The 43,440-nt window shown below is 53.4% G+C and carries 34 protein-coding genes and 1 pseudogene; 9 read left to right on the forward strand and 26 right to left on the reverse strand.

Annotated features, from left to right (window positions below):
* Positions 1-866, forward strand: a pseudogene (locus QZ292_RS01970) (site-specific integrase); the annotation flags it as partial.
* Positions 867-868: 2 nt separating this feature from the next.
* On the forward strand, positions 869-1,243 hold the full coding sequence (locus QZ292_RS01975) for a hypothetical protein (protein ID WP_294597103.1): 375 nt from the start codon (positions 869-871) through the stop codon (positions 1,241-1,243).
* A 327-nt stretch (positions 1,244-1,570) separates the two neighbouring features.
* Here the strand turns inward: QZ292_RS01975 and QZ292_RS01980 are convergent, their stop codons facing one another.
* The 7 genes from QZ292_RS01980 to QZ292_RS02010 all read right to left on the reverse strand — a co-directional run bounded on the left by QZ292_RS01980 (position 1,571) and on the right by QZ292_RS02010 (position 12,831).
* Positions 1,571-1,876: a helix-turn-helix domain-containing protein gene (locus QZ292_RS01980; protein WP_294597105.1), complete on the reverse strand. Its 306-nt coding sequence runs from the start codon at positions 1,874-1,876 to the stop codon at positions 1,571-1,573.
* 53 nt (positions 1,877-1,929) lie between these two features.
* Positions 1,930-2,241, reverse strand: a complete 312-nt coding sequence (locus tag QZ292_RS01985; protein ID WP_294597108.1) for a helix-turn-helix domain-containing protein — start codon at positions 2,239-2,241, stop codon at positions 1,930-1,932.
* A 654-nt stretch (positions 2,242-2,895) separates the two neighbouring features.
* Positions 2,896-4,353: a BREX system Lon protease-like protein BrxL gene (brxL, locus tag QZ292_RS01990; RefSeq protein ID WP_294597110.1), complete on the reverse strand. Its 1,458-nt coding sequence runs from the start codon at positions 4,351-4,353 to the stop codon at positions 2,896-2,898.
* A gap of 11 nt (positions 4,354-4,364) precedes the next feature.
* Positions 4,365-6,776 carry a BREX-4 system phosphatase PglZ gene (gene pglZ, locus QZ292_RS01995; RefSeq protein WP_294597112.1) on the reverse strand — a complete coding sequence of 804 codons (2,412 nt, stop codon included), beginning with the start codon at positions 6,774-6,776 and terminating at the stop codon, positions 4,365-4,367.
* Positions 6,769-7,509, reverse strand: coding sequence for a hypothetical protein (locus tag QZ292_RS02000; RefSeq protein ID WP_294597115.1), 741 nt, complete (start codon positions 7,507-7,509; stop codon positions 6,769-6,771). Before QZ292_RS02000 ends, pglZ begins: the two co-directional genes overlap by 8 nt.
* A gap of 66 nt (positions 7,510-7,575) precedes the next feature.
* Positions 7,576-10,278 (reverse strand): hypothetical protein, encoded by a 2,703-nt coding sequence (locus tag QZ292_RS02005; RefSeq protein WP_294597118.1) that lies wholly within the window; start codon positions 10,276-10,278, stop codon positions 7,576-7,578.
* Positions 10,279-10,323: 45 nt separating this feature from the next.
* The gene (locus QZ292_RS02010) at positions 10,324-12,831 is read right to left on the reverse strand and encodes a phosphoadenosine phosphosulfate reductase family protein (RefSeq protein ID WP_294597120.1); all 2,508 of its coding nucleotides are present in this window, start codon (positions 12,829-12,831) and stop codon (positions 10,324-10,326) included.
* 225 nt (positions 12,832-13,056) lie between these two features.
* On the opposite strand from QZ292_RS02010, the gene QZ292_RS02015 reads away from it, so the two are divergent.
* The 3 genes from QZ292_RS02015 to QZ292_RS02025 all read left to right on the forward strand — a co-directional run bounded on the left by QZ292_RS02015 (position 13,057) and on the right by QZ292_RS02025 (position 14,912).
* The gene (locus tag QZ292_RS02015; RefSeq protein ID WP_294597123.1) at positions 13,057-13,401 is read left to right on the forward strand and encodes a hypothetical protein; all 345 of its coding nucleotides are present in this window, start codon (positions 13,057-13,059) and stop codon (positions 13,399-13,401) included.
* A 590-nt stretch (positions 13,402-13,991) separates the two neighbouring features.
* Positions 13,992-14,468 carry a hypothetical protein gene (locus QZ292_RS02020; protein WP_294597125.1) on the forward strand — a complete coding sequence of 159 codons (477 nt, stop codon included), beginning with the start codon at positions 13,992-13,994 and terminating at the stop codon, positions 14,466-14,468.
* Positions 14,469-14,765: 297 nt separating this feature from the next.
* A complete protein-coding gene (locus tag QZ292_RS02025) occupies positions 14,766-14,912 on the forward strand; it encodes a hypothetical protein (protein WP_294597128.1) in 147 nt (48 codons plus the stop codon).
* Positions 14,913-14,987: 75 nt separating this feature from the next.
* Here QZ292_RS02025 and QZ292_RS02030 read toward each other — a convergent pair whose 3' ends face one another.
* A complete protein-coding gene (locus QZ292_RS02030; RefSeq protein WP_294597131.1) occupies positions 14,988-16,271 on the reverse strand; it encodes a DUF2851 family protein in 1,284 nt (427 codons plus the stop codon).
* Positions 16,272-16,427: 156 nt separating this feature from the next.
* Between QZ292_RS02030 and QZ292_RS02035 the strand changes: the two genes are divergently transcribed.
* Positions 16,428-17,162, forward strand: coding sequence for a YebC/PmpR family DNA-binding transcriptional regulator (locus QZ292_RS02035; RefSeq protein ID WP_294597134.1), 735 nt, complete (start codon positions 16,428-16,430; stop codon positions 17,160-17,162).
* A 990-nt stretch (positions 17,163-18,152) separates the two neighbouring features.
* On the opposite strand, the gene recR is transcribed toward QZ292_RS02035, so the two are convergent.
* The 8 genes from recR to QZ292_RS02075 all read right to left on the reverse strand — a co-directional run bounded on the left by recR (position 18,153) and on the right by QZ292_RS02075 (position 26,847).
* Positions 18,153-18,749, reverse strand: a complete 597-nt coding sequence (recR, locus tag QZ292_RS02040; protein WP_294597137.1) for a recombination mediator RecR — start codon at positions 18,747-18,749, stop codon at positions 18,153-18,155.
* A gap of 6 nt (positions 18,750-18,755) precedes the next feature.
* Positions 18,756-19,673, reverse strand: coding sequence for a tetratricopeptide repeat protein (locus QZ292_RS02045; protein WP_294597140.1), 918 nt, complete (start codon positions 19,671-19,673; stop codon positions 18,756-18,758).
* A gap of 5 nt (positions 19,674-19,678) precedes the next feature.
* Complete coding sequence (locus tag QZ292_RS02050; protein ID WP_294597143.1) at positions 19,679-21,580, reverse strand: BatD family protein; 1,902 nt, start codon at positions 21,578-21,580, stop codon at positions 19,679-19,681.
* Between the two features lie 69 nt (positions 21,581-21,649).
* The gene (locus QZ292_RS02055) at positions 21,650-22,666 is read right to left on the reverse strand and encodes a VWA domain-containing protein (protein ID WP_294597147.1); all 1,017 of its coding nucleotides are present in this window, start codon (positions 22,664-22,666) and stop codon (positions 21,650-21,652) included.
* 334 nt (positions 22,667-23,000) lie between these two features.
* Positions 23,001-23,999, reverse strand: a complete 999-nt coding sequence (locus tag QZ292_RS02060) for a VWA domain-containing protein (protein ID WP_294597150.1) — start codon at positions 23,997-23,999, stop codon at positions 23,001-23,003.
* A 52-nt stretch (positions 24,000-24,051) separates the two neighbouring features.
* Entirely contained in the window at positions 24,052-24,846 is a 795-nt protein-coding gene (locus QZ292_RS02065) for a tetratricopeptide repeat protein (RefSeq protein WP_294597152.1), read from the reverse strand.
* The gene (locus QZ292_RS02070) at positions 24,843-25,931 is read right to left on the reverse strand and encodes a hypothetical protein (RefSeq protein WP_294597154.1); all 1,089 of its coding nucleotides are present in this window, start codon (positions 25,929-25,931) and stop codon (positions 24,843-24,845) included. The genes QZ292_RS02065 and QZ292_RS02070 overlap by 4 nt, the downstream gene beginning before the upstream one ends.
* A gap of 10 nt (positions 25,932-25,941) precedes the next feature.
* Complete coding sequence (locus QZ292_RS02075; RefSeq protein WP_294597157.1) at positions 25,942-26,847, reverse strand: DUF58 domain-containing protein; 906 nt, start codon at positions 26,845-26,847, stop codon at positions 25,942-25,944.
* Between QZ292_RS02075 and QZ292_RS02080 the strand changes: the two genes are divergently transcribed.
* Positions 26,825-27,097, forward strand: coding sequence for a hypothetical protein (locus tag QZ292_RS02080; RefSeq protein WP_294597160.1), 273 nt, complete (start codon positions 26,825-26,827; stop codon positions 27,095-27,097). The genes QZ292_RS02075 and QZ292_RS02080 overlap by 23 nt on opposite strands.
* Positions 27,098-27,402: 305 nt before the next feature.
* The gene (locus QZ292_RS02085; RefSeq protein ID WP_294597162.1) at positions 27,403-27,780 is read left to right on the forward strand and encodes a hypothetical protein; all 378 of its coding nucleotides are present in this window, start codon (positions 27,403-27,405) and stop codon (positions 27,778-27,780) included.
* Between the two features lie 180 nt (positions 27,781-27,960).
* Here QZ292_RS02085 and QZ292_RS02090 read toward each other — a convergent pair whose 3' ends face one another.
* The 6 genes from QZ292_RS02090 to QZ292_RS02115 all read right to left on the reverse strand — a co-directional run bounded on the left by QZ292_RS02090 (position 27,961) and on the right by QZ292_RS02115 (position 33,876).
* Positions 27,961-28,959, reverse strand: coding sequence for an AAA family ATPase (locus QZ292_RS02090; protein ID WP_294597164.1), 999 nt, complete (start codon positions 28,957-28,959; stop codon positions 27,961-27,963).
* A gap of 230 nt (positions 28,960-29,189) precedes the next feature.
* Positions 29,190-30,230 (reverse strand): TlpA disulfide reductase family protein, encoded by a 1,041-nt coding sequence (locus tag QZ292_RS02095; protein WP_294597166.1) that lies wholly within the window; start codon positions 30,228-30,230, stop codon positions 29,190-29,192.
* 36 nt (positions 30,231-30,266) lie between these two features.
* On the reverse strand, positions 30,267-30,845 hold the full coding sequence (gene ruvC, locus QZ292_RS02100; RefSeq protein WP_294597194.1) for a crossover junction endodeoxyribonuclease RuvC: 579 nt from the start codon (positions 30,843-30,845) through the stop codon (positions 30,267-30,269).
* A 70-nt stretch (positions 30,846-30,915) separates the two neighbouring features.
* The gene (gene lpxD, locus QZ292_RS02105; RefSeq protein ID WP_294597169.1) at positions 30,916-31,983 is read right to left on the reverse strand and encodes a UDP-3-O-(3-hydroxymyristoyl)glucosamine N-acyltransferase; all 1,068 of its coding nucleotides are present in this window, start codon (positions 31,981-31,983) and stop codon (positions 30,916-30,918) included.
* A gap of 30 nt (positions 31,984-32,013) precedes the next feature.
* Positions 32,014-33,201 carry a TlpA disulfide reductase family protein gene (locus QZ292_RS02110; protein WP_294597172.1) on the reverse strand — a complete coding sequence of 396 codons (1,188 nt, stop codon included), beginning with the start codon at positions 33,199-33,201 and terminating at the stop codon, positions 32,014-32,016.
* A gap of 54 nt (positions 33,202-33,255) precedes the next feature.
* The gene (locus QZ292_RS02115; RefSeq protein WP_294597175.1) at positions 33,256-33,876 is read right to left on the reverse strand and encodes a porin family protein; all 621 of its coding nucleotides are present in this window, start codon (positions 33,874-33,876) and stop codon (positions 33,256-33,258) included.
* 454 nt (positions 33,877-34,330) lie between these two features.
* On the opposite strand from QZ292_RS02115, the gene QZ292_RS02120 reads away from it, so the two are divergent.
* Positions 34,331-34,471 carry a hypothetical protein gene (locus tag QZ292_RS02120; protein ID WP_294597178.1) on the forward strand — a complete coding sequence of 47 codons (141 nt, stop codon included), beginning with the start codon at positions 34,331-34,333 and terminating at the stop codon, positions 34,469-34,471.
* Positions 34,472-35,627: 1,156 nt separating this feature from the next.
* Here QZ292_RS02120 and nifJ read toward each other — a convergent pair.
* The 4 genes from nifJ to QZ292_RS02140 form a co-directional block, all read right to left on the reverse strand.
* Complete coding sequence (gene nifJ / locus QZ292_RS02125; protein WP_294597182.1) at positions 35,628-39,230, reverse strand: pyruvate:ferredoxin (flavodoxin) oxidoreductase; 3,603 nt, start codon at positions 39,228-39,230, stop codon at positions 35,628-35,630.
* Positions 39,231-39,359: 129 nt separating this feature from the next.
* Entirely contained in the window at positions 39,360-40,136 is a 777-nt protein-coding gene (gene cdaA, locus QZ292_RS02130; RefSeq protein WP_294597185.1) for a diadenylate cyclase CdaA, read from the reverse strand.
* Positions 40,137-41,032: 896 nt separating this feature from the next.
* On the reverse strand, positions 41,033-43,249 hold the full coding sequence (locus QZ292_RS02135) for a sodium-translocating pyrophosphatase (protein ID WP_294597188.1): 2,217 nt from the start codon (positions 43,247-43,249) through the stop codon (positions 41,033-41,035).
* A partial coding sequence (locus QZ292_RS02140; RefSeq protein WP_294597191.1) for a hypothetical protein occupies positions 43,246-43,440 on the reverse strand: 195 nt, incomplete at its 5' end. The genes QZ292_RS02140 and QZ292_RS02135, both read right to left, overlap by 4 nt.

Here is a 43,440-nt window from a genome sequence, read left to right on the forward strand (position 1 = left end):
GCCGTGAACTTGTCGGAAAGGACTATGCCCTGATTACCGTCCGCCGTTATGAGAGTTGCAAGCGTTACCTTGCTGAACTTATCAAACTGAAATATGATAAGGAGGATTTGTCGCTGTCAGAGGTCAATGGTGAATTGGTACGTGCCTTTGAGTTCTACCTCAAAACGGAAAAGTCCTGTCAACAGAATACGGTTATCCGTTATATGAAGTGTCTGAAGAAGATAACAAACCTCGCGCTTGCTAACGAATGGATAACCAAAGACCCGTTTACGGGCATCAAGTTCCATGAGAAAGAGGTCATACGTGAGTTCCTTACAATGGATGAACTGCTTACCATCTATCACAAGGAGTTCCCACTGGAGCGCATCACCGTTGTTCGTGATGTTTTTATTTTCGCCGCCTTCACCGGCCTGGCTTTTATAGACGTGTAGCAACTGACCCCCGAACTCATCGTAGAGGATGCCTATGGCAACCTCTGGATTCGCAAGCCTCGCCAGAAAACAAAGAACATGTGCAACATCCCACTGCTTGACATCCCGATGGCCATTCTCCGTAAATACGCAACACATCCTACTTGCCAAAAGAAAAATGTGTTGCTACCTGTTCCCTGCAATCAGAAAATGAACAGTTATCTGAAAGAGATTGCTGATTTATGCATGATAAACAAGACCTTGACCACACATACGGCTCGGCATTCGTATGCAACCTCTGTCTGCCTCGCCAACGGTGTGAGCATTGAGAATGTGGCCAAGATGCTCGGTCACTCTAATATCAAGATGACCCAACACTATGCACGTGTATTGGATTCCTCCATCCTGCGCGATATGAATAATGTAAAGAACATGATGGCTAAAGTAATGGGATGAGTATGGAAAGAGGAATAATCACAATCAGTAAAAACGGAGTGGTGGGTGTTCCCTCTGCACCTATATGGATGACCCAATTCGAGATAGCCGACTTTTTCGGAGTATTTTCAAGTGTTGTTCGCAAGGCGATTCAGTCCATCTACAAGAACAAGGAACTGAACGAGGTTGAAACGCAGAAGTATATCAGGCAGACGGACGGCATCAGTTATGATGTTTACAACCTTGAAATGGTTGTCGCCGTTGCGTTCAGGATATGCAGCCGAGAAAGTATCCTGTTCAGAAAGTTTGTAGTAAATGAAATCTGCATCACCAAGAAAGAGGCTTCGATAACATTGTTTCTTTCCTGTGGCAGAAGAAGCAACCGATGGTATAATTGAGTTCATCCCGTCAGGCACTTGTTCCCGATGCTCGGATGCAAAGGTAGCGCATGGTTCAGATGGTAGCGACAAGGTCAAGCGGCAGAGCCGTTTCGAGCAGAATCTTCCTCCTGCGGAGCGTATTCAGCCCGAAAACCTGCCCCTGCCTGCCACACGCTTGCAAGGCATCCGGCAACCGGAAACAAGCGACTGACGGGAAATCTGAAGACAAGAAAAGGAACGGATTACAGGTGAAGCAGAATTTTGATACTTCATCCGTAAGTCGTTCTTTCGCAAATTATAGGGCAGACGGCAAACTGCGCTCCTTCAAGAAAATCAGATTTCCAATCAGATTACCCTCTGTCGGTAAGCGGAGCAGTAACCGTCATTCAACATCAGTTCGATGTCGGATTCACGGTAGAGGATTTTGCCACCCAACTGGATATAGGCAATCCGTCCTTCGTTGCGGTAGTCTTGAAGCGTTCTTCGGCTTACCTTCAGCCGTGCCGACACTTCCTTGTCAGTAACGAAACGCTTTCCACCCAATGTCGGGCGGTAGCTGGCGGTCAGACGCTCGCAGTTGTCCAGCAGACGGTCGAGGCTGCCCATGAAGTGGATTATCCACTCGTTGTCTTTGTTAATCAGTTCGTTCATATCACTTTGGATTTAGTGGGTATTGTTATTATAATTCGTTTATTGCACTGAGATTATATCGTCCTTCCCTTGAACTTGGCTTCCTTCCGTCTGTTCTCCACTACAGAAACGATACGTTGCACATCTTCGGGACGGTAATACGTCTTGTGGTTTATCTGCGAGTAGGTAAGCGTGCCGTTGTCCCGCAGGGTCTGTAACGTACGCGGACTGATGTTCAGCATCCGGCACACGTCCTGATTGTCCATCCACTTGCTCATTGTCTTTTCCCCGTGCCGACGGCAGATGGCATCCATGCGGCAGACGAAGCGGTCGAACTTGGCGACCATTGCCTCAAAGGTCTTTCTTTCGATTGATACGATTTCCATATACACTATTCCTTGCTGTTATTGTTTCATTTGCCGCAAAGGAATGGATAATCCGTTATCCGACAATGGATTTTCCAAGAGTGGCAGTATGTGGCACCGATATGGTAGTCATTGTCCGGGATGCTCTTATTCAGAAATCGCGTATTATGGGAAGATGAACAGTATTATTGCTTTGTCTGGTATTCACACAAACAAATCTTCATGTATCCGGCCCTTCAATGAGACACCATCATGATTAACCGAAGAATGACGACACAACATCATGAAATCGTTGAATCTATGCACCAATAGATATTCGATTTGGCCATTATTTCACAAATCAAGTATCGTATCCAGCATATACACAATAAAACAAATGATTCAAGCACAAGATACTCAAATCTGCGAAACAACAGGATTATAACATGGATTGGGTTATCTTCATCCAATCCGTCCCTTACGGATTCTTGTGTTCACTTGAACACAGCAAGGTATGTTTTTACGATTTAGATGAATCGGTATTATTCCTTAACCATTTTGCGGACATCAATCAGCGGTAGCATACTTTCTGCATTCGAATGACCGCACCTCCCATAGCGACCCACATAAAACAGCAACACCCCGGATTCGCCTGACGGTTTCGGAGTGTTGCTGTATTTTATATTAGAAACATATTTAGAAAAGTTCTTGTTCAACGCAGCCAAGATCTTTAATCCAAAAGTTGGGCATCGTAGTTTTGAACTCAGGGTCGATATAATGGCATTGTTCTTTGACAATGCTACGGCGACGGATTGCTGGCTGAAGGCAATACTGGTCAAACTCGTCAGTGTTTACCTTTGATGCTTCTGTCCAATGAGGGAAAAGAAGCTTCATGTAGCCGACAGCGATTCGCTTTACTGCGTTGAAATCACGGGTGTCGGCATTCTTATCATAACCGACAATTTGGTCGAATACGATGCCATAGATATTTTGGGTACGCAGTGCATGGAGAATTTCGGAGAAATACTCCACGTTGAGCGTCCATCCTGTGAAGATCATTCCCTTGTGGATGCGAGGAAGATGCCACCCCTCTATAAAGCAATGGAAACGGTCAAGTAGCGCCGACTCGCGGAAGTTTTGCGGAAGCGAGTCGAAATAGCGGTAATTGAGCGGTTGCCTATTGCTATTGAGTGGTATGTTACCCATCAGCATGAGGCCACACTCTGAAGTGAATTCATTATTGTCTATTGTAGTTTTGCCGGATTCAAGATATGACTTCAGAGCAGCTTGAATTTCTGCTGGTTCTTGGAATACGATTGTCTGTATCTCATCAAAGGCAGTGAAATCATGGTTCTTCATCATACCATTCTGCTGCTTCTGCTTGTCGTAGAAAAGTTTGGCACGGGTAACTTTACCTCCGCTCACAAGCCATCCGTATTTGGAAAGATTTCCAAATACATAGGATTTACCTGTACCCTTCGGAGCCAATTCAATCACATTAAGACGAGGCTCAATGAAGATGAGTAGACGGGTAAGAAACTCCAGCTTTTCTGTCTGCGACTCAAAACCATCTGCGTCATATTCCATAGCTGAGAGAAGCGTGTCTATCCATTCCTGGGTTGTAAATGCTTCACGGGCGTGCTTAAGATATTCAACGTCCACAGACTTATAAGGCTTGAACGGCTTATAGTCCACCATCTCAACGTGGTTTTTCTTGTCATCATCAGGAAGAAGAGCCAGTTTTATAATGCCCCATTTCTCTCCGTCGACAAGTTCGCCTTGATGAACTTTGTAGACATATTCCGGAATTTGACCTTCGCTTTGTTTGATACCCATGTCGGGAATAGCAAAGCGGCGAATACCTTTGACTAAATCGATATAAACAATGAAGCGAGCAAGGAGCGTCAGCTCCTCTCCGCAGTCAAGTTTGTCCTTAACCTCAGATTGGTTAATGGGAATGACCGAATCAAGAAAAGTGGTTAGCTTGACGCGGTCCACTGACCCGTCGGGCTGGATATAGCGTTTGAGCAGGAAGTCCTTCACGAAAGAGGGAAGGTTTCGACCTGCGAAAAGGCTACCAGTTGAATTCGGATCTTTATATATAGTCATCGCAGAAAACTGGTCGCGAATTTTTTGAGATAACTCGTTTGTCATAGTCGTAATTGTTAGAAGTCGAATAAGTCATCCTCCTTAGCACCAGTAGAAACTTTGATAGCAAAGCTACCGAAGGTTTCGCCGTTGATAAGAACGGTTGTCATATTGGCGGAGTCAGTTAAAGCGAGCTTTTCGCTTGTATAAGTATCGCCACCAAAGTTTGTAAGAGCATACTCTGCACCGTTATACCTGAGAGTCGGGACATCGACCGAAGATAAGCCACGTATCTCGAAGCTCAATACAGGGTTGGTATTGTCAACTTCATCATTTTTGATGTTGACTGTGAAGTTGCTCGCATTCTTATGGGGTGAAACAATGATTATGGGAACAAGAACTTCCTCGGGAGTTGCGCCGCCATGAGCGCCATGACCAGACGGGGTTTTGCTTGTAAGCGAAGCTTCGGTAAGTGAACAAATGGTTTTATTGTCGTCAAGAATAATATACTTGTCGTCGGCGACTGGAGTACCATTAGTCTTGACTGCTTTACGGCCTTCATGATCACTATCAATACCAGCAAGTGACATCACCATGCCATATTGAGCTGAATACGTTATGCCGTGGTCAGAGATGAAGGCTATTTTCTTGCCATTATACTCCTTCAATACTTTAGTTATTGCTTCCTCGACAATTTTAAGTTCATCAAGAATGTAACTCGGATATTGGCCGGTATACTTATGTGCGAAAGTGTCAAGGTCTCCAACCTTATTAAGTTTTGACCCTTCGGGTAGCAGTGATTCTAATTGAGACTTGTTAACCTCCGTAGTTGTTGGCAAGATAGCTGTGGCCACATGAACCTCATTGAGGTAAATGTTCTCTTGCTTGTATCGCTCGATGATATTGGCAATATACGGCACCCAATCTACGCCCAAGCCGTCTATCCAATAATAGACATCTATGTCTGAGCGATTGTGGAGGATGGTTCTGACGGTCTTGAAATTATCATGCCAGGCAGCAAACGCGGACGGTTTTTCGTTTTTCTCGTGAAGAAGATCGAGAATATTGTCTGCGTTGTTTGCAACCTTAGCCTGACGGTAAGAGTCAAAGTATTTGGCAATCCATTGGTTTGCTGCGGGCAAACCGATAGATAGTGGAGCAACGTAATGGTATAGCGGAGGAAAGATTCTTTCGAGGTCTTGTCGAGAAATCTGACCGCTGCCGTATGCTTTGACTATAGTTTCCTGTTCTGAGTGAGTGAAGGCTGTCATATAGCGGAGAGCCGCGAAGCGATCTTCCTGAGTGCCGCAGAGCATAGCACTGAGTTTTGCATTGAGTTTCTTCTCAGCAAAATCTGTTATCTTGATATTATGCGCAGCAGCCTCCTTTAATGCCTCACGCCGTTCGTTTATGTCGGCATCGCTGGCGTTGGTTTCAAGGATGTGGGTTGCTATGTTGCCAAATAGTTCTGCATTGCTGAGATTTTGGCAACAATCTAATACATCCCGAACATATCCACTAACAGAAGTCGACTTATAATATAAGGAGAGAAGCCATCGGTCAAACTGTCCTGTACAATCGAGCCAAACCTTTATAAAATCAAGGCCGTTTTGAATTTCAAATGCGCCGAAGTGCAGCTTGATAAAATCGTGGAATTTGAAAGATTCTGCATCGATACTATCTGCGAGTTGTTCCCAAAATGGAAGTTCGTCTAAGCGGAACTCAGGTGAGCCAAAATCAAGCCTAAGTCCTTTAATTAGAAAATCGTATGCGTTAGTGCATTCGATGTAATTAAAGGCATTGTCAGGTTGAGCATTTTTTGCTTTAAGTTGGATAGAGCGTGAAGTAGAAATTATATTAGATTTCACACCGCCGCCTTGCTTCCAAAGCTCTAACCAACTGCGGAAATCCTTAACAACAGAGTAATTTTGTTCAAGCCCAGTTACGTCATATGTGCTTGGAGTAATGATGAGCTTGTATATACCCTTATCTTCCTCTGATGGAGATTTATATTCCCATACAAAAGATTGAGCACTTTCCATAAGAGCACTCATTTTCCCCTGCATCCCGACAATGGGAATATAAATTCTCAGTTTGTTGCTCTGAGCATCTGCATCAGGTTGGTAGGTGCTAACAGTCTTTACCAAGGCATTGAATTCATCTGCTTTGTAAAAGCGAGCAAGTTCAGAGAACGGGAAGACCATATAGTTATTGGTCGGTTTCAGATTTATTTGTTCCCGTATCTTGTTGGAAAGTTCGGTATAGGTAGGTACGAGGTCATCATGGCCATCTTCAATGAGATTGGTTATCGAACAAGAATAGACCCAATCGGGACTATTGTTGACAAACTCATGAAAGTCCTCGAAGTTTTCAAACAGCACAAAGCGTACCGGGAAGCGGCTGCGGATAGTTGATTCCACACCTTCCCAGTTTCGGTCTTTTTCCATAAGTTGGAAAAGACTGTCAAGTGTATTGAAAACTTCAATCATTTTCTTCTCCGTTTATTACATTAAGTACAGCAACAAAATTGAGGTCAATCACCCTGTCAAGTATCTGTCTAAGTTCATCGGCACAGGTGATACTGTCAATCAGCTCGCGAGCCTTGACTTTCTTCTTTTGAAGGTTTGAAGCTGAAACATAAGACGGGGAGTTCGGCTCACCAGAATTTGGAGTGCTCGATGGTGCTGACGTCGGATATGCTGGTGTCGGAGGTGTGGAGGGCGTCGGGGGTATCGGTTGAGGTATGGAGGATGCTCTCCATACCAGCAACTGATGGTTAACTTCTTCCTCGCTCCAAAATCCCACTGTGCTTTGGAGGTTCTGACGGATAAAGGTCATTACTTCCTCCAGTTCTTCTGTCTGAAGTTTTACTACGGGTTCACTGAACAGGAAGTTCTCGAAACCATTTTGGAAGGCACCAGGTTTCTTGACGATGTCTTTGAAGTCCTGACGAAGATCGCCTATAAGCGCAAGTGTAGTCGTTCTGAGTTGAACGTTGCGTTGGTCTTTGTCCTCGCTGATGTCGACAAGATTAGTGATGAGTTGTTGCATCTTATCGTTCATCGTCAGCTTGGGAGGCATTTGAATGAATTCGTCGGTGAGATATTTTAGCGACCAAAGCGGATAGCCTATTTGCTCGATAAATACACCAGTAATGGCATATTTCGCATCATTTAGACTAGAAATGTCATTATACCCCGGGAGTTTATCAAGTTTGAACAAATTGATGAACTCTTTACAGAGTTTGCCTTCTTCCGGTGTTTGGAATTTGAAGCTGAGTTTAGAACCTTAGCCTTTATCCCAATATGAAATCAAAGCTGCAATACTTGCTGCAAGAGTATCTGCTGAAAGAGGTTTACCTACTTGGTCATATATTTTATTCACCCACGGACGGAAAGCGTATGCTAACGCGGCTGCCGAGGCATAGTTGGGCGACAGTCCATAAGGAGGCTGCGTCAATGCATCGAAACGCACAGTAAAGTCAAATAGTTCTGAGGTCTTTCCGTGACTGATGAAATTCTTGATAGTACTGTTTATAAAATCATAGACCTTTCTGAGCGGATGATTCTCAGACCCTGGTTTCCATTCAAGATTGTCCTCCACTGCATCCTGTAGGAGATACTGAACGGGGCGCATTACAGCGTTAAGGTTAAGAATCTCTTGCTTGTTAGTGCCGAAGATGAAACTGCGAATCATTTCCTTGGAGACCTGAGGTTTCCAGAAGGTCGCAGGTGATTTCTTGCGCAGAAAGTCTACAGCATCAGGGCCAGCGGTGAATATCTTCGGCGCAACTTCATCGTTAAGGGTAGAAGCTATATGCTTTGCAGAAGCCGGAATTTCCGTTCCATTGAAATAAATGGTGACATTACCACGCAAGGCTTCATCAATCCAGGTCTTAATTGTGCCAAAAGCATCCTTGCGATGTTTGTCAGCCTGGTCCATGAAATTGTGCTTACTTGCAGCTCCTGCGCTGGCCATATATTCTATGAACCGTCGGTAGTTGTTAGTTCCAAGGACTGTATCGAATACAATATATACAATGTCGCACAGTTCTTTGTCCTGCTCGATGTCGGCGTTCCATTTCTCGGTGTATGTACGAAGCTCCGCCAATTCACTATTGTCACGAGCTAAGAGAAGGGCAAGATAGAGGTCGCTTTTCTTTATTTCGCGCTTCTTTGTCTTGATACGGTTCTTGACTACTGACTCGTTTGTATCTTTGGAGAAGAAGTTAAACGAGACAGGACGGATAGTCATTTTGGTTGCTTTGCAGATGGCATCTTCTGCCGTTGTTCCGAGATTAAGAATCGCTGAAGTATATTGATAATCGCCGTTAGTCAGCTTTTCTTTAAGCTCCTCGACTTCGTGGCTTGGGAGAGCTGCGAACTGAACGGAGTAAAGTCCATCTGGAGAACGCTGGATAACACCATCATTGACCCATTCAAGTGCTGTATCAAGCGCAAGTTCATATTTAGTTCCTTCAAAGAGTGCCCGCAGATTTTCTTCCGATGGGACGACATTAGGGTCGGGACTCTCGTTTTTATTAGACGCGATGTTGTTGAAAGCGTTGAGCAAAAGCAGAGACTTGAATACTGCGAAGGCCGCATCTCCAGCATGTTCTGCGCGGTGTTGGAAGGTGTGAAAACGTTCAAGTACAACACCATAATTTAGCGGGTCTTCCTGAAGAGCCGAAAGAACGTGATCCCAAAGATAGTCCGCTGTGATAGTATCTCGGTTGGCATAGGCGATTTCGTCATCGAAAAAGTCTCGTATTGCTTGATTATCTCCAAGGAATTCAAATACAGAACGGCTTGAAGAACCTACGGTAGTTGCGTAGTATGTAGCGAGATTGGCAGTTCCTGGATGCAATGGGAACAGATTCAGAAGGTCTTTCCTTGTAGCTTCGTGGTCATTACTCTTGGCTGTATAACGAGTTATAAGGTCGGGGTGCTGAGCGAAGAATGTTTCGCGGTGAGCGTTATGCAACATCTCATCCTGAACCTCAAACTTGCGCGACATAATGGTAAATGCCGACACTGGTTCCATGTTATACTTCATGCGATGGTAGCGGCCATCTGTCTGCCTGGTCGTCTCCGCTCCAAGTTTATCAAAGGCTGAGGGGTGCGAGATAAGGAAAATGAAAGTGTCGTTTTCAGTATCAGCAAACCTCTGAGCTATTCCCTGCAATGCTTTTAGGATGGAGATGCCAACAGTGTCGTTCATGACATCGGTAAACTCATCCCACATTATTAGAAGACCAGTGAAGCCTGAATTGGTTTCGCGGAGTTTCTTCTGAACGTCTGCGAGCCAATTTTCAATACTTGCTTGGTCAATAATAATCATTATATTGGCTTCGCGCAAAGCTTCACGGCACTTCTTCAACGTACCCGAATCTTTGATAGCAAGCTTCTGAATGAGCATTGTTCGGTCGGAAACTGTCGATGCGAGTTCATCGTTTCGGGCGATGAGGTCATTCCAAATTATTTCGTTCTCCTTAATATGGGTAATCAGGCAATCATAGTCCGTATCTACTTCCAGTTCAATATCTTCGTTGTTAAGTGCTTCAACGACTCGTGTCTGGAGCAGCGGTGCCAATTCAGAGACATGCGTGAGGTTACAGAGCGAATTAAGTCTTATAGGCAAAAGACGTTTTGTTTGACGAATGTTATAGATACCGTTGCGCCAAAAATCGAATTTTGCCTCTTTGTATTCGTAGTTGACCCAATCGGTAATCGATTCAACAGGGTCTCCCAGTAAGTGCGAAATAACGGATGCGGCATGGCTTTTGCCGGTGCCGTAAGTACCGTTAATCCAAAAAGACTTGTGGGTGTCAATGTTGGTGCCTCTTACCGCATTGATAATAGTTTTGAATACATCGTTGAATTGCTGATTGGGGATAAAGGTTTCCCAATCTCGTTCCTTTTCTTGCTCTATATCATAAGCGCCTTTACCGGGGCGGATTTGTATGATGTCTGAGTATTTTGTCGCTGCCATGGAGATTTTGAAGTTGATTGGTAGTAGATAGAGGTAAGATAGCTCTTATTCAGTTACTTCCTGTAATGCCTGTAATGGACTTAAGTTTTCCACCAATGTAATGTGGTCAAGTCCCATGTTAAGTTCCGCAGTAAGAACTCGATTTGTTGAGACCGAGAGCGCGCGTAGGTTCTTAGAAAGCTCGTTCTTTGATATACCAAACTCTTTGTAAGTTCCCTGTGGTTCATTGGGATTATACAAATCCGATAGACGGAACATGGTGGTTTCTTTCTTCTCACCATATTTGTATAGCGAATAAACTATTCCCTCCAAAGAAACGCCATCATATATATTCCTTTTGAATACTTTACTTTTGCCGTTTTCGGATTCAAAAATTTGAAAATCAGTTCCTATTGGAGAATATTTGAAAACTTGCAGAAGAGCTTGTAGAGCATAGGAAATTGAACTTTTTGCAAATGCTCCATTATAGTATTCTTGGATTTTGCATTCAAGTTCTTCACGAGAAATCGCTTTGTCGACTTCGATTTCATTCTCAAACCAATTCATTAACGCATTGTTGTAACATAGGTTGATGTATATGATTTCCCAAACTAAATCGCGGAAGTCGGTGTATTTCTCACTGCAAAACTCTCCTAAAGGCGTCAACTTATTCTTGACGTCTATAAGTTCAGCGTCTTTTAACCAAGCCTTAAAACTCGGAACTTGCTTTACACCGAGAGAATTGTCATTCCAAAAGGAGTCGGGGTCACATAAAAACTCGTCAACCCAGGTTTCCTGAATACCAAAAGTCCCATAAGATGAGATTTTAGAGTTGTTATTTAGATTTCCCATTGTTGTAACTAAGGAGTCTGCTACAATACATCCATGCTGATGAAAATCTACGCATTTCAAACAGTGGATGCACTTCGTCGTGTCAATACTAATTTTAGGGTAAACGGATAATGCACCTGTTGGACACTCTATCTCACAAGCTTCGCAATTAATGCAGTATGCTGCTTTATGAGTTATCCTGCGGAGCATATACCGTAGCTTTATGTTATTCCCATCTTGAACCTTGAAAACATTCTTATTTCCTTTGCGCTCAATCTGGAATTTGAAAGTCTCTTTACCAAAGGTGAAGTATCCTTCTGCCTTGGTTTCAGTTTGTTTAATCTTGATGTCTCCAATTGTAGGGAGCCAAACTAATATATCCTTTTTCCCGTTGGTGGTTTCGCAAATAAACTCGTGATTGGAAGACTTTATTTGAACCAAAGTTTTATTACCAATGTTTGTTCCGCTTGACCTAAGTTTCCAATAGCGTTCTGAAATATATTCAAGTGCATTTGGAATTTTTCGTTCTCGAACTATGGCTTCTATTTTAGATAGGAACGGCTTTAACGCAATAGGATAAACTTTGTTTACAATCATATCATCCCACGGAGATCCAAAAGGACAGAAAATACATCCTACGCGAGGCTTACCAATTCGATACGCTTCATTGATAGGTAAATTGTGAAGCAATAAATACATAAATACTTCAGTAGTGTTCCAATCAAAAATAGGACGAGCATTGATGACAAAAGAGTGCTTAACCCCTTTACCTATACGATTATAACTGCTTCGGCGTACAGATTCTTCCATGCGCACTCCTTCAAAAGCAAGCACACGAGCCTGTTTGTTGCCCTCGACTTTGAGGGAACGGTAAAGGGGGGCTGTCTTCATCACGGAACAACACCAACGATGTGTGTCGCTGGGAGTGCCTATTTTGTCCCAGTAGTTGAGGACAGATTCGTGATTGTGTGTGGTAGAGAATTTTAGAGCCGGAAAACGCTCGTTATAAAATCGCTTGACATCTTCGTAGAGGTCAAGCGACGGTGGGAGTTCATAACCGGTATCGGAGTATATAACCTCGAACTCTGTGGGTGGAATGGCGCGGGTTACAAGGTCGAGCACAACCTGCGAGTCTTTGCCGCCAGAGAAAGAGGCAATAAAACGGTCGATGCGCGTTAAAAGCAGAACACGCTTGCCTTCTTCCTTAGCAACGTCAAGGGGAACGACATCGAAACTGTCGCAGTCTTCTTTGACTACGGCCATTTTCTGCTTAGTCTTCTTTTCTACCTTAGCAGCCAAAGCTTCAAAGTCGATGCCTTGGTTAGCCTTGATAGCATCGTGAGCCTTGTTGACACCGGCATAAGCGACGTAAGTGTCACGAATGAATGCGATGGCCTCACTTTCGATGAGAAACATCGGATCGGAATTACGACGGAGCATTTCTTCTACATCAACAGGCTGCAACTCCATCGGTTTAACATTAGAGGCCCAAACAACAGTGGGGGCCTCGTAGATATTGGCACCCTTAACTTCAAACAGCATCTGGCCTTTATACCAGTATTGCTTATTGACAGCCCACATAATGGGTTCTTTGCAACGTGGATATTTCCAGCCGGACTTGTCAAGTCCAATCAAATCAAGTTCTTCAAACCAAACAGGACGTGGAGACACGCCCAAGACATCAGTCGTCTCGGAAGTCAGGAGCACACCTCCAGTTTCTATGTCCCATTTAATTCTGTGCATCTGTGATTATAATTATTTTTTTGATGAGGTAAAACATCGCAGAAATTAATGCAAAGTTACGGAAAAAATCGGGGGTCTAAATAGCTTTTCTCAAAAAAACATGTCGTTACGAAGCACTATTCATCGCACAAATAGCATATTTACAGAAGAATGCAGTGACTTATCATCAATAAATCGATAAAATTCACTACCTTTGCTTCAAGAAATCAATCACTTCCACATAAGATGACAGAAGAAACCAAAATAATACTCTATCAGGATAATGACGAGATAACTCGCGTATCCGTGCGCTTTGCTGATGAAGACTTATGGCTGACACAAAATCAGTTGGTAGAAATATACCAAACAAGTAAATCAAATGTAAGCGAGCATATTAAGCATATCTTTGAAGATGGAGAACTTAATAGGAATGTGGTTGTTCGGAATTTCCGAATAACCACTCAGCATGGAGCAATAGAAGGGAAAACACAATCACGAGATGTTGCTCACTACAACCTTGATATGGTTATAGCCTTGGGCTATCATATGCAGTCTCAGGTGGCACCACTCACAAAATCGCTAATAATCTAACCTGTAGATTATTAGCGATTTTTCATTCAATCCAAATCGGCAGAGTTACCTATAATAGCAGCATTCTGAACTCAACTAAACGGTACTCAACTAACCAGAATGAATCGAAACTGGATTCTTTAACATTTTATACGCTTAGTATTTTAGACCAAAATGTATCGCAAGGAAATTAAGGCTTATGCTCAAGAAATTAACCGACAAAGGATGTCTGTTATTAGTAAGAATAAACATAAGTACTCGAAATTTTGGGATTATCCAGCATGCATATCTATATGTTACGGACTTAATAAGAAGAAGAGAAAGAGGAAAGGTTTTGCGAAAGGCTATTCTCATCGACCCGAGGGTACACGGTGGGCTACACCATTAGAACGTAAATTATCATCTATCGGGTCGATAGGACATCCTACAAAATATTGTGATAATATTTTAGGCAACTGCGCTGAACAACACTCAGCTAACAATTATATGAATCAATATCACGAACTCTGCTTATCCAATCTATATTTTTCACCTACAATTAGACCAAGAACAGGACAAGTTATAGACGCTTGTAGCAATTGCAAATACATATTCCCCAATATATAATAGTTATGGCACAATACCCTGAATCATATCTTCTCTCAAAAGACATAGATTGGTTTTTCAAAATTAACAACCAATATATTCATGTTGCGTCAGCCGGAGGAAGACTTCCTGCAATTATTAATGACAGAGAAAAACTTAGACAAATTCAATATCAGGTCTATAATTCGCCATATATTTTTTCAGCAGAGGATATACGCATCAATCAAGACTTCATTAGACAACTATTATCTCCGCAACTTAATGATGATCCTCAATTATATGACACCTATGTCGAATCCTTTATCAACTTCGATAGAAAAGGATTTATATCATGTGATAGGACTGATATTAAAAACGATACGAGTGACACCTACCATGTTGTTTGTGTACCACCATCATTTGACAGGGGCTTACAGATTGAGAATATACCCATAATTACAAATCCGAATTGCCAACTTGACATTAATTCGACTGACATTAAATTCTTAGAAATAGTTAAGTAATCAGCATACTTTACATAACCATGCAACTATGTAAACATAGACAATTCCAATTGAATAACTTCAAAATCAGACGTTCACATAAAAATGTAGACGCTTTTTTGTGCTAAAAAAACTGGTTTTCGTGGCTTTTGACACCCAAAATTAAACCGGGAGTTAAACCAAGCCTCACACCACACAAAATCGGCCTGATAACATAAATTATCAGACCGATTTTATCTCGAGAAAAAATTGCGGTCGCATATTTCCTCCGCCCCGGGCTTCCGCGACGCAGGACACAACCAACATAATGGAGCACTGATGGTTGTCGGCAACTACGGGTACAGTTGGTCGGCTGCGTTTAACGACACCTGTGCCATGAGTTTGGCATTCCACACGACGGTGCTCAAGCTCAGCAGTGCGAATCCTCGCGCCTGCGGTTTTCAGTTGCGTTGCCTCTCGGAATAAACGGAAGAGGCGCACGCGGTGCGCAAAAGGCCGGAATGATCCGAACACTCCTCGACACAACTATCACCCTCTCACTTAACGCCCACTCCCGTTCAGCCCGCGCCACAGGCGAACCGCCCGCAGAACTCCGACCGGACACTCCGCACAGCGGCTCCGGGCACAATATTCCGTGCTCAACTGGATCAGGGCCTGCGAATCCGACGCACTCCGCGGCGTAAACACCGAAGACCAGGCCCGGGTATAGCGGTTCGACTCCGGCGCCACCTCGTCGTAAAGCGCCAGCGCCCGCTCCTGCAATCCCGTATCGCGGTTCGCACGCCCCAGAGCCGTCAGAAGCGGAATCACAAAGTTGATGATCCGCAAGTCCACCTTCTGAGCGCTCATCCCCGCCCGAGCCTCTCCGAAAAGTTCGCGCAATGCCGGCATCCCCTGCTGCGCCGCCTCCCGCACCCGTTCCGAGAGCTGTGTCTCCCGCGCCAGCAGCGCCGCCGCACGCAGCAGCATCGTCGACGGCAGCGACACCGGCCGGACTCCCGCTCCGGCCCACGACACGACCGGGCGCCGGAGCCCGTACTCCTTTTTGAGCGACAGATAAATATCCTGCCACTGCCGGACAGCCGGATCGGCCTCGAACACCCCGTTCAGATAGCCCGACTGTCCCAACAGCAACGCCTCGGCCTGCCGCACGTCTCCTCCGCAGCGGACGAAACAACGCAGGGGAATCGATCGCGCCAAAGCCTCGTACGAGCGTTTCTGATCGCCCATCCCCAGCGAACGCAGGTAACAGACATATGCCGTCTCGTCCCAATCGCCTCCCACGGCTGTCCGCAGCCGTTCGATCTCGGCCGTCTTGCGCCGCAACCGATCCGCCAGCAGCCGCGACACGATCTGTCCCTGTTCCACCCCGGCCAGACGGCCGAAAAACTCGGCACACACTCCTCCCCCACCCGCTGCGGCCGTTTCGAGCGAATCGGCGTACCACCCGTTCAGCTCCTCCGACGGTTGCAGCACAAGGGTCGTCACCTCCCGACCGCCCCGCACCAGGATACGGTCGCGATCGCCCACCACGTGGAAAGCCACGCCGTCGAAGGCCGGATCGGTCATCCGGCCCTCGTCGCGCCACTGCGAAGCACGGCTATCCACCCGCACCGCCCCGTACAACGTCGTCGGGCCGACCCGAACGGCGGCCTGTACGAAATCGGGCAGCGGGGTATCGGCCTCGGCGGCCGGTTCGGGCGCATACCCGGGATGTTCGACCATCGGTTCTCCGTCCGCTGCGGAGAGCGTCAACTGGTCGTCGCGGAAGAGGCGATGACCCCACACCAGTGCCAACAGGCCTCGTTTTTGATTCTCGGTCATAAATTCATCGTTTCGATCAAACCCTCGCCGCTGCTCCCGAACGGGATCCGTTCCTCAAAGGTAGCATTTCGGAACGAAAGTCCCGCTTTCTTTTTCGCCGGAAATCCCCTATATTTGCGGCACGAAAAACACACAGTATCACCGAAATTCGATATTATGGGAAGAGCTTTTGAATTCCGCAAGGCGCGCAAACTCAAACGCTGGGGCAATATGGCCAAGACATTCACCCGGCTGGGCAAGGAGATCGTCATCGCCGTGAAGGCCGGCGGGCCGGATCCGGGATCGAATCCGCGGCTGAGGATGCTGATCCAGACGGCGAAGTCGGAAAACATGCCGAAAGACAACATCGAACGGGCTATCAAACGGGCGATTTCGAAAGATACGGACACGGACTACAAAGAGATCCAATATGACGGATACGGGCCTTTCGGCATCGCGATCGTGGTGGAAGCGGCGACGAACAACAACACGCGGACGGTAGCCAACGTGCGGAGCTACTTCAACAAGGCGGGCGGTTCGTTAGGGACGACGGGGAGTCTGGATTTCATGTTCGAGCGCAAGTCGGTGTTCAAGATCAAGGCACCGCAGGAGTTGGATATGGACGAGTTCGAGTTGGAGATGATCGACTACGGGGTGGACGAAGTTTTCGCGGAAGAGAACGAGGAGGGGGTGCAGGAGATCGTGATGTACGGGGCGTACGATGCGTTCAGCAAGATTCAGAACTATTTGGAAGAGAAGGGGTACGAAATCCTGAGCGGGGAATTCGAACGGATTCCGACGGATCAGAAAGAGGTGACGGCAGAACAGCGGGAGTCGATCGAGAAGCTGCTCGAAAAGTTCGAGGAGGACGAGGATGTGCAGCGGGTGTACCACAACATGAAGGAGGAATAGTCCTCTCTCACGCCTCTTTTTTCAACGAGAATGGGCTTGTATCTTTTACCGAAAGATGCAAGCCCATTCTCGTTTTTTAGAGATAAACCCCGCCCCGGGTGACCGTCTTCACAACTCGGGCGCACTGTTCTACATCGGTAATTATGGTTTTAGCTATTCGTCATCGGAGCTCGGCAATAACGGGATGTTCTTGTGTTTCAACATGACAAGCCTTAATCCCAGCGACGCGACACGCCGGGCCTACGGTCTTCAGTTGCGTTGCCTCTCGGAATAAACAGAAGACTCGCTTGATTGAGAACTTCGAACCCGGGCTTGGACTTGAAGTACTTCAAAGATTTTGCGCCCCGTCAGGGGCGCGCGGGCCGGAGCCACCCCAGGCGTAGGCCTGCAACTCGACGGAGCTCGTTGGGCCCACGCTGGCTCCGGCCCGCACAGCAGGTGCCGCCCAATTCTCCGATCTATTCGGCCTGTCGCCCATCCCCCCGAGCGGCAAAGCCGCTGGGCGACAGGGCCGGCGACCCAATGGGTCGCAAGAGTTCTGCTCAATTCTTTGCCGTTTCGGGCTGCGCGCTCCCCGGGTGGGCCGAAAGCTCGGCGCGCAAGCCCGGCGATTCTGCGAATCGCGCTACTCGCTCTCAGCCCCGTGTCCGCCTCACTGCGGCTCCGCTGTCGCTCCGCCGCGTTTCGCGCGCCAGGCGATTCAACTGTTTCGGCGATAAACCGAAACAGTTGAATCGCCTCCTAAGGCGTCGGCGCGCGGTGCCTTCGGGCACTCCGAAATGGCAGCCTCTACCCCAACTGGACGGGACTGCCCTGCGCGGGCGGCGGCCGAGTGACCTCGGCGGGACGGAGCGATACTGCGCGTATCGCTTACCGGTTTGCTTTACCCCGTTCTCTATCCGCACGTCTCAGGGCAAAACTCAACGTTTCGCGGCGGCAGTCATAACCCCAAACTCTATGAAAACGATTCTGACGTCACCGAACCGGCAACTATTTGGACAATGCCTGCCGATTTTTCAAAGCATGGGTGATGGTCAGTTCGTCGGCATATTCGAGCTCGTCGCCGAAACCGATACCGCGCGAAATGACGGAAACCGTCACGCCCAAAGGCTGTAACTTCTTGGTCAGATAATACGACGTCGTTTCGCCCTCGATCGTCGTCCCGAGGGCGAGAATCACCTCTTTCACCCCCAACCGCGTTACGTTATCGAGCAGAAGATCGACATGCAGATCCGACGGCGAAATCCCCTGAATCGGAGAGATCACCCCCCCCAGAACATGATACAAACCGTTATACTGCCGCGTATTTTCGATCGAAATCAGATCGCCGACCTGCTCCACGACACAGATGGTCGTCCGGTCGCGCTTCGGATCGGTGCAGATCGGACAAAGCTCCTCGTCGGAGAGGTTCCGGCACTGGCGGCACCAGCAGATGTCGCGACGGAACTGATAGATGGCCCCCGCAAAAAGATCGACATCGGCCACCTCCTGCTTCAACAGATGCAAAGCCAGACGCAGAGCCGTACGACGACCCACGCCCGGCAATTTGGAGAGCTCTCCGACGACGTTTTCGAGTAATTTGGACACCGCGCACTACTCCTCATCCGCTTGCGACCGATGAGCGCCGGCCGCCGGATCGACCGCCTCGATAGCGTCCGAAGCGATCCACCCCTTATTTCCATCCGACAGAACGATCTCCGTCCAACCGTCCAGCGTCTCCTGCATCCGCACCTTCGTCCCCTCGTGCAGCACAAAAAGATCCTTACCGCCCGCCCCCGGCGAACTCTTGACCGGTGCAACGAGATTCATCACCACCGCTTCGCGGTTATGCAACAGCCGATTGCGTTGAAAGTTGGCATAGAACAACGACAGGAAGCAGAGAATCAACGCCGTCACCGCCCCGTAAAAGCCGAACTTCCGCCCCCGCAGCGTGCCCGCCAGCAGCCAAAGGATTACGGCTGCAAACGTTAGCCCCAGAAAAACCAGGCTGAGCACCGCCCAGGTGTTCGACCCGAGCATCAGCCCCAACTGCCGCAGCCAGCTTTTGAGAAAAAACTCGGGAACGGTATCGATTTTGTCCACGATGCGGGCATGAGCCAAGGCCAGGTTGTACTCCGTATCCTCGTCGGTCGGATCGAGCAGCAGCGCACGATTGTAGTTCAGAATCGCCTTGCCCATCCGCCCCTGTTTGAACCAGCTGTTGCCGAGATTGTAATAGAGTTTGACGCTATGCACGCCCCGCCCCAGCAGCGTTTCGTAAAGTTCCACCGCCTGCCGGTAGCTGCCGTTGCTGTAAGCGGCATTGGCCCGGGCCCACAGCGAGTCGGACGGTGCAGGTTCCCCTTCTTCCCCCTTTAAAACAGCGGTATCTGACGCCACGGCTGTCGACAGGAACGAGGTATCCTCCGCAATCTCCTGTCCCGCCGCCACGACCGTACTGACGGCCCCGAGACTCAGCCACAAGACCGCCCCGCACCAAAAAGAAACACGGAATCTATTTATCGTCTTCATACGGATCATATTTTGGATTCGAACCGCCCGATCCAGTCGAGAGCGGCCTGATAAGCCTTGTCCATCTGCACCCCGCCCGCCGGAGCATACTGCGCGAATTCGCATTCCGAAATCAGATTCAGGAACTCGCGGGCCTCTTCGTCCGAAATCCCGCGCTCGACAACCAGCACGTGCCGGACGCGGTCTTTAGTCAGATCGGCTACCGAAATGGCCAGCTTATCGCTCATATATCCCCACAAGGCGCGCAGCATCTCCTCGAAAAACGGACTCTCTTTCCCCGCGGCGAGATAAGCCTTGGCCCGTTTCAGCCGCCGCAGAGCCACTTTGTCGGCTTTCCGGGTCTTCACCCGTACGATATCGGCGCGTTCGCGAATCCGGCGCTGCAGGTAGAACAGCAGTCCGGCAAACAACAAAGCCAACGCTATCGCGGCGAGGAACCAGCCCCACGACCACAGGAAAGCGCGCCCCTGTCGCACGAGGTGCGGATCGCCCATCCGGATGAACCGGATGTCGGAGCCGAGGAGTTTCAAGTCCTCTTTCGTCACGCCGGAGACCATTCCGAGTCCGGAGCCCGAGCCTCCCTCGCCGCGGACGATCTCGACATGAAACGCATCGGTGGTCAGCCGGTCATACCGTCCGGCCACCGGATCGAAATAGGAGAATCCCACGGCCGGTATCTCATACGTCCCTTCGGCACGCGCGATAAACGGATACTCGTATGTCCGCTCGCCCGTCGTCCCGCGCGGGGTATTGACCAGCCGTTCGGTCATCTTCGTGTCGAACTGTTCGAAGGCCACCGGAAGCTCGATCCGCGGCGCTTCGATCAGCGGGAAGTTCCCCGTCCCGTTCAGCCGCAGCGAGATCGAACCGGCACTGTGGGCCGGAAAGCGGTCGCCGGAGATGACGCCGGTCAGCTGGAACTGTCCCACCGCTCCGTTGAAGTCGGACGGCTGGGGCTGGGGCAACTCTTTGACCCGGATCCGCACGACGGGCGTGGAGAGCCGCGTCGGCACCTCCTTGACTTGCGCCGCGCCGCCGAAAAAGAGGTCGTAAGGCGAACCGGTCGAAGGCATCTGGGTCACGAGCCGGGCCACTGCCGTCAGCTGGGTCTGTTCGATCTCGATCGTGCCGGTGCGCTGCGGATAAAGCAGCCAGCGGCGAAGCACCTGCGACAGATAGACTTTGCCTCCGACCGTCACCCGCTCTCCGCCCTGCGCGCTGACGTCCATCTCCTGGGCCCAGAATCCATTGAGGGCCGGATATTTGATCTGCTGGAGTCCGGCGATTTCGACCTGAGTATAAATCCGCAGGGTAGCCACCAGCGCCTCTCCCTTATAGACGTCGTTCTTGCTGACCTCCATCCGCAGCAGCACGTCATCGGCCGCAACGGTCGTCTTCGGGGCGGAAGAGGTGGTTTCTCCTGCCGCACCGCCGCTGCCCGAAGGTTTCCCGCCTCCGGACGCACCGTTGTCGAGGCTTTCGATCACGGTGGATTTCGCGGTATACCGTTTATTCCCGACGGTCAGCGTAGCGGCAGGCAGGGTGATCTTCCCGGCCCGCGTAGCCCGCACCCAATAGGTGTAGGTATGGGTCTGCCGGCTCTCCGACACGCCGCCCATGTTGCTCATAAAAACTCCGGTCGCCCGCACCGGCCCGGAGAGAATTTCGATTCCATCGGGCATGGTCGGCGGCGCGAACTGCGCGCCGTTCAGGTCGCCGGTGGTCGAAGCGGAGTATTCGATCTGGAACTGCTGGCCGTTCGCGACGGTCAGCGGGGCTTGTATCTCGAACTCCACCTCCTGGGCCGAGACGCTCCACAGGCAGAGGCCGGCCATCCAGACGGCCAGCACGGTCGTGCGAAACCGCCGCAACCGGCGCACACGGGTATCGGGTTTGATTCTATTCATAACGGTCTGCACAAAATTACGTTTTTGCATCGACTTCCGACCGGTCGTCGTCGTTTTCTCGATGCGGTCTCAGGATTTGAAGATCGAAATCCGGGACAACCATCGGTTTTTCCGGTCGATCATCGCAAATTCGAGGAGCAGGAGCACCAGCGCACAGGCCAACAGGTAGTGGAACTGGTCGTTGTACTCGGAAAAGGCCATGGAGGAGAACTCCTTTTTCTCCATCCGGTCGATCTGTTTGAGAATCTCGTCGAGACCGATCTGCATGTCGGTCGCACGGACATAGCTGCCGCCGGTCAGTACGGCAATCTGCTGCAGGGTCTGCTCGTCGAGTTTCGAGACGACCATCTGTCCGTTTTCGTCCTTAATGGTCTCGCCGCCGATGGTGATCGGCGCTCCCTCGGGTGTCCCGATCCCGACGGTGTAGACCACCACGCCCTGTTCCTTGGCCATCTGAGCGGCGGCAATCGGATCGTCGTCGTGGCTCTCGCCGTCGGTGATCAGAATGATGGCGCGGCTCTGACGGCTCTGGTCGGAAAACGACCGGGTCGCGACTTCCAGGGCGCGGGCCACGGAGGTACCCTGAACGGGCACCATATTCGGATTCAGACCGTTCACGAAACTCTTGGCGGAAATATAATCGGAGGTAATGGGCAGCTGAATATAGGCGTCGCCGGCAAACACGACCATCCCGACGCGATCTTTGTCGAGCTGTTCGATCAGCCGGTTCACGGCGTTCTTGGTGCGCTCCAGCCGGCTGGGGGCGAAGTCTTCGGCCAGCATACTGTTCGAAACATCGACGGCAAGCATGATTTCGACACCTTTCCGGGTCACTTCGTGCAGTTTGGCGCCGAACTGGGGCTGTCCCAGTGCCAAAACCATCAGAAGCAGTGCCACGGCGCTAAGGATAAATTTGTTCCTCACGCGCTTGGGCGATGCTTCGGGCATCAGCTGCCGAATGGTCTCGGGATCGCCGAAACGGGCCAGCCGCCGGTTCCGGGCTCGACGATACCACTCATATACGGCGATAACGACTGGCACCAATATCAATAGCCACAAATATTCGGGCTGTGCAAATCTGAACATATCCTAAATTTATAATCCTTTCCTTTATCTGTATTTGCCCGGGAGGGTACTGTTCTTTCTGTGAACAGAAAGAACCAAAGAAACTTTAGAGGATGCTGACGCATCCTAAAGCTACCGGCGGCCCAACCCTCGGACTTTCTTTGGGCCGGGAGTTGTAGCGCGCTTAATGCAATCATAACCTTTGGCGCGCTACAACCCCGACCCAAAAGACTCTCGAAGACTGAGGATTGCGGAGCCTAAGGAGTAGCGTAGCTATCTAAAAGTTTTTGGTGCCGCTTTTTACAAAAAGCGGCAGTTCCAGCCGGGTAGACACGGATAAAAGAACGGTTAAAAGTTACGGTATCTGGCGGAGGAAGAGGTAGCGGCAGAGGAGTTCGATCACCAGCAAGGCGATCGCCAGGAGAAGCCATCCGTGGTATACCTCGCTGTACTTGACGAAATTTTCGACCTCGACCTGCGTTTTTTCCAACCGGTCGATTTCGGCATAAATCTCAGCCAGTTTGGTATTATCCGTCGCCCGGAAATAACGTCCTCCCGTCTGTTCGGCGATCTGCCGCAGGATCTCCTCGTCGATCTCGACCTTGGCCTGTACGAACGATATCCCGCCCCATTCGTTCAATGTCGGTGTCGGCGCCACTCCTTCGCTGCCGATCCCTACGGCATAGATCCGGATGCCGTAGTCCGCCGCGATCTGCGCCGCCGTCATCGGGTCGATCTGACCACTGTTGTTCACCCCGTCCGTCAGCAGGATGATCACCTTGCTCGGCGAATCGCTCTCTTTCAGGCGGTTGACCGCCGTCGCCAGCCCGTTCCCGATGGCCGTCCCGTCGGCAATCATTCCGATCTGGATCTGGTTCATGAGGTTCACCAGCGAGACGTGGTCGGTCGTGATCGGCGACTGAGTGAACGCTTCGCCGGCAAACACGACCAGTCCGATCCGATCCGTAGGCCGTCCGAGAATAAATTTCGACCCGATATCTTTGGCTGCCGAGAGCCGGTCGGGCTGGAAGTCGCGGGCCAGCATCGATCCCGAGATGTCGAGCGCCATGACGATATCGATCCCTTCGGCATTGATGTTCTGGCGATCTTCGGCCGCCTGAGGCCGGGCCATGGCGAAGATCACGAGGGCCACCACCGCGCACCGCAGTACGAACGGCGTGTGTCTCAGCCAGTAGCGATAGGTATGCCTCAGCCTCTCGACGCCGCGCACGGTGGAGAGCCGAATGGCCGCCCGCCCCTGGAGCGTGCGATAGACGTAATAGGCCGCCATCGGCACCAGCACGAGCAACAGCCACAGGATGCGGGGATTTTCGAATCTTACTATATCGAACATACAGCGTTCCGTATCTGTCGTTTTATCAATAAATTATCACTCCTCGAATCTCCTACCACTGTTTCCGTCCCCGGACGCCGACCGCTTCGGCTTTCTCGGCATCGACCCGCTTTTTGGTATTGTCTTCGCTGGCCTGAATGGCTTTCAGAAGGCGCTCCGACTCTTCGCGCGAAGCGGAGGGCTGACGTTCCGGCTGCTGCCGGCCGTCGTTCGGCTTGTTGCTGCCGTCCGAGTCCCGGTTGTCGGGATTGTTTTTCCCGTCCGGATCATTGTTCCGGTCTTTATCCGACTGATCGTTTTTGTCCGGATTGTTCCGGTCGTCGTTATTCCGGTTGTCGGAATTATTCTGATTGTCCTGATTGTCGTTCCGGTTATCCTGGTTGTTTTGATCGTTCTGGTCGTTCTGCTGCTGTTCCTGTTCCTGCTTCAATTTCTTGGCGTAGGCCAGGTTGAACTTCGCCTCTTTGTCCTCCGGAGCCAGCCGCAGGGCATTTTTGTAGGCTTCGATCGCCTCGTCCAGTTTGCGCTGCTGTACGAGCGTATTCCCGAGGTTGTAATAGGTCGCCGCCTGCCGGTGCCGGTCGTTCCCGTCTTCGGCCAGCCGCCCGTAAGCCGCCGCCGCGTCGTCGTACCGCCCCTGTTTGTAGAGGGCGCCGCCGAGGTTGAAGTTGGCTTCATACGAGGTGATGTTTTTCTCCAGCGCACGCCGATAGCCCACCTCAGCCTCGGGGTACTTGCCTTCGTAGTAGGAGAGATTCCCCCACCGGATATCCGCCCGCTCTTTCTGGCCCCAGGCCACGATCGGAGCGAGGGACAAAATACCGATTATCCACCCTTGGTTCCTCATCGTTCGAACTCTTTGTTTTCTGTTTCTGTTTCCGGATCGAGCAGGTCGTCTTCCGGCATGTCGACCGCTTCGGTCGCTGTCACTCCCGGTGCGGCTGGAGCTTCGCCCGGCGCGGGCAGTTCTTTGGTCTCTTCGACATAGAAATAGGCGTCGAAATAGGTCTGTTCGTTATCTTCGGGCGACGGGACCAGTTTGGCGAACTTCACGAGGTCGGCCAGCCGGAAAAGCTGGCGCAGTTTCTCGCACAGCCGTTCGTCGTTCACCTCGCGCACGGCGTCCAGAATCTGGTCGGAGGTCATCTCCATGGCTCCGATCCCGTACCGGCCTTCGATATAGATGCGTACAATGTCGGCCAGATGGGAGTAGTATTCCTTATGTTTGCCGTTCTGCCACAGTTTGCGGCTGTGCAACCGTTCCAAGGCCCGAATTGCCGCCACATGAGGCGGTACGACCGATCTGTCGGCACCTTTTCTCCCCCGACGCAGGTATTTGACGAGCAGATAGATCACTACGGCCAGCCCCACGGCGATCAATCCGCCCCACAAGAGGTACTCTTTGATTTCGCGCCACTGGAAAGGGGTGTTGAGCGGCCGTTTGATGTCGAATATCTGTTGCTGAGTGGTATCGATTTCGAAGGTCTCGACCACGAGCCGCATCGCTTCGGGGGCAAACACGGTGTCTCCTCTCCCCGCCTTCGCGTCATCGAGTGTGGCCGACCAGACGACCGGAAATCCGCCCAATTCATAATTCCCCTCGTCGAATCCGGTCAGCCGATAGGCGACACGTATCCGAATCCGCCTGCCGCTCTGTTCGACCGTATCGATCCGGTCGATCCCGAGCACTTCGATCTGCGGAGTGAGCCGCCCGTCTTCAAACCGGGGCAGCTGGATCTCCTGGGCGACATCTTTGTCGATATCGAGGTAGAGGTTGAACTGGTCGCCGATCAAAATGGTATCGGGCACGAACCGGGCATGTATCTCCGGCGCCTGCCGGGCCGAGGCCGGCTGGGCCCATGCGGAGGACGCCGTTCCTCCGGCGGACGCAACTGCCGAAAGCAGAAAAAGAATGCTACGATAAAGTTTCATACTCTACGAGTTATCGCATTTTAAAGAGGCGCAACAAGGCGGCCACATAATCCTCGCCGGTCGCCACGGAGACGGTATCGACGCGGCATTTGGTCAGCGCCTGTCCGATGGCGGACGAGGCGAGGTCCCAGTATCGGGCATAGCTGTCGCGGGTTCGGGCGGAGGCGGTATCGACCCACACTTTTTTCCCCTCCTCTGCGTCCTGCACTTCGATAATCCCCACGTCGGGCAGAACGGCCTCCCGGATGTCGTAAATCCGCAATCCGACCAGGTCGTGCCGCGAGGAGGCGATTTTAAGCCCCTCCTCGAAATTGACCTGCAAGGCCTCTCCGCGTTGATTGTCTGAGGAGAAGTCCATAAAATCGGTCAGCAGGAACACGGTGCACCGTTTTTTCATCACGTTGGTGAAAAAACGCAGGGCTTCGTTGATATCGGTTCCGCGCCCTTCCGGTTCGAAGTCGACCAGATCGCTGATAATCCGCAGAACGTGCTGCCGCCCTTTCTTCGGCGGGACGTACTTTTCAATGCGGTCGGAAAAGAGGATGCAGCCGATCTTGTCGTTATTCTGCGCTGCCGAAAATGCCAGCACGGCGGCAATTTCGGTCATCAGGTTTTTCTTGAGCTGTCCCTGGGTTCCGAACATGCGCGAGGCGCTGACGTCGATCAGGAGCATCATGGTCAGTTCCCGCTCTTCCTCGTAGACTTTGATATACGGGGCGCGGTTTCTGGCGGTGACGTTCCAGTCGATATCGCGGATGTCGTCGCCGATGCGGTAGTCGCGCACTTCGCTGAAAGCCATCCCGCGCCCTTTGAAGGCGGAGTGGTATTTCCCGGCGAAAATATCGTTGGAGAGGCCGCGGGTCTTGATTTCGATTTTGCGGACTTTCCGGAGTATGTCTTCTTCGGTCTCTTTCATGGTGTGCAATCCGGTGATCTATTTTGTTGCAACAAAGCTTCAACGTGCGTTTCCCGCCCCGGGCTTCCGCGACGCAGGCAACGATGGGCGGTTAGGCGACCTGCTGTACATCGGCAACAGCGGGTTCTGCTACTCATCGTCGATGAGCGGCAGCAATGGGGTGTACTTGACTTTCACTGTGGCATCTCTCTATCATAGCGACGCAGGTCACCGCGCCTACGGTCTTCAGTTGCGTTGCCTCTCGGAATAAACGGTGCGAAGATTTGGGCCGCCCCAGCCAATTGGGAGTGCGGCACGCACCGCCCGCCCGGCGTAAGGGCAGTACCCTCAAACCACCGCGCGCCACGCCTTAACAGGGAAATCGTTCAAACACGCAATCGTGTTTGAACAAGATTTCCCATGGCGCGCGGACAGAGAACGGAGCGAAGAGCTGGGCTAACACGGCCATTTGCCCACCGCGGGCACGCGGGGCCTGCGCGGCCCGAGCGCAGTACCCTCAAACAAACCCGCGCGCCACGCCTTAAAAGGAAAATCGTCAAAATGCACCTGTGCGTTTTGACAAGATTTACCAAGGCGCGCGGACAAATCAAGACCGAAACCCTGCGGATCTTCGAGCCGCGCGGGCCGGACGCCTCCCCATCGGGAGGCCCGCAACACGCCGCTCACGCGTCGAAAATTGCGGTACCTCCCGGGCACTCCGAAATAGCAGCCTCTACCCGGTTTTCCCGCGCGCTGGCGGAAATCTTATCCAAACGCGCACCACGCGTTTGGATGATTTCCTACTCCAGCAACCGCGCGCGGGACTGTTTTTTTTTGCGTGCCTTAGGCGATTCAACCGTCGCCCGCTGGAATTTCATCTCGATTTTGTTCACCGCAAAACGAGCGAAATCCCTCTTTAAGCGGGCGGGCGGTGCGTGCCGCACTCCCAATTGACAGCCTCTACCCTAACAGGATGGAACTGGCCTCGGGCCGGCCGGGCCCCACGTCCCGTGGACGGGAAATGCTCCGCATTTCTGCGGCTGGGTCGGCTCCATTCTTTGTCCGCGCGCCATGGCTCCACAAGACTCAGGTATCGGCTGCGCTGCGGCAGCCTCGGCCCAACCCGCCTGCCGCCTACGGCACTTCGACGGTGTTCAAAATTTCCGTAATAATATCTTCCGAGGTAATATTTTCCGCCTCAGCCTCATACGTCAGTCCGATACGGTGACGCATCACATCCGGACACACGGCCCGAACGTCTTCCGGAATCACATACCCGCGACGCTTGATAAAAGCATACGCCTTGGCCGCCTTGGCCAGCGCGATCGAGGCACGGGGCGAACAACCGTAACCGATCATCATCGCCAGCCGGTCGAGACCATATTCCGCAGGTTCGCGGGTGGCGAAAATAATATCGACGATATAGCGTTCGATTTTCTCGTCCATATAGACCTGCGCCACCACCTCGCGGGCCTTGAGGATCGCATCGGTGGTCACCACCGGCGCCGCTTTCGGGAACGCGGCACCGAGCATGTTCTGACGGATGATCTGCCGTTCTTCGTCCTTTTTCGGATAACCGATCTTGACCTTCAGCATAAAACGGTCCACCTGCGCTTCGGGCAGCGGATAGGTTCCCTCCTGCTCCAGCGGGTTCTGGGTCGCCATCACGAGGAACGGATTCGGCAACCGATAGGTATTGTCACCGATGGTCACCTGATGTTCCTGCATGGCTTCGAGCAGAGCCGACTGCACCTTGGCCGGCGAACGGTTGATTTCGTCGGCGAGGACGAAGTTCGCGAAGATCGGCCCGAGTTTCACGGTAAACTCTTCGTTTTTCTGGCTGTAAATCAGGGTTCCGGTCAGGTCGGCCGGCAAGAGGTCGGGCGTGAACTGAATCCGGCTGAATTTGGCGTCGACAGCATCGGACAGCGTATTGATGGCCAACGTCTTGGCCAATCCCGGCACCCCTTCGAGCAGGATGTGCCCGTCGCTGAGGAGTCCGATCAACAGACTTTCGACAAGGTGTTTCTGCCCGACGATCACTTTTCCCATCTCCAGAGTCAGCAGATCGACGAACGCGCTCTGTTTTTCGATGCGGGCGTTGAGCTCCTGAATGTTTACGGCTTCGCTCATATAGGTTGTTTGGTTAGATTATCGTTTTCCGTCGTTTCGTCCGGGTTTTAAAGTAGTCCCGACTACTTTAAACGGTCGGAAGCGGATTTTATTTTGTTCCCGGAGAACAAATTTAAGAGTTTTTCCGCCTCGACGATCAAATAAGATGCCATTCGCTCCGGGCACCTGTAAAAACGCGGCGCGCCGGGAGGTTTTTCGTTCCCCCGGCGCGCCGTACAAAACAGCATCCTTTACTCTCCGTCCGCAGCCGTCTCGCCGTAGACTTCGGCGAGTTTGTTCATCAAGGCTTCGCCGCGCAGGTTGCGCGCCACGATCGTCCCGTCCGGCCCGATCAGCACGTTCGAGGGGATCGACCGAACGCCGTACATCCCTGCCGGAACGCACTCCCAGAACTTCAAGTCGCTCACGTTCGTCCAGGTCAGGCCGTCTTTTTCGATGGCCTGGATCCAGTTTTCGCGTCCGTCCGGTCGGTCGAGCGATACGCCGAAGACGGTAAACCCTTTGTCTTTATACTGATTGTAAGCCGCTACGACATGCGGATTCTCCGCGCGGCACGGCCCGCACCACGATGCCCAGAAGTCGAGCAGCACATAATTTCCTTTCCCGGCCACAGAAGACAAGGCGATGGGCATCCCGGTGGTATCGGGCAGGGTGAAATCGAGGAACGGATGGCCCGGGCTGCTGAGTTCGAGTTTGTCGGCCATTTCGCCGACGAGCTTCAGGTAGACCGACTCCCGGATCGTGCTGTCGAATCCGGCTGCGTATTCGCGCATTTGCGTCGGGTCGAGCCCCGGAGCCATCCGCCGGAACAGCAGATAAGCCGCCGCCACGCTGGCCGGATTCCCTTTCACAAACGATTCGTTGACAGCCAGATAGTCTTCGTAATTTTTCACCGTGTCGACCGCCGCCTGGTAGGTTTCGAACAGATCCTGTTCGGCCGAGCCGACCACCTGAATACTGTCGGGCTGTTCGAGCGATCCGGTCACGGCAATCGGGCTGTTTTCGAGGAAGAAGACCGTCGCAGGCCGTGCGGTGCTGTCGCCCACGGCAATCTGGGCCAGCAACGGCAGTTCGAGGACGCCGCTAAACGAGACCTTCCCCTGCGCTACCTTGGCCGAGTCGACCACAAGAGGGGTTTTCCCCTGAAAAACAGAGAGGTAGACGGGTTGCCCCTCTTCGAGTCCGTCGAGGGTGGCGACCACTTGGTAACCTTTCTTGGCACATGCGGCAAACATCAGGGCCGCTGCACCGAGCAAAAGCATTTTTTTCATCGTATTTCGTTTGGATTTGATGGTTGATTCCACGTTTCACCGAAGTTTGTCGGGGTTGTCCCGCACAAAGGCGGCCCAGCCTCCCGAACCGCTCCCCCTGCCCGAAGCACGCTCGCCGACCGAGGTTCCGAACGGGCTGGAATGGATGTAATAATGACACAGGGCCACCGCCAGCCCGTCCGTCGCATCGAGCTCTTTCGGCGTGGTGCCGATGCCGAGAATTTTCTGCAGGAGGGCCGCCACCTGCTCTTTCGAGGCGCCGCCCTGTCCGGTAATGGCCTGTTTGATACGCCGCGGCGAGTATTCGAAGACCGGAATCCCCTGGGTCAAAGCGGCGACCATCGCCACCCCCTGCGCCCGCCCGAGCTTGAGCATGCTCTGCACGTTTTCGCCGTAGAACGGCGCTTCGAGCGCCATCTCGTCCGGCCGATACTCCCGCACCAGAGCGGAAACCCGTTCGAAAATGTGCCTAAGTTTCTGATACCGGTCTCCGTACTTCCCCAAGGTCACCACGCCGAGCACCCGGCACTGCGGCTGGCCGTTCCGGATCTGCAGCACGCCGTATCCGAGCACGTTGGTGCCGGGGTCGATCCCGATGAGGGTCTTCCCCTCCATGGGGTCGGCCCGGACGGCCTGCTCTTCGCGCTGGGCGCGGCTGCGACGCGTAATCATAAAACGCCCGACACTACTTCTCCCCGAGATCGTTCAGCCGGGTTTCCAGCGCCTTGAGCTGGCGCGACAGCTCGGCCACCTGTTTCCGCAGCTCCGGCAACTGCTTGACCGAAGCCTGAATACGGTGTCCCTCCAGGCCCGGATAGGCCGGAGAGCCGAACAGGGTTGCCCCCGGTGTCAGAACGTTGTTCGATATCCCGGACTGCGACCCGACTTTCACGCCGTCGGCGATCGTAATGTGTCCGACAACCCCCACCTGTCCCCCCATCATCACATTCCGCCCGACTTTCGTAGAACCGGCGATCCCGACCTGCGCCGCCATCACCGTATTCTCGCCGATCACCACGTTGTGGGCCACCTGGATCAGGTTGTCGAGCTTCGCCCCCCGCTTGATCCGCGTGGAGCCCATCGTCGCCCGGTCGATCGTACAGTTGGAGCCGATCTCCACGCGATCCTCGATCACGACATTGCCGATCTGGGGAATCTTTTGGAACGATCCGTCTTCGGTCGGCGCAAAGCCGAACCCGTCGCCGCCGATCACCGTCCCGCCGTGCACGATCACGTCGTCGCCGAGCTCGCAAGCCTCATAGACCTTGACCCCCGGATAGAGTATCGTCCGTTCGCCGACCCGGGCGCCGTCCCCCACGTAGACCTGCGGCCAGATCTGCGCCCCCGCCTTCACCACCGCACCCTCGCCGATCACGGCATACTCGCCGACATAAGCCCCCTCGCCCACCGTCGCGGTCGGATGAATCGCTGCCAGCGGACTGATGCCCGTCTTCTTCGGTTTGTTCGCCACGTAGAGGTCGAGCAGCGAGGCGAAGGCCTTGTAGGCATTCTCGACCCGCACGAGGGTCAGCCCCTCCGGCAGTGCCTCGCGAACGACCAGATCGGTATTGACGATCGCAATCGTCGCTCCCGTCCGGTAGAGGAACTCTTCGTATTTCGGATTGGAAAGAAAAACCAGGTCGCCGGCCTTGGCCTCCTCGATCTTGGCGACCGAACCGACCGCCGCCTGAGCGTCTCCCTCGACCGTGCCGCCGAGAAATCCGGCGATCATCTCTGCTGTAAACTGCATCATCGAATCTGATTTAGAGATTGTGTGTAACTCCTACCGCGCCGCCCGCACCAGAGAATCGAGACAGGTGTAGAAAGCCGGATCTTCGCCCGTAAACCGCCGTACGGTGCTGCCGTCCGGCGCCAGAATAATCTTGGTCGGGAAGGCCTCGATGCCGTACCGCATCGGAATATCGTCGCCTTCGGCCCGAACTTGGATCCACGGCAGACCGTGCGTTTCGACCCCCTTTTTCCATGCCTCTTCCGTGTCGCCGCAGTCGATGCCGACGAATTCTGCTTGTCGGCCGTTCCCCAGCTCGGCATAGGTTTTCTTCATCTCCGGTATCCCCTTGATGCACCAGCTGCACCAGGTGCCCCAGAAATCGAGCACGATGTACCGTCCTTCCGTATTGAACAACGACGAGAGGGTGAAATCCTTCCCGTCCAATCCCGGCAAGGTGAAGTCCGGCGCTATCCCGCCGCCGGCCATCGCCGTGCGTGCCTCTTCGGCGGCAAAAACCTTGGCGATCTCTTCGTTCTGCAGGTCGAGCCACGCTTTGAAGGGGCCGTTTTTCACCGATTCGTCGAGCCCGCGGTACAAGCTGTCGACCAGATACGGATCGCCGATGGTCGTCAGGTAATAGGCCGAAAGCTGAGCTGCCGGATGCTCTGCGATATAACCGGTCTTGAAGTTCGAAACAGAATCCGCCAGCATCTGCATCTGCCGCTGCAACGAATCTGCCACACCGCTCTCCGGCTGCACGAACGAGGCGGTCATACTGAGCATCCCGAGCTGCATTTCGAGCGGTTCGATCACCTTCTGCCGTTCGAGCCACTCTTCCTGCACCGGCGAGCCGGTCAGGGTATAGTCGATGGTCTGATGTTCCGTTTCGTATTTCCCCTCGACGCGCACGCCGTTCTCGCCGGGCAGCAGAAACAGTTGAACGGTCTGCCGCGGCCCGTCGCCGCGATAGCTGCGCGGGGCGAGAATCAAGCGATAAATTTGCTCGTCATCCGGCGTGGTCACGCTGAATTCGACGCTCTTCCCGTCGTCGCTTTTCCGTCCGCCGATCACGCGCTGCACCATCGGCTGCCGGTCGCGAATCGTGGCCGGGGTCATATAGGCACAGATCAGGCTGTCTTCCTGCAATCCTTCGATGCGGACGGTGAGCCGTTCCTTTTCGTTGTTGCGGCATCCGAAGGTCAGCAAGAGGAGGCCGAGAAGCAAAAATCTAGTTTTCATGATCACTGGTTTTCAAATGGATACGAACGATGTCCACGAAACATCACCCGATGTTTAGAACCGCAGGCCGAGATTGACCGAGAGGACGCTGCTCTTGGCATGATTCTTCTTGTTTTCGTCGACCCGGATGGTCGAAATATCGTACCGCACCCCGACGTCGAACCACCGGCGGAACTGGTAATTCAGCCCGACGGGAATGGTCAGGTCGAAGGTTTTGCAACCGTCCATCAGGTCGCGGGTATGGGTCGTGGATTCGATCACATTGCCGGCTATATCGTACGAGTTGCTATTCCATTTCTGCTGCGCCTTGACCAGCCAGTTGAAGGCGACCCCGGCTTCCAGATTCAGCCCGCCGATCAGATAGACTTTGGCCAAAACGGGAATCTTCACGTAGTTATAGGAGTAAATATCTTTCTGGTCATTATCGACTTTGCTCCCCTGAAGCGAGTAGAGGGCTTCGGCCTGCAGGCCGATCAGGTCGTTGATCTTATACCCGGCCATCAGCCCGAAACTTCCCCGGATCCGGGCTTTGGAGTAGCTGGTCTTGGTCATCGAACTGACGTTCATCCCGACGCGGGGCCCCCAGTAGAAATCCTGCGCCGAAGCGCTATGGCTCGATCCGAGGCCTATGATCGTCGCGAAAAGGAGTTGCACGAATCGTTTTTTGGTCTGCATCGCTTTCAAAATCTATATGTGGTTTGAATGACTCGGCGGATTCGTCCCGACAGCTCCGGTTCACCCGGGGCGGAAACACACGAAACCAACCGTTTTAACTGTCAAAGATAAGCATTTATTTTTCAGTTGCTTCGGAATGCAGGATTTTTCCGGTTTTTGCAGCTTGTCTTTTTAACCTTTGAATCGGTCTTCGAGCCTTATTCTGCCCCGCCCCGGGCTACCGCGAGAGTACTCATGGTAATCCGGTACAAGTCGGTAACTTCGGTGCCAGCTGGTCTTCGACAGCCAGTGGTAGCGGTGGCATGCGTTTAGATTTCCATGCGAAGATCCTCGACCCTTGTCTCGCCGGGCGTATCGGTCACGGTCTTCAGTTGCGTTGCCTCTCGGAATAAACGGAAAGACAAAACCCGCCCCGGGCCTCCGCGGTCGTACCTCGGGCAAACTGGATGGCAGTGTGGGCAACGAAGGCTCGGTCTGGTCGGCTTCAGCCAACGACGAATACTGGATATATTTGCATTTTTACATGACGATACTCAATCCCAAAGGTTCGCTCAATCGTGCCGCCGGTTTTCCGTTGCGTTGCCTCTCGGAATAAACGGAAGACTCGACTGATTGGGAACTTCGAACCCGGGCTTGGGTCTGAAGTACTCCAAAGATTTTGCGCCCCAGCCGGGGCGCGCGGGCCGAGAGCCTCCCCCGGCGGGAGGCCCGCAACTCGCGTTGCTCGTTTGGGCCCCGCAGGCTCTGGCCCGCTCCGACTTCATCCAACTCACAGCCAACAGCGCCGCCCCATTCGTCCTGTCGCCCACCCCGAGGCGCTTCGCGCCTGGGCGACAAGTCCGGCGGTTCTGCGAACCGCAAAAGCTCTGCTCAATCCTTTGCCATTTCGGGCTGCGCGCTCCCCGGGTGGGCCAAAGGCCCAGCGCGCAAGCCCGGCGACCCTGCGGGTCGCAAGAGCTCAGCCCAATTCTCCACCCGTTCGTCCTCGGCGCGTCCCCCCTCTCACCGGTGCCTTCGGGCACCCCGAAATAGCAGCCTCTACCCCAAAGCCGAGGCCGGCGATTCCTCTCGGAATCGCACTGCTCACTCTCCGCCCCGTGTCCGCCTCACTGCGGCTCCGCTTTCACTCCGCCGCATTTTCCCGCGCGCTGGCGGAAATCTTATCCAAACGCGCCCTCACGCGTTTGGATGATTTCCTTCTCCAGCGGTCGCGCGCCGGGGCGATCCATTCTCTTTCGGCTCATCGCCGAAACAGTTGAATCGCCTCCTAAAACATCGGCGCGCGATTTGCGTCGCCCGCGGCAATTCTTGCCGGATTGGCTCACCGCCAATCGGCAGAATATGCCCTCTTAGGCGTGCGGGCGACTGTCGAGCTTTGCGCCGGCTGGAACTGCCGCTTTTTGTAAAAAGCGGCACCAAAAACTTTTAGTTAGCTACGCTACTCCTCAGGCTCCGCAAAACACAAGCCCCGCGTACCCGCTGGACAATTAGTAGCCTCAGCCCAATTCCCTCGCCCCGCTCTTCGCCCGCGCGCCGCGCACTCCGCAAGGCTCGTCCGGCGCGGCGGCAACCACTCCGAATCTCGCCCACTGCACCCAAACACCCAACCACAAAAAACAGGCGGGTCTCTTGTCCATAGACAAGAGACCCGCCTGAGTCAAAATCCGCTGCATTTTCCGAACCTTTTTCAGGCACTCCACCGGCCCGCAAAAAGAGTCGAAACATGCAACTCTCTTAAATAGAAATCTCGATTACTTAGCCGCTCCCACTTCAGCCGCAGCAGCTTCCGCCGTCTCCGCAGCCGCGTCGTAGTGCATAGCCGCATAGCGTTTGTAGCTGTTATACCGCCACTTGGCATTCTCTTCCGATGCGTTGAAGAGTTCCTGTGCTTCCTGCGGGAAAGCTTTCAGAAGCGAGGTATAGCGCACTTCCTGATGGATAAATTCCTGGAATTTAGACCAATCCGGTTCTTTGGAGTCGAGGGTGAACGGATTTTTGCCCTCTTTTTCCAACAGCGGATTGAAACGCCACAGGTGCCAGTACCCGCACTCTACGGCCCGTTTCTCAGTCAGCTGCGAAACGCCCATCCCGTTCTTGTTCCCGTGGTTGATACACGGCGCATAGGCGATAATGAGCGACGGCCCCGGGAATGCTTCCGCCTCCTTGAGCGCCTGGAAATATTGGCTGTGGTTAGCCCCCATAGCCACCTGAGCCACATAGACATAGCCGTAGGTCATCACCATCGCGCCCAGGTCTTTCTTCCGGATCCGTTTCCCGGCGGAAGCGAATTTAGCCACCGCGCCCACCGGAGTCGCTTTCGAAGACTGACCACCGGTATTGGAGTAAACTTCGGTGTCGATCACCAGCACATTGACATCCTCGCCCGAAGCCAGCACGTGATCCAAGCCGCCGTATCCGATGTCGTACGCCCAACCGTCGCCACCGAAGATCCACTGCGATTTCTTGATCAGGTACTGCTTGAGTTCCACGATCTGTTTGCAATAGTCGCACCCGCAAGCCTCAACCAGCGGCAACAGTTTATTGGTAGCCTCGATAGAAGCAGCCGCGTTGTCCTTGCCGTCGATCCACGCCTGCATAGCCGCCTTCAGTTCGGCCGTGCAGCAATCGCAGCCCGCAATCGCTTCGGTCATAATCTGTTTCAGCCGGTCGCGCATCTTTTCGACAGCGATGTGCATCCCGAGACCGAACTCGGCGTTGTCTTCGAAGAGCGAGTTGGCCCATGCCGGCCCGTGTCCCGAAACCTGATTCGGACAATAAGGCGTCGAAGGCGCGGAACCGCCGTAGATCGACGAACATCCCGTCGCATTGGCCACCATCATCCGTTCGCCGAAGAGCTGGGTGATCGACTTGATGTACGGCGTTTCGCCACATCCGGCGCAAGCTCCCGAGAATTCGAAGAGGGGCTGGGTGAACTGCAGGTTTTTCACGTTCTGGGTCTTGTCCACCACCGCGGACTTGTAACCCACCTTGCCGTGCAGGTATTCCCAGCGCGGTTCTTCCGCCGGCAGCAGCGCTTCCATCGGCTCCATCACCAGCGCCTTGCCCTTAGGCGCAGGACATACGTTGGCACAGTTGCCGCAACCCGTACAATCCAGCGGCGACACCTGAATCTTGAATTTATACTCTTTGAGCGCCCCGTTCCCCTGAACGAACGGCGTCCCTTCCGGCGCCACAGCCGCTTCGGCTTCCGTCAGCAGGAACGGACGGATGGCTGCGTGAGGACAAACATAGGCGCACTGGTTACACTGGATACAGTTTTCGGGTTTCCAAGCCGGAATATTGGCTGCAATCCCCCGCTTTTCATATGCTGCCGTACCCGCTTCCCAAGTCCCGTCTTCCCGTCCGGTAAATGCCGATACCGGCAGATCGTCCCCCGCCAAAGCGTTGATCGGGTCAACGATCTTGGCGATAAATTCCGGACGCGACGGATCGGCAGCCTTCGCCGTAACGGTAATCGAGGCCCATTCCGCCGGCACTTCGACCTTCACCACATTCTTCCCCCCCGCATCGACCGCGGCGTAGTTCTTGTTCACCACATCCTCGCCCTTCTTTCCGTACGATTTGTAGATGGCTTTCTTCATCTCTTCCACCGCCTGGTCGTACGGAATCACTTCCGACACCTTAAAGAAAGCAGACTGCATGATGGTATTCGTCCGCGACCCCAGCCCCAGTTCCGCAGCGATCTTGGTGGCATTGATGATGTAGAAGTTGATGTGGTGTTCCGCCAGATATTTTTTCATATCGTCCGGCAGGTGCTTCTTGGTAGTCTCCTCATCCCACACGGCATTCAGCAGGAACGTCCCGCCGTCCTTCAAGCCCTTGAGCAGGTCATACTTGCCCAGATAAGACGGCACGTGGCAAGCCACGAAGTTCGGCGTGGTCACCAAATAAGTCGACCGAATCGGCCGGTCGCCGAACCGCAAGTGCGAACTGGTATACCCCCCCGACTTCTTGGAGTCGTACGAGAAGTATGCCTGACAATATTTGTCCGTCGCCCCGCCGATAATCTTGATGGAGTTCTTATTAGCCCCCACCGTCCCGTCGGAACCCAGCCCGATGAACCGGGCTTCATAGGTGGAAGCGTCCCCGGCAGCCACCTCTTCGCCCACCGGCAGCGATTTGAAGGTCACGTCGTCCACGATCCCGACCGTAAACTGGTTCTTGGGTTCGTTCTGGGCCAGATTTTCGTACACGGCGATCATCTGGGCCGGCGTGGTGTCTTTCGACGACAGCCCGTACCGACCACCGATAATCATCGGCCGTTCGTTTTCCGGCATCGCGTAGTACACTTCGCGCACATCCAGATACAACGGATCGCCATTGGCCCCCGGTTCCTTGGTGCGGTCGAGGACGCAAATCCGTTTGGCCGTCTTCGGCACCGCCTGCAGGAAATACTTGGCGCTGAACGGCCGGTACAGGTGCACCGACACCAAGCCCACCTTCTGTCCTTTCGCGCGCAGCATATCGATGACCTCCTTAATAGTCTCCGTCACACTGCCCATAGCGATGACCACATTCGTGGCCTCCGGATCGCCGTAGTAGTCGAACGGATGGTATTCGCGCCCGGTAATCTGGCTGATCTTGCCCATATAGTCATTGACCATATCCGGCACGGCGTCATAGAATTTATTGGCCGCTTCCCTGCTCTGGAAGTAGATGTCGGGGTTCTGAGCCGTCCCGCGGGTCACCGGATGTTCCGGATTCAAAGCCCGTTCGCGGAACGCCTTCAAAGCGTCCATATCGATCAGCGATTTCAAGGCATCGGTATCGAACTCTTCGATCTTCTGAATTTCGTGCGAAGTCCGGAAGCCGTCGAAGAAGTTGATGAACGGCACGCGCCCCTTAATCGCAGTCAAGTGCGACACCGCCGAGAGGTCCATCACCTCCTGCACCGACCCGCTGGCCAGCATGGCAAAGCCGGTCTGTCTTGCACTCATCACGTCGGCATGGTCGCCGAAAATCGACAAGGCCTGAGCCGCCAGCGCCCGCGCCGAAACATGGAACACCGCCGGCAAGAGTTCTCCCGAGATCTTGTACATGTTCGGGATCATGAGCAACAACCCCTGCGAAGCGGTATAGGTGGTGGTCAGCGCCCCCGCCTGCAGCGAGCCGTGCACGGCCCCCGCCGCACCCGCTTCGGACTGCATCTCCTGCACGCGAACGGTTTCGCCGAAAATGTTCTTTTTCCCTGCGGCCGCCCACTCGTCGACATATTCCGCCATGGTCGAGCTCGGGGTGATCGGATAGATGGCCGCCACTTCGCTGAACATATAAGCGATGTGTGCAGCAGCATAGTTCCCGTCACAGGTAATGAATTTCTTCTGATTTGCCATTGCTATCGAAATTGTTGAAATAATTTACTCGGTAAGCCAACTCCGACGCGCATGCGGAACGATGTTTTCCGCCCATGAGACGCGCGCCCGATTGGACAAAGTTACGGAAAATTTCGGCTCGACGGGTCGCTAAGCCGATAAAATCCGGTTGAGCCGCTCGACCAGGGCCTCGGCATCGGCCACGGTGACGATTTCACCTCCTTCGGCGACGGAAATCTTCCCGCGCTCTTCGGAAACCACCACCACCACGGCGTCGCTGTGTTCGGTCAGCCCGATGGCGGCGCGGTGCCGCATCCCGTAGTGCTGCGGAATGTGGGGGTTGTCCGACGAGGGCAGAATACACCGGGCGGCATGGATCCGCCCCTGCCGGATAATCACGGCACCGTCGTGCAACGGGCTGTTTTTGAAGAAGATGCTCTCGATCAGTCGCACGTCGATCCGGGCGTCGATCGTATCTCCGGTCGCGATATAGGCCCCCAGATCGCCCTGCCGTTCGATGCAGATCAGGGCTCCGGTATAGGTCGCGGCCATATTCCGACAGGCTTTGGCCACCTCTTCGGTCCACTGGAGATCGCTCCGGACGCCGGCCGAACGGAAGATGCGCCGCACGAAACGGTTTTTAGCTTTGGAGTACCGACTCCCGAGCAACAGGAGGTATCGCCGGATCTCTTGTTGGAAGACGATGATCAGTGCCAGCACTCCCACGCCGATCACCTGTCCCATGATGGAGCTCAGCAGGGTCATATTCAGCGCCTTGACGACGACCCAGAGCAGGTAGACGATAAAAATTCCGGCAAAGATGGTCATCACGGATGTCCCGCGGATCATGCGGTAGACCTGATAGAAAAGCAGGGCGACGACCAGCACGTCGATGATGTCGAGAACGGTGATACTGATAAAATCCATAGGCGTTTCCTTTCCGGCGGAATCGGCCGGAATTATGTCGGTAAAGATACGATTTTTCTGTTTGCGGCGGACTGACGGAGGTTTTGCAGGAGAGTCCCCGCCCCGGGCTTCCGCGATCCTTCCGGAGGAATATTATGGGGCAGTGGCAGTTACGGATACAACTGGTCAGCCACACCTTACAACTCTGGAGACCACAATCGCGGCATATATTTGAATTTCGGCGCGACCACACTCACATTCACCGCGGCAAACCGTGCCTATGGTTTTCTGTTGCGTTGCCTCTCGGAATAAACGGTACCTGCGAGCACTCCGAAATGGCAGACTCTACCCCAAGGTAGCCTCTACCCCTCTCATGCGGCTCGCAGAGCCGCGCGGGCCGAGAGCCTCCCCCAGCGGGAGGCCCGCAACTACGTTGCTTTTGCCCCCGCAGGCCTCGGCCCGCTCCAAATTTAGCCCGATTCACCGCCCCATTCGGCCTGTCGCCAAAAAAGCACTACCCCGTGCCCGCTTCAATGCGGCTCCGCTTTCGCTCCGCCACAGTTCGCGCGCCTTGGGAAATCTTGTCAAAATGTGTCAGCACATTTTGACGATTTCCCTATTAAGGCGTGGCGCGGTGCCTTCGGGCACTCCGACAGGGCCGCCTCTACCCTAACAGGATAAAAACTGCCCTGCGCGGGTGGCGGCCGGGTGACCCCGGCGGGACGAGCGAAACTGCGTTTCGCTATGGCCACCTCTGTTCGCGCGCCTTACGCGCCGCAGGACTTAGGGATCGGCACGCATTGCTGCGGCAGCCTCAGCCCAAATTCCAAAGCCCCCTCTACCCCAACTACAAAAAATCCTCTCCCGAGACTTCGATACGAAGTCTCGGGAGAGGAGCCTTATCTGAAAAATACGTACTACAAAATACTGAATGCCACAGTCAACCCCGCCATCACGATCGCCACCATACTCATCAGCTTGATGAGGATATTCAGCGACGGCCCGGAAGTATCCTTGAACGGATCCCCCACCGTATCACCCACTACCGTAGCTTTATGGGAATCCGACCCTTTACCGCCGAAATTCCCCTCTTCGATGTACTTCTTGGCATTGTCCCACGCACCGCCCGAGTTGGCCATAAAAATCGCCAGCACGAACCCCGCGCCCAATCCTCCGACCAGCAGCCCCAGCACGCCTGCCACACCGAACACGATCCCCGTCACGATCGGCGCCACAATCGCCAGAATCGACGGCAAAAGCATCTCCCGCTGCGCCCCTTTGGTCGAGATCGCCACGCAGCGCGCATAGTCCGGCGTCGCCTCACCCGTCAAAATCCCTTTGATTTCGCGGAACTGCCGGCGAACCTCCTCGACCATCGACTGCGCCGCCCGTCCCACGGCATTCATCGTCAAACCGCAGAAGACAAACGCCATCATCGAACCGATAAAGACCCCGATCAAGACCTTCGGATTCATCAGATTGACCTGATAGTACTCCATGAAGTCCGGCAGCGTAGCCGCCTCGACCGGCACCGCATTCCCCAACACCTCGATGGTCTTGACCCCGATATGCTGCAGCCCCATCTTGATCTCTTCCAGATACGAAGCCATCAGGGCCAGCGCCGTCAGGGCCGCCGAACCGATCGCAAAGCCCTTGCCCGTCGCAGCGGTGGTGTTCCCCAGCGCATCCAAGGCATCCGTCCGCTTGCGCACCTCCGCCCCGAGACCGCTCATCTCGGCATTCCCGCCGGCATTGTCCGCAATCGGCCCGTAGGCATCCGTCGCCAGCGTGATTCCCAGCGTCGAGAGCATCCCGACCGCCGCGATCCCAATCCCATAGAGCCCCAAAGCCAGGTTCTGAGCCGTCAGCATGTTCGCCACGTCGAACCGGATGGCACACAGGAAAGCCAGCACGATCGCCACACAAATCGTAATCACCGGAATCGCCGTCGAGAGCATCCCGAGACCGATCCCCGAGATAATCACGGTCGCCGGCCCGGTCTTCGAGCTTTCGGCCACTTTTTTGGTCGGTTTATACGATTGCGAAGTGTAGTATTCCGTCGACTGGCCGATAATAATCCCTGCCACAAGCCCCGCAATCACCGAGAACGAAATCCCGAGCCAGTTTTCCAGCCCCAGCAGATAGAGGATCACGAACGTAGCCACGGCAATCAAGAACGAGCTGGTGTTCACCCCCAATCCCAGCGCGCTGAGGAGGTTTTTCATCGACGCCCCCTCTTTCGTCCGCACGAGGTAAATACCGATGATCGACAACAGAATCCCAACAGCAGCAATCAGCATCGGCGCCAGCACAGCCCGCAGCTGCATCTCCGGCGCGAGCGCGAAAGCCGAAGCTCCGAGCGCCGCCGTAGCCAGTATCGAGCCGCAGTAGCTTTCATAGAGGTCTGCGCCCATCCCAGCCACGTCACCGACGTTATCGCCCACATTATCAGCAATGGTCGCCGGATTCCGCGGGTCGTCTTCCGGAATCCCTGCTTCGACTTTGCCCACGAGGTCGGCTCCCACATCCGCAGCCTTGGTATAGATCCCGCCCCCCACTCTGGCAAACAAGGCCTGGGTCGAAGCACCCATCCCGAAGGTCAGCATCGTGGTGGTGATAATCACAAGTTTCTGGGTGGTGGTAATATCGTCATAGAACCACTCCAGCACCAGATACCAAGCAGAGATATCCAGCAGCCCGAGACCTACCACCACAAGCCCCATCACCGCCCCGGAGCGGAAAGCGACTTTCAGCCCGCGGTTCAGCGATTCGGATGCGGCCTGCGCCGTCCGGGCCGAAGCATACGTAGCGGTCTTCATGCCGATGAATCCGGCGAGACCGGAGAAGAAACCGCCGGTCAGAAACGCAAACGGCACCCACGGATTCTGTACGCCGAACCCATAGGCCAACACGGCGAAAAAGGCGCACAGTACGAGAAAAACGATTCCGACGATCTTGTACTGCTGTTTCAGATAAGCCATCGCGCCTTTCCGAACATGGGCGGCGATGGTCTGCATGGTCTCGTTCCCTTCGCTCTGACGCTTCATGTGCACGAAAAAATACCGCGCAAACCCGAGCGCTATCAGGGCTGCGGCCGGCACAAGCCAAAAAATCTGAGGTATGTCTGTATTCATAAGCAATTGTTTTTTGTGATTCCTGTTTCGCGTCTGAAAGATAAACATTTTTTTCTTTCGTCATCCTCCCGCTCTCGACTTTTCCTCCTATTTTTGCTCTCTATCAAAATCGATCGGTTTTCTGTACTTTGTCCTTTGGGCTTGAGGGTACTGTTCTCTTTGTGAACAAAGAGAACCAGAAAAACTTTAGA

This window comes from uncultured Rikenella sp., from assembly GCF_910577125.1.
Lineage (GTDB): Bacteria > Bacteroidota > Bacteroidia > Bacteroidales > Rikenellaceae > Rikenella.

Coding starts and splice junctions, on each gene's coding strand:
- QZ292_RS02035 (WP_294597134.1), top strand. CDS start 16,428: ATGGGAAGAGCTTTTGAATTCCGCAAGGCGCGCAAACTCAAACGCTGG.
- ruvC (WP_294597194.1), bottom strand. CDS start 30,845: ATGGAGGGGAAGACCCTCATCGGGATCGACCCCGGCACCAACGTGCTC.
- QZ292_RS02055 (WP_294597147.1), bottom strand. CDS start 22,666: ATGTTCAGATTTGCACAGCCCGAATATTTGTGGCTATTGATATTGGTG.
- QZ292_RS02070 (WP_294597154.1), bottom strand. CDS start 25,931: ATGAAACTTTATCGTAGCATTCTTTTTCTGCTTTCGGCAGTTGCGTCC.
- QZ292_RS02080 (WP_294597160.1), top strand. CDS start 26,825: ATGTCTTCTTCGGTCTCTTTCATGGTGTGCAATCCGGTGATCTATTTT.
- QZ292_RS02075 (WP_294597157.1), bottom strand. CDS start 26,847: ATGAAAGAGACCGAAGAAGACATACTCCGGAAAGTCCGCAAAATCGAA.
- QZ292_RS02010 (WP_294597120.1), bottom strand. CDS start 12,831: ATGCACAGAATTAAATGGGACATAGAAACTGGAGGTGTGCTCCTGACT.
- QZ292_RS02015 (WP_294597123.1), top strand. CDS start 13,057: ATGACAGAAGAAACCAAAATAATACTCTATCAGGATAATGACGAGATA.
- QZ292_RS01985 (WP_294597108.1), bottom strand. CDS start 2,241: ATGGAAATCGTATCAATCGAAAGAAAGACCTTTGAGGCAATGGTCGCC.
- QZ292_RS02090 (WP_294597164.1), bottom strand. CDS start 28,959: ATGAGCGAAGCCGTAAACATTCAGGAGCTCAACGCCCGCATCGAAAAA.
- nifJ (WP_294597182.1), bottom strand. CDS start 39,230: ATGGCAAATCAGAAGAAATTCATTACCTGTGACGGGAACTATGCTGCT.
- QZ292_RS02115 (WP_294597175.1), bottom strand. CDS start 33,876: ATGCAGACCAAAAAACGATTCGTGCAACTCCTTTTCGCGACGATCATA.
- QZ292_RS02050 (WP_294597143.1), bottom strand. CDS start 21,580: ATGAATAGAATCAAACCCGATACCCGTGTGCGCCGGTTGCGGCGGTTT.
- cdaA (WP_294597185.1), bottom strand. CDS start 40,136: ATGGATTTTATCAGTATCACCGTTCTCGACATCATCGACGTGCTGGTC.
- brxL (WP_294597110.1), bottom strand. CDS start 4,353: ATGACAAACGAGTTATCTCAAAAAATTCGCGACCAGTTTTCTGCGATG.
- QZ292_RS02045 (WP_294597140.1), bottom strand. CDS start 19,673: ATGAAGACGATAAATAGATTCCGTGTTTCTTTTTGGTGCGGGGCGGTC.
- QZ292_RS02005 (WP_294597118.1), bottom strand. CDS start 10,278: ATGGCAGCGACAAAATACTCAGACATCATACAAATCCGCCCCGGTAAA.
- QZ292_RS02110 (WP_294597172.1), bottom strand. CDS start 33,201: ATGAAAACTAGATTTTTGCTTCTCGGCCTCCTCTTGCTGACCTTCGGA.
- lpxD (WP_294597169.1), bottom strand. CDS start 31,983: ATGATGCAGTTTACAGCAGAGATGATCGCCGGATTTCTCGGCGGCACG.
- QZ292_RS02025 (WP_294597128.1), top strand. CDS start 14,766: ATGGTTGTCGGCAACTACGGGTACAGTTGGTCGGCTGCGTTTAACGAC.
- QZ292_RS02095 (WP_294597166.1), bottom strand. CDS start 30,230: ATGAAAAAAATGCTTTTGCTCGGTGCAGCGGCCCTGATGTTTGCCGCA.
- pglZ (WP_294597112.1), bottom strand. CDS start 6,776: ATGATTGAAGTTTTCAATACACTTGACAGTCTTTTCCAACTTATGGAA.
- QZ292_RS02065 (WP_294597152.1), bottom strand. CDS start 24,846: ATGAGGAACCAAGGGTGGATAATCGGTATTTTGTCCCTCGCTCCGATC.
- QZ292_RS02060 (WP_294597150.1), bottom strand. CDS start 23,999: ATGTTCGATATAGTAAGATTCGAAAATCCCCGCATCCTGTGGCTGTTG.
- QZ292_RS02030 (WP_294597131.1), bottom strand. CDS start 16,271: ATGACCGAGAATCAAAAACGAGGCCTGTTGGCACTGGTGTGGGGTCAT.
- QZ292_RS02020 (WP_294597125.1), top strand. CDS start 13,992: ATGGCACAATACCCTGAATCATATCTTCTCTCAAAAGACATAGATTGG.
- QZ292_RS01980 (WP_294597105.1), bottom strand. CDS start 1,876: ATGAACGAACTGATTAACAAAGACAACGAGTGGATAATCCACTTCATG.
- QZ292_RS01975 (WP_294597103.1), top strand. CDS start 869: ATGGAAAGAGGAATAATCACAATCAGTAAAAACGGAGTGGTGGGTGTT.
- QZ292_RS02135 (WP_294597188.1), bottom strand. CDS start 43,249: ATGAATACAGACATACCTCAGATTTTTTGGCTTGTGCCGGCCGCAGCC.